The 57,671-nt window shown below is 71.0% G+C and carries 42 protein-coding genes and 1 pseudogene (2 of these 43 running past the window's edge); 16 read left to right on the top strand and 27 right to left on the bottom strand.

The features are described from left to right. From ACSP50_RS18055 to ACSP50_RS18010, 9 genes are all read right to left on the bottom strand, one after another. Window positions 1–922: the 5' portion of a hypothetical protein gene (locus ACSP50_RS18055; protein WP_014690681.1), read on the bottom strand. 29 nt of this gene lie to the left of the window's left edge; the window shows 922 of its 951 coding nt (coding positions 1–922); its start codon is at window positions 920–922; its stop codon lies beyond the left edge, outside the window. Between the two features lie 3 nt (window positions 923–925). Beyond that, on the bottom strand, window positions 926–1,132 hold the full coding sequence (locus tag ACSP50_RS18050) for a heavy-metal-associated domain-containing protein (RefSeq protein ID WP_014690680.1): 207 nt from the start codon (window positions 1,130–1,132) through the stop codon (window positions 926–928). 596 nt (window positions 1,133–1,728) lie between these two features. Further along, complete coding sequence (locus ACSP50_RS18040; RefSeq protein WP_014690678.1) at window positions 1,729–2,730, bottom strand: NAD(P)H-dependent glycerol-3-phosphate dehydrogenase; 1,002 nt, start codon at window positions 2,728–2,730, stop codon at window positions 1,729–1,731. A 38-nt stretch (window positions 2,731–2,768) separates the two neighbouring features. Continuing rightward, window positions 2,769–3,812, bottom strand: coding sequence for a BMP family protein (locus tag ACSP50_RS18035; protein ID WP_014690677.1), 1,044 nt, complete (start codon window positions 3,810–3,812; stop codon window positions 2,769–2,771). An 11-nt stretch (window positions 3,813–3,823) separates the two neighbouring features. Next, on the bottom strand, window positions 3,824–5,431 hold the full coding sequence (locus tag ACSP50_RS18030; protein WP_014690676.1) for a methyl-accepting chemotaxis protein: 1,608 nt from the start codon (window positions 5,429–5,431) through the stop codon (window positions 3,824–3,826). 142 nt (window positions 5,432–5,573) lie between these two features. Next, the gene (locus ACSP50_RS18025) at window positions 5,574–6,368 is read right to left on the bottom strand and encodes an RNA polymerase sigma factor SigF (RefSeq protein WP_014690675.1); all 795 of its coding nucleotides are present in this window, start codon (window positions 6,366–6,368) and stop codon (window positions 5,574–5,576) included. 83 nt (window positions 6,369–6,451) lie between these two features. Next, on the bottom strand, window positions 6,452–10,936 hold the full coding sequence (locus ACSP50_RS18020; protein WP_052311922.1) for a HAMP domain-containing protein: 4,485 nt from the start codon (window positions 10,934–10,936) through the stop codon (window positions 6,452–6,454). Between the two features lie 114 nt (window positions 10,937–11,050). After that, on the bottom strand, window positions 11,051–14,896 hold the full coding sequence (locus tag ACSP50_RS18015) for a hypothetical protein (protein ID WP_014690673.1): 3,846 nt from the start codon (window positions 14,894–14,896) through the stop codon (window positions 11,051–11,053). A gap of 11 nt (window positions 14,897–14,907) precedes the next feature. After that, a complete protein-coding gene (locus ACSP50_RS18010; RefSeq protein ID WP_014690672.1) occupies window positions 14,908–16,728 on the bottom strand; it encodes a hypothetical protein in 1,821 nt (606 codons plus the stop codon). Window positions 16,729–16,973: 245 nt separating this feature from the next. Between ACSP50_RS18010 and ACSP50_RS18005 the strand changes: the two genes are divergently transcribed. Both ACSP50_RS18005 and ACSP50_RS18000 read left to right on the top strand, forming a co-directional pair. After that, complete coding sequence (locus tag ACSP50_RS18005) at window positions 16,974–17,669, top strand: hypothetical protein (RefSeq protein ID WP_014690671.1); 696 nt, start codon at window positions 16,974–16,976, stop codon at window positions 17,667–17,669. Window positions 17,670–18,036: 367 nt separating this feature from the next. Further along, window positions 18,037–18,798 carry a hypothetical protein gene (locus tag ACSP50_RS18000; protein ID WP_155123536.1) on the top strand — a complete coding sequence of 254 codons (762 nt, stop codon included), beginning with the start codon at window positions 18,037–18,039 and terminating at the stop codon, window positions 18,796–18,798. On the opposite strand, the gene ACSP50_RS17995 is transcribed toward ACSP50_RS18000, so the two are convergent. Next, window positions 18,746–19,738 (bottom strand): zinc-binding dehydrogenase, encoded by a 993-nt coding sequence (locus ACSP50_RS17995; protein ID WP_014690669.1) that lies wholly within the window; start codon window positions 19,736–19,738, stop codon window positions 18,746–18,748. The genes ACSP50_RS18000 and ACSP50_RS17995 overlap by 53 nt on opposite strands. Before the next feature lie 55 nt (window positions 19,739–19,793). On the opposite strand from ACSP50_RS17995, the gene ACSP50_RS17990 reads away from it, so the two are divergent. The 3 genes from ACSP50_RS17990 to ACSP50_RS17985 are packed head-to-tail and all read left to right on the top strand — an operon-like array spanning window position 19,794 to window position 22,877. Next, complete coding sequence (locus tag ACSP50_RS17990; RefSeq protein ID WP_014690668.1) at window positions 19,794–20,549, top strand: helix-turn-helix transcriptional regulator; 756 nt, start codon at window positions 19,794–19,796, stop codon at window positions 20,547–20,549. A 45-nt stretch (window positions 20,550–20,594) separates the two neighbouring features. Continuing rightward, window positions 20,595–20,756 carry a hypothetical protein gene (locus ACSP50_RS41980; RefSeq protein ID WP_014690667.1) on the top strand — a complete coding sequence of 54 codons (162 nt, stop codon included), beginning with the start codon at window positions 20,595–20,597 and terminating at the stop codon, window positions 20,754–20,756. A 48-nt stretch (window positions 20,757–20,804) separates the two neighbouring features. Next, window positions 20,805–22,877 (top strand): ATP-binding protein, encoded by a 2,073-nt coding sequence (locus tag ACSP50_RS17985; RefSeq protein ID WP_014690666.1) that lies wholly within the window; start codon window positions 20,805–20,807, stop codon window positions 22,875–22,877. 190 nt (window positions 22,878–23,067) lie between these two features. Here ACSP50_RS17985 and ACSP50_RS17980 read toward each other — a convergent pair whose 3' ends face one another. Together ACSP50_RS17980 and ACSP50_RS17975 are read right to left on the bottom strand one after the other, a co-directional pair. Further along, window positions 23,068–23,649, bottom strand: a complete 582-nt coding sequence (locus tag ACSP50_RS17980) for a class IV adenylate cyclase (RefSeq protein ID WP_014690665.1) — start codon at window positions 23,647–23,649, stop codon at window positions 23,068–23,070. Next, on the bottom strand, window positions 23,646–25,058 hold the full coding sequence (locus ACSP50_RS17975) for a hypothetical protein (RefSeq protein WP_014690664.1): 1,413 nt from the start codon (window positions 25,056–25,058) through the stop codon (window positions 23,646–23,648). The genes ACSP50_RS17980 and ACSP50_RS17975 overlap by 4 nt, the downstream gene beginning before the upstream one ends. A 135-nt stretch (window positions 25,059–25,193) precedes the next feature. Between ACSP50_RS17975 and ACSP50_RS45065 the strand changes: the two are divergent. The 3 genes and pseudogenes from ACSP50_RS45065 to ACSP50_RS17965 all read left to right on the top strand — a co-directional run. Continuing rightward, window positions 25,194–25,487: pseudogene (locus ACSP50_RS45065) on the top strand (multiprotein-bridging factor 1 family protein); the annotation flags it as partial. Between the two features lie 177 nt (window positions 25,488–25,664). Then, window positions 25,665–26,684, top strand: a complete 1,020-nt coding sequence (locus ACSP50_RS17970; protein ID WP_043514559.1) for a hypothetical protein — start codon at window positions 25,665–25,667, stop codon at window positions 26,682–26,684. 230 nt (window positions 26,685–26,914) lie between these two features. Beyond that, window positions 26,915–27,820 carry a hypothetical protein gene (locus tag ACSP50_RS17965; protein ID WP_014690662.1) on the top strand — a complete coding sequence of 302 codons (906 nt, stop codon included), beginning with the start codon at window positions 26,915–26,917 and terminating at the stop codon, window positions 27,818–27,820. A 294-nt stretch (window positions 27,821–28,114) separates the two neighbouring features. Here ACSP50_RS17965 and ACSP50_RS17960 read toward each other — a convergent pair whose 3' ends face one another. Further along, on the bottom strand, window positions 28,115–28,699 hold the full coding sequence (locus tag ACSP50_RS17960; protein ID WP_052311619.1) for an SGNH/GDSL hydrolase family protein: 585 nt from the start codon (window positions 28,697–28,699) through the stop codon (window positions 28,115–28,117). Window positions 28,700–28,737: 38 nt separating this feature from the next. Between ACSP50_RS17960 and ACSP50_RS17955 the strand changes: the two genes are divergently transcribed. Next, entirely contained in the window at window positions 28,738–29,334 is a 597-nt protein-coding gene (locus ACSP50_RS17955; protein WP_231956963.1) for a cadmium resistance transporter, read from the top strand. Window positions 29,335–30,096: 762 nt separating this feature from the next. Continuing rightward, window positions 30,097–30,900: a carbon-nitrogen hydrolase family protein gene (locus ACSP50_RS17950; protein WP_014690659.1), complete on the top strand. Its 804-nt coding sequence runs from the start codon at window positions 30,097–30,099 to the stop codon at window positions 30,898–30,900. A 76-nt stretch (window positions 30,901–30,976) separates the two neighbouring features. Here ACSP50_RS17950 and ACSP50_RS17945 read toward each other — a convergent pair whose 3' ends face one another. Beyond that, a complete protein-coding gene (locus ACSP50_RS17945; RefSeq protein WP_052311618.1) occupies window positions 30,977–31,375 on the bottom strand; it encodes a helix-turn-helix domain-containing protein in 399 nt (132 codons plus the stop codon). Window positions 31,376–31,502: 127 nt separating this feature from the next. Between ACSP50_RS17945 and ACSP50_RS17940 the strand changes: the two genes are divergently transcribed. Next, window positions 31,503–32,627, top strand: coding sequence for an SDR family oxidoreductase (locus ACSP50_RS17940; protein ID WP_014690657.1), 1,125 nt, complete (start codon window positions 31,503–31,505; stop codon window positions 32,625–32,627). Here the strand turns inward: ACSP50_RS17940 and ACSP50_RS17935 are convergent. Beyond that, window positions 32,542–33,606, bottom strand: a complete 1,065-nt coding sequence (locus tag ACSP50_RS17935) for an RICIN domain-containing protein (RefSeq protein ID WP_014690656.1) — start codon at window positions 33,604–33,606, stop codon at window positions 32,542–32,544. The two genes, ACSP50_RS17940 and ACSP50_RS17935, sit on opposite strands and share 86 nt — an antisense overlap. Next, window positions 33,603–35,960, bottom strand: coding sequence for a ricin-type beta-trefoil lectin domain protein (locus tag ACSP50_RS17930; protein WP_014690655.1), 2,358 nt, complete (start codon window positions 35,958–35,960; stop codon window positions 33,603–33,605). The genes ACSP50_RS17935 and ACSP50_RS17930 overlap by 4 nt, the downstream gene beginning before the upstream one ends. A 241-nt stretch (window positions 35,961–36,201) precedes the next feature. On the opposite strand from ACSP50_RS17930, the gene ACSP50_RS17925 reads away from it, so the two are divergent. The 3 genes from ACSP50_RS17925 to ACSP50_RS17915 are packed head-to-tail and all read left to right on the top strand — an operon-like array spanning window position 36,202 to window position 39,325. Continuing rightward, window positions 36,202–37,503, top strand: coding sequence for an ABC transporter substrate-binding protein (locus ACSP50_RS17925; RefSeq protein ID WP_014690654.1), 1,302 nt, complete (start codon window positions 36,202–36,204; stop codon window positions 37,501–37,503). Beyond that, entirely contained in the window at window positions 37,503–38,483 is a 981-nt protein-coding gene (locus tag ACSP50_RS17920; RefSeq protein ID WP_014690653.1) for a carbohydrate ABC transporter permease, read from the top strand. Before ACSP50_RS17925 ends, ACSP50_RS17920 begins: the two co-directional genes overlap by 1 nt. After that, window positions 38,480–39,325: a carbohydrate ABC transporter permease gene (locus tag ACSP50_RS17915; protein WP_014690652.1), complete on the top strand. Its 846-nt coding sequence runs from the start codon at window positions 38,480–38,482 to the stop codon at window positions 39,323–39,325. Before ACSP50_RS17920 ends, ACSP50_RS17915 begins: the two co-directional genes overlap by 4 nt. Window positions 39,326–39,559: 234 nt before the next feature. Here ACSP50_RS17915 and ACSP50_RS17910 read toward each other — a convergent pair whose 3' ends face one another. After that, a complete protein-coding gene (locus ACSP50_RS17910; RefSeq protein ID WP_014690651.1) occupies window positions 39,560–41,734 on the bottom strand; it encodes an alpha-amylase family glycosyl hydrolase in 2,175 nt (724 codons plus the stop codon). Window positions 41,735–42,059: 325 nt separating this feature from the next. Here ACSP50_RS17910 and ACSP50_RS17905 point away from each other — a divergent pair, with 325 nt between their 5' ends. Next, complete coding sequence (locus tag ACSP50_RS17905) at window positions 42,060–45,161, top strand: alpha-amylase family glycosyl hydrolase (protein WP_014690650.1); 3,102 nt, start codon at window positions 42,060–42,062, stop codon at window positions 45,159–45,161. A 92-nt stretch (window positions 45,162–45,253) separates the two neighbouring features. Here the strand turns inward: ACSP50_RS17905 and rfbA are convergent, their stop codons facing one another. Further along, window positions 45,254–46,165, bottom strand: a complete 912-nt coding sequence (gene rfbA / locus ACSP50_RS17900; protein ID WP_043514542.1) for a glucose-1-phosphate thymidylyltransferase RfbA — start codon at window positions 46,163–46,165, stop codon at window positions 45,254–45,256. Window positions 46,166–46,247: 82 nt separating this feature from the next. Here rfbA and rfbB point away from each other — a divergent pair, with 82 nt between their 5' ends. Beyond that, window positions 46,248–47,210, top strand: coding sequence for a dTDP-glucose 4,6-dehydratase (gene rfbB, locus ACSP50_RS17895; RefSeq protein ID WP_014690648.1), 963 nt, complete (start codon window positions 46,248–46,250; stop codon window positions 47,208–47,210). A gap of 60 nt (window positions 47,211–47,270) precedes the next feature. Here the strand turns inward: rfbB and ACSP50_RS17890 are convergent, their stop codons facing one another. The 9 genes in view from ACSP50_RS17890 to ACSP50_RS17850 are tightly spaced (at most 31 nt apart) and all read right to left on the bottom strand, a layout consistent with a single transcriptional unit that may run on beyond the window. Further along, entirely contained in the window at window positions 47,271–48,467 is a 1,197-nt protein-coding gene (locus tag ACSP50_RS17890; protein WP_014690647.1) for a sedoheptulose 7-phosphate cyclase, read from the bottom strand. Continuing rightward, window positions 48,464–49,276: a sugar phosphate isomerase/epimerase gene (locus ACSP50_RS17885; RefSeq protein WP_014690646.1), complete on the bottom strand. Its 813-nt coding sequence runs from the start codon at window positions 49,274–49,276 to the stop codon at window positions 48,464–48,466. Before ACSP50_RS17885 ends, ACSP50_RS17890 begins: the two co-directional genes overlap by 4 nt. Beyond that, complete coding sequence (locus ACSP50_RS17880) at window positions 49,273–50,028, bottom strand: SDR family oxidoreductase (RefSeq protein ID WP_014690645.1); 756 nt, start codon at window positions 50,026–50,028, stop codon at window positions 49,273–49,275. Before ACSP50_RS17880 ends, ACSP50_RS17885 begins: the two co-directional genes overlap by 4 nt. Further along, window positions 50,025–51,125, bottom strand: coding sequence for an alcohol dehydrogenase catalytic domain-containing protein (locus ACSP50_RS17875; RefSeq protein ID WP_014690644.1), 1,101 nt, complete (start codon window positions 51,123–51,125; stop codon window positions 50,025–50,027). Before ACSP50_RS17875 ends, ACSP50_RS17880 begins: the two co-directional genes overlap by 4 nt. Beyond that, window positions 51,122–52,201 (bottom strand): 2-epi-5-epi-valiolone 7-kinase, encoded by a 1,080-nt coding sequence (gene acbM, locus ACSP50_RS17870; RefSeq protein WP_014690643.1) that lies wholly within the window; start codon window positions 52,199–52,201, stop codon window positions 51,122–51,124. Before acbM ends, ACSP50_RS17875 begins: the two co-directional genes overlap by 4 nt. Beyond that, a complete protein-coding gene (locus tag ACSP50_RS17865) occupies window positions 52,198–53,097 on the bottom strand; it encodes an adenosine kinase (RefSeq protein ID WP_014690642.1) in 900 nt (299 codons plus the stop codon). The genes acbM and ACSP50_RS17865 overlap by 4 nt, the downstream gene beginning before the upstream one ends. Before the next feature lie 31 nt (window positions 53,098–53,128). After that, entirely contained in the window at window positions 53,129–55,225 is a 2,097-nt protein-coding gene (gene malQ, locus ACSP50_RS17860) for a 4-alpha-glucanotransferase (protein ID WP_014690641.1), read from the bottom strand. Beyond that, window positions 55,222–56,073, bottom strand: a complete 852-nt coding sequence (locus tag ACSP50_RS17855) for an HAD family hydrolase (RefSeq protein ID WP_014690640.1) — start codon at window positions 56,071–56,073, stop codon at window positions 55,222–55,224. Before ACSP50_RS17855 ends, malQ begins: the two co-directional genes overlap by 4 nt. A gap of 1 nt (window position 56,074) precedes the next feature. Next, on the bottom strand, window positions 56,075–57,671 hold the 3' portion of the coding sequence (locus ACSP50_RS17850) for a glycogen/starch synthase (RefSeq protein ID WP_014690639.1). The gene runs 608 nt beyond the window's last position; 1,597 of the gene's 2,205 nt are visible here — the last part of the coding sequence; the start codon falls outside the window, past its right edge; its stop codon occupies window positions 56,075–56,077.

The following is a 57,671-nucleotide window of genomic DNA, read 5'->3' as shown; positions in this document are numbered from 1 at the left end:
GCCCGGCCGGACTCGACGGTGCGCTGACGGGCGGACCGGCCACGGCGGTGAACTCCGCGGTGTGCACCGTCCCGCTGTGCTGGAAGTCCAGGTACAGCCGGTACGTGCCGGCGGACGGGACCTCGGCGTGGAAGACGACCTCCGGACCGGCCGCGGTGCGTCCGTCGCCCGGCTCGCCGTCCGGGTGCACGTGCAGGTAGGCCAGGTCGCCGGCGCGCAGCGCGACCAGGTGCCCGTAGGCGCCCAGGTACGGCTGCAGGTCGGTGACCGGGCGGCCGTCCCGGCTGACCGACAGGGCCAGCCGGGACGAGGCGCCCGGGGCGAGGTCGCCGGCGAGCGTGACGGTGTAGCCGTCCACCGTCGCGGTACGGGCGGCCGCCGGCAGCGGCACCGGCCGGTAGTCCCCCGCGGCGGGCACGTCGGCCCCCAGCGTGATCCCGTCGTGCCCGATGGGCTGGAAGTCGGCGAACACCCGGTACTGCCCGGCGGTGGGCACGGCAACGGGAATCGACCAGGTGCCGTCGTCGGCCAGTCGCGGGTGCACGTGCTGGAAACCGGACAGGTCACGGCGGACCACGATCAGGTGCAGGTCCCTGTCGTGGCTGGTGGTGTAGCCGATGACCGGCCTACCGTCCGGCCCGATGATCTGGAAGCGGAACTGCCGGGGTACGCCGGTCGACAGCACGGTGGTGAGCGGAGTGAGCCGGTATCCGTCCTGGGTGACCTGCAGCCCGCCGGGCAGCGCGGCGACCGGCTCGGCCGCCGTCCCGTCGTGCCCGTGGGCGGCTGTCGCCGCGGCGTGGCCATGGGCGGCCGGCGCCGAAGCCGGGGTGTGGCCGGCGATGCGGCCGAGGCCGAGGGCGGCCGTGAACACGGCCGCCAGCCCGATCCCGAAGCCGGCCAGCTTCACAGCGGTGTTCATGACCTACCTCGCCAACCGGTAGCCGGCCTCGTCGACGGCCGCGGCCACCGCGGCCTCGTCGAGAGATCCGTCGCTGGTGACGGTGACCGCGCCGGAGGCCAGATCGACCTGGACGGCGGTCACGCCGGGCAGCCGCCCGATCTCGGCGCTCACCGAGTTGACGCAGTGCGAGCAGGTCATTCCGGTCACGGTATAGGTCTCGGTGGCCATCACGATCTCCCTTGCGGTGTGTACGGGCGCGGCACGACGCCGCCGGCCTCATCGTCACGATACCCATACCCCCTTGGGGTATCAACGACGGGCCGGGTGATCGGCAACACCCGGTGCACGTTCGTGGCCCGCGGCGATGACCATGCGGGCGGGCCGAGCAGGAGCATGGCGGTGCGCCGAGAAGATTCCCGACGTGACCAACCGTCTAAGCAGCGGTGCGTCCGGCGCGATGCGACGTTTCGCCGGGTGGATGGCGCGCGGCTCGGTGGGCCATCCCCTAATCCGACGAGCGGTCAACCGGTGATCGTCCGGGCCTACGGCACCAGCCAGCGTTCCAGGGCTACCACCAGGTCAAACAGCGCGGTGCTGAGCAGGGCCGGCAGGGTGCTCGCGGCGAAGGCGAGCGGGGTGTCCAGGGACATGCCGGACAGGACGATGAGCGAGCCGAGGCCGCCGCTCCGGTTGCTGATCTCGGCGACGACGGCGCCGATCGCGGCCGCGATCGCCCTCTATGTGCGGAGCATCGCCCGGCAGCGGGCGGAAGAAGGCGTCGGCGGCCGGGTCGCCGGCAACCATGACACCGTCAGGCAGCGGCATCAGCCCGGCTCCGACTCGTGCCCGGCCGGATGTGAGCGCAGCAGACCCGCGTACGCCCGCTCCGCGGTGATCTCGCCGGTCACGACCCGGTGGATGGTCCGGGTGATCGGCATCGGCAGGCCGTGCCGGTCGGCGAGCCGCACCGCGGCGTGCACCGTCTTGACGCCCTCGGCCACCTGGCCCATCTCGGCCAGGATGTCGTCCAGGCCGCGGCCGCGGCCCAGCTGCTCGCCGACGTGCCGGTTGCGGCTGTGCGGGCTGATGCAGGTCGCGACCAGGTCACCCATCCCGGCCAGCCCGGCCAGGGTGGTCGCCTCGCCGCCCATCGCGACGGCCAGGGTGGTCAGCTCGGCCAGCCCGCGGGAGATCACGCCGGCCCGGGTGTTGTCACCCACCCCGAGGCCCTGGGCGATCCCGGTGGCGATCGCCACCACGTTCTTCAGGGCGCCGCCGACCTCGCAGCCGATCACGTCGTGGTTGGTGTAGACGCGCAGCAGTCCCCGGCGGAACACCCGCTGGATCTCGGCGGCCACGGTCAGGTCCTCGGTGGCGATCACGGTGGCCGCCGCCATCCCCGACATGATCTCCTTGGCCAGGTTCGGCCCGGTCAGCGCGGCCGCCGGATGCCCGGGCAGCACCTGCTTGACCACCTCGGTCATCCGCAGCAGCGAGTCACGTTCGAGACCCTTGCTGAGGCTGACCACCGGGATCCACGGATGCAGGCTGGGCCGGACACTCTCCAGCGTGGCCCGGAACGCCCCGGTCGGCACGCCGACCACCAGCAGCTCGGCGTGGGCCGCCGCCTCGGCGAGATCCGCGGTGGCCCGCAGCCGGGCGGGCAGCCGGAAACCCTGGAGATACCGATCGTTGGTGTGCTTGACGTTGATCTCGTCGGCGGTGTCCGGGTTGCGCGCCCAGATCAGCGACTCATGATCCCGGCGGGTGAGCACGGACGCCACCGTGGTCCCCCACGATCCGGCGCCCAGCACGGTGATCCGCATGCGTCGGCCCCCTTCCGGCGCCTAGAGCATACGGCCGATCAGGACACCGGTACCCGTACCGCGCCGCTCAGGATCCGGTATCGCGCCTTCTCCATGCCCGGCACGTACGGGCCCAGGGCCTTGTTGGAGGTGGCGTAGCCGACGCCGTCGACCTTGAGGTCGTAGCGTTTCCGGCCGCCGGCCCGGTCGCCCTTGACGAAGGCCTGGATCTCCTGGAACACGCCGTTGTCGACACGCTTGAGCATCGAGGTCAGGATGTGCGGGCGCACCGCCTCGGCGGCGGTGGCGTACTGGTCGGAGTCGACGCCGATCGTCCAGACGTGCCCGGGCGCGGCCGTCGCCGCCTCGAACACCCCGGTGCCCGAGCCGCCGGCCGCCGCGTAGATCACGTCCGCCCCGCCGGCGATCATCTGCTGGGCGGCGGCCTTGCCCTTGGCCGGCGCGCTGAACCCGCCGAAGTCGGGCGGCTTGGTCAGGTAGCGCACGTCCACCTGGACATCGGGGCTGACGCTGTGCACCCCGGCGACGTAGCCGGCCGCGAACTTGTGGATCAGCGGCACGTCCACGCCGCCGACGAAACCCACCCGGTGACGTTTGGTGGCCAGCCCGGCCGCGACGCCCACCAGGTACGAGCCCTGCTCCTCGGAGAACAGCAGCGCGACCACGTTGTCGGCGGTCACCGAGTCGTCGTCGATGATCGCGAACAGGGTGCCCGGGAACTCCTTGGCGACCTTGCCGACCGCCGCGGCGTACAGGAATCCGACCGCGATGACCGGGTTGCTGCCGCCGGCGGCCAGCCCGCGCAGCGCCGCCGCCCGGGCGTCGTCGCTCTCGGCCTGCGTCTTGGCCTCCGAGGCTTCGACCAGCAGCTCCTGCTTGGCCCGGTCGACGCCGGCCGCCGCGGCGTCGTTGAAACTCTTGTCGCCGCGCCCGGCGCTGTCGTACGCGATCCCGACGTGCACGCTCTGCCGGCCGAGGCCGGAAGAGTCGGCCGGGGCGACCGGGACCATGGCCGCCGAGCAGGCCGACAGCAGCAGGGTGAGGGCCGCGCCGAGCAGGCCGGTGGCGGTGCGCTTGCTCATGTGTCCCGTCCTCAGTACCGGAATTGGGCGACCGCGTCGCGCAACTGGGCGGACATGCGGCTCAGTTCGGCGGCCGCTTCCCGGGAGCGGGCCACCTCGGCCGAGGTGGCCGCGGAGGCGGCGGCGACCGCCCGGATGTTCTCGGCGATGGTGGCGGTGCCACCGGCCGCGGCCACCGCACCCCGGTTCATCTCCCCGGTGGTGGCGGTCTGCTCCTCGACCGCGCCGGCGATCCCGGTCTGGTAGTCGCTGATCCGGCCCACCACCTCGCCGATCATCTCGATCGCGGTGACCGCCGCACCGGTGTCCGACTGGATGGCCTGCACCAGCGCATCGATCTCGTCGGCGGCGCGGGCGCTCTCCTGCGCCAGATCCTTGACCTCGCCGGCGACCACGGCGAAGCCCTTGCCCATGTCGCCGGCCCGGGCCGCTTCGATGGTGGCGTTGAGTGCCAGCAGGTTGGTCTGCGCGGCGATGCTGGTGATCAGCTTCACCGCGTCACCGATCGCGGACGAGGAGGTGCCCAGGTTGGCCACGGTCCGGTTGGCGGAGTGTGCCGCGGCCACCGCCTCGGCGGCCACCGAGGCCGCCTCCGCGGCATTGCGGGAGATCTCCTCGATCGACGCGCCCATCTGCTGCGATCCGGCGGCCATCGTGTCGACGTTGCGGTTGACGTCCTCGGCCGCCCCGGCGACCAGGCCGGCCTGCTCGGAGGTGTCGCCGACCGACTTGGCGAAGGCGCCGGAGACGGCGTCCAGCTCCGCCGACGTGTGAGTGAGGATCTCCGCCTGCCGGGCCACGTCGGAGACGATGGTGCGGACCGCGACGACCGCCTCCCCCAGCGCGGCCGACATCTGGGCGACCTCGTCGCGGCCGCTGTCCGCCGGCGGCTCGACGGTCAGGTCCCGGTCGGCCATCCGGCGCAGCGCGTCCCGGGCCGAGCCGACCGGCCGCACGATGCTGCGGGTCACCACGACCGCGGACAGCGCGCCGAGCGCCAGGGCCAGCCCGGTCGCGATCAGGATGACCAGCTCGGCGCGGCGGGCGTCGTCCGCCGACGAGCGGACCGCCGCCACGCTGCGGTCGTCGACCGACGCGGCCAGCCGCTGCGCGGACACCATGATCCGGTAGTAGCTGTTCCAGCTGTCGTACAGGGCGATCTGGTCGGCGTTCCAGAGCGCTTTCGGGGTGCCCGGGCGGTATGCGGCGACGACCTTGTCGTTGATGTCTACGTACGTGGCCAGCTCGGTGGTGAGCCTGTTGAAGACGTCGCGTTCGGCCTCGGTCATGCTCGCGGTGTCGACCTGTGCCAGGAATCCGCGGAACGCGTCCCGCTCCTGCTGCCAGGCCTTGTACGCCACCGAGTCGCCGCCCAGCGCGCGGCCGGCCCCGAGCCGGTAGATGTCGTTGATGAACCCGGCCTGCCAGCCGTTGAGCGTGGTCGCATGGGTCTTGATCTCGCCGGCCTGGCGGGTGAGCAGTTCCAGCCGGCGGACCTGGGTGGCAGCGTCACGCTGCGCAACGATGGTCGCATAGGCGACCACGGCAACGGCGAACAGCAGTGCCAGCACCACGGCGAAGGCGCCGAACAGCCGGGCACCGATGCTGAAGCGGCGCACAGCGGCGTCCTTCCGTCGGAATGGGCCTCACCGGCTTGATCGGCATCAGACGGACCGTGCTTAGCGGTTGGGGCGATCACTTCCGGGCCGGGATACAGCGACGGGCCCCGGCAGGGTTGCCGGGGCCCGTCGGACGGAAACGTCAGATGATCGCGCCGTCGAGGCGGGAGCGGAGCTTGGCGAGGGCCTTGGTCAGCAGCCGGGAGACGTGCATCTGGGAGATGCCGATCTGCTCGGCGATCTGCGACTGCGTCAGGTTGCCGTAGAAGCGCAGGCTCACGATCTTCTGCTCGCGCTCGTCGAGGGCGGCCATCGCCGGGCCCAGGGCGATGCGCAGTTCGGCCTCCTCGAAGCCGGCATCCATGCCGCCGAGGGTGTCGCCGAGCTCCGAGCCGTTCTCGCTGACCGGGGTGGACAGGCTGGTCGAGTTGTAGGCGCGGGCGCCCTCCAGGCCCTCGATCACCTCGTCCTCGGTGATGCCGAGATGCTCGGCGATGTCGGCGACCGTGGCGGAGCGGCCCAGCGTGTGGCTGAGCGTGTTGTTCGCCGTGGTGATCGCCAGGCGCAGCTCCTGCAGCCGCCGCGGCACCCGCACCGACCAGGTCTTGTCCCGGAAGTAGCGCTTGAGCTCGCCGGCGATGGTGGGGATCGCGAAGCCGGCGAAGTCGACGCCGCGGTCCGCCTCGAACCGGTCCACCGCCTTGATCAGGCCGACGACGGCGACCTGGTGGAGGTCGTCGCGCGGCTCGCCCCGGTTGGCGTACCGGTTGGCCAGGTGGCGGGCCAGCGGCAGCCACGCCTCGATGGCCCGGTCGCGCAGGCCGGGCCGGGACGGATGTCCGGCCGGGAGCGCCGCCATCGCGGTGATCAGCTCACTGGCCGGGTCGGTGCTCGCCGCGGCGTCGACGTGGGTTGCGGTCTCAGCGATGACAGTCATGGATGTTGCGCTCCTCGGCTCCGGTCACTGCGGGAGCACCATTGCCCCGCCACGTAGCTGCCTTAAACCACCCTTTCGGCTGACTATTCCTGGCCCATCGGCGGTTGCGCGAGCCAGCGTTCGATACACGCGAGCAGATCTTCGGCATCGACCGGTTTGGTGACGTAGTCACTGGCGCCCGAGGACAGGCTCTTCTCCCGGTCGCCGTGCATCGCCTTGGCGGTCACCGCGATGATCGGCAGCCGGGAGTACTTTGGCATGGCCCGGATCGCCGCGGTCGCGGCGTACCCGTCCATCTCCGGCATCATCACGTCCATCAGGATCAGGTCGACGTCGTCGTTCTGGGCCAGCACCTCGATCCCCTTGCGGCCGTTCTCGGCGTAGACCACCTCCATGCCGTGCAGCTCCAGGATGTTGGTCAGCGCGAACACGTTGCGCGCGTCGTCGTCGACGACCAGCACCTTGCGCCCGGACAGGTTGCCGGCGGCCCGGGTCAGCTCGGCCATCGACTCGATCGGCCGGGTCGCCGGCATCACCGGCTGCCCGGTTTCCGCCGACATGTGCAGCGTGATCCGTTCCCGCAGGTCGTCCAGGCTGGACAGGGTCTCCAGCGGCCGGGTCTGGGCGAACGCCTGCAGCAGGGTGTCGTTGCCCAGCGGCGCGTGCTGGGTCTGGTAGACCAGCACCGGCAGCGTGCGCAGCCCGGTCTCGTCGTGCAGCGCCTTGAGGAAGCCCTGCAGGGCCGGGTCCAGCACCACCAGGTGGAAGGTCTGCGACCGCAGCTCGGCGATCGCGGCCTCCGGGTCGACCACGGTGACCACCTCGAACATGCCGTGGGTCTCGGCAAGCGTGGTGGCGGCGCCCCGGGCGATCAACGTGAGCAGGCCCTCCGGATGCGGCTCGACGACCAGCAGGCGGCGCGGCCCACCCGGTCCGGCCGGCGGCATGGTGACCAGCGGGCCCGGGTTGAAGGCCGGCTCGGCGATCGACGCGCCGGCCACGGTCGCCGACTGGACCGGCATGTAGAGGGTGAAGGTGCTGCCCTTGCCCAGCCTGCTGCGGGCGCTGATCTCGCCGCCGAGCAGCCAGGCGATCTCCCGGCTGATCGACAGGCCCAGGCCGGTGCCGCCGTAGCGGCGGCTGGTCGTGCCGTCGGCCTGCTGGAAGGCGTCGAAGATCGCGGTCAGCTGCTGCTCGGCGATGCCGATGCCGGTGTCGACCACCCGGAACGCGACCACCGTCTGCTGCTCGGCCAGGGCCGGCGACAGCTCCTCCGGTCGGGCCAGGCCGATCTCCAGCCGCACCCGGCCCTGCTCGGTGAATTTGACCGCGTTGGACAGCAGGTTGCGCAGCACCTGGCGCAGCCGCTGCTCGTCGGTGACCAGGAGGGTGGGCACGTCGGCGGCGGTGGAGACCTCGAAGTCCAGCCCCCGGGAGGTGGTCAGCGGGCGGAACGTCGCCTCCACGTAGTCGAGCAGGTTGCGCAGCTCGAAGGCTTCCGGAGCGATGTCCATCTTGCCGGCCTCGACCTTGGACAGGTCCAGGATGTCGTTGATCAGCTGGAGCAGGTCGGTGCCGGCCGAGTGGATGACCGTGGCGTACTCCACCTGCTTGGCACTGAGGTTGCGGGTCGGGTTCTGCGCGAGCAGCTGCGCCAGGACGAGCAGCGAGTTCAGCGGCGTACGCAGTTCGTGGCTCATGTTGGCGAGGAACTCCGACTTGTACTTGGAGGCGAGCGCCAGCTGCTGGGCGCGGGCCTCCAGTTCCTGGCGGGCCTGCTCGATCTCGGAATTCTTCGTCTCGATGTCCCGGTTCTGCCGGGCCAGCAGCGTCGCCTTGTCCTCCAGCTCGGCGTTGGAGCGCTGCAGCTCCTCCGAGCGGGCCTGCAGCTCCTCGGAGCGGGCCTGCAGCTCGGCGGCGAGCCGCTGGGACTCGGTGAGCAGCACGTCGGTGCGCGCGTTGGCGACCATCGTGTTGACGTTGACGCCGATCGTCTCCATCAGCTGGTTCAGGAAGTCGTGGTGCACCTCGGTGAGCGGCTTGACACCGGCCAGCTCGATCACCCCGAGGACCTGCTCCTCCACCATGATCGGCAATACCACCACCTGCATCGGCGCCGCGGATCCGAGGCTGGAGGAGACGAGGAAGTAGTCGGCCGGCACGTCGTCGACCACGATCCGTCGTTTCGCCAGCGCGGCCTGTCCCACCAGGGACTCGCCGAAGGCGAACCGCAGTCCGGCGCCGACGTGCCCGTAACTGCCCACCACGCGCAGCTCCGCGCCCGCCGTGCCGTCGTCGACCAGCAGGAACGTGCCCAGCTGCGCGTCCACCAGCGGGACCAGCTCGTTCATCACCAGCGAGGCGACCACCTCGAGGTCGCGGTGGCCCTGCATGAGCGAGGAGATCCGGGCCAGGTTGGTCTTGAGCCAGTCCTGCTCCTGGTTGGCCCGGGTGGTCTCGCGCAGCGACTCCACCATGAAGTTGATGTTGTCCTTGAGCTCGGCCACCTCGCCGGAGGCGTCCACGGTGATCGACCGGGTCAGGTCGCCGGTGGCGACCGCGCTGGTCACCTCGGCGATCGCGCGCACCTGCCGGGTCAGGTTGCCGGCCAGCTCGTTGACGTTCTCGGTGAGCCGCTTCCAGGTGCCGGAGACGCCCTCCACCTCGGCCTGCCCGCCCAGCCGGCCCTCGCTGCCCACCTCGCGGGCCACCCGGGTCACCTCGGCGGCGAAGCTGGACAACTGGTCGACCATCGTGTTGATGGTGGTCTTGAGCTCCAGGATCTCGCCGCGGGCGTCCACGTCGATCTTCTTGGTCAGGTCACCCTGGGCCACCGCGGTGGTCACCTGGGCGATGTTGCGCACCTGACCGGTCAGGTTGTTCGCCATCGAGTTGACGTTGTCGGTCAGGTCCTTCCAGGTGCCGGCCACGTTCGGCACCCGGGCCTGGCCACCGAGCTGTCCTTCGGTGCCGACCTCGCGGGCCACCCGGGTCACCTCGTCGGCGAACGCGCCGAGCGTGTCGACCATCGTGTTGATGGTCTGTGCCAGGACGGCGACCTCGCCCTTGGCCTCCACGGTGATCTTCTTGCTCAGGTCGCCCTGCGCCACCGCGGTCGCCACCAGCGCGATCGAGCGCACCTGGTTGGTCAGGTTGGACGCCATCACGTTGACGTTGTCGGTCAGGTCCTTCCAGGTGCCGCCCACGTTCAGCACCCGGGCCTGCCCGCCGAGCCGGCCCTCCGTGCCGACCTCCCGGGCCACCCGGGTCACCTCGTCGGCGAACGCGGAGAGCTGGTCGACCATCGTGTTGATGGTCTCCTTGAGCTCCAGGATCTCGCCGCGCGCGTCGACCCGGATCTTCTGGGTCAGGTCGCCGCGGGCCACCGCGGTGGTCACCTCGGCGATGCTGCGCACCTGCGCGGTCAGGTTGTCACCCATGACGTTCACCGACTCGGTGAGGTCCTTCCAGGTGCCGGAGACCCCCTTCACGTCGGCCTGCCCGCCGAGCCGGCCCTCGGTGCCGACCTCCCGGGCCACCCGGGTCACCTCGTCGGCGAACGACGACAGCTGGTCCACCATCGTGTTGATGGTGTTCTTCAGCTCCAGGATCTCGCCGCGGGCCGCCACGGTGATCTTCTGGGACAGGTCGCCGCGGGCCACCGCGGTGGCCACCTGGGCGATGCTGCGCACCTGGCCGGTCAGGTTGCCGGCCATCGAGTTCACCGAGTCGGTCAGGTCGCGCCAGGTGCCGGCCACCCCGCTGACCTGGGCCTGCCCGCCGAGGCGCCCGTCCGTGCCGACCTCCCGGGCCACCCGGGTCACCTCGTCGGCGAACGACGACAGCTGGTCCACCATCGTGTTGATGGTGCTCTTGAGCTCCAGGATCTCGCCGCGCGCGTCGACGGTGATCTTCTGCGACAGGTCACCGCGGGCCACCGCCGTGGTCACCTGGGCGATGTTGCGGACCTGGTTGGTCAGGTTGCCGGCCATGAAGTTCACCGAGTCGGTCAGGTCCCGCCAGGTGCCGGCCACCCCGGGCACCTCGGCCTGTCCGCCCAGCCGGCCCTCGCTGCCCACCTCCCGGGCCACCCGGGTCACCTCGTCGGCGAACGACGACAGCTGGTCCACCATCGTGTTGATGGTGTTCTTCAACTCCAGGATCTCGCCGCGGACATCCACGGTGATCTTCTGCGACAGGTCGCCGCGGGCCACCGCGGTCGCCACCTGCGCGATGTCGCGCACCTGGTCGGTCAGGTTGCCGGCCATCGCGTTCACCGAGTCGGTCAGGTCCTTCCAGGTGCCGGAGACGCTCGGCACCTCGGCCTGCCCGCCCAGCTGACCCTCGGTGCCCACCTCGCGGGCCACCCGGGTCACCTCGGAGGTGAACAGCGACAGCTGGTCCACCATGCCGTTGAACACGGTGGCGATCTCGCCGAGCAGCCCGTCGCCGTCCTCGGGCAGCCGGGTACCGAAGTCACCGTCGCGCACCGCGGTCAAACCGGCCAGCAGCTGCCGCAGATCCCGGTCGGCCACCGCCGCACCCGCCGTCTGCCGGTGCACTGTCATCTCGTCGCCCACAGCACTCTCCACGCTCACACCCGGCAAAGTCGGACGTAAGTATGCATGCCCTCGCACAGGAGTTCGGCCTGGGTCACCTGGTCATTCGCGACGGGCCGTACCTCAGCGTGGGGTGAGGATGTCGGTGTAGACCACGCGGCGCACCGTGCCGTTGTCGGTGGGGTGCAGCTCGTACTCCTGGACGACGATCCGGTGCGCCTCGCCGGGCCGCGGCACCCGGCCCGTCCAGGCCTGCCCGGCGCCGGCGGCGATCGGGGACAGCTCGACCGGCGAGCCGAGCGCCCGCCAGGTCAGTTCCGGGTCGGCGATCGCGGTGCGGCCCTCGGCGAACGCGCACAGGTGGGTGAGGTCGCGGTCGTCGGCCTTCCCGGCGTGACCGGTGACGGTGACGACGTAGTCGGAGCCCTGCCGGGTCACCGTCGCGGTGCGCCCGTTGACGAGCTGGCTGAAGTCGGCGGCGACGACCGGCGACAGCAGGCAGTCCGGCAGCGCGTTCGGCTGGTACCGGGCCAGCGCCAGCCGCACGAACGGCAGGTTCGCGCTGAGTTCCTCGTCGTCGTGGTCGGTGATCCGGATATCGGCGTACCAGAGGTCGCGGGCCGGGTCGAAGGCCACCTTGTGCCCGGCCACGTGCGCACTCCCGCCCTCCACCGGCAGCATCTCGGCGGTCTTGACGGCCAGCGGGAAGGACGACAGCATCGGTCCCGCGACGGTCCGCGGCGCGGTGGTCACCGGGTCGGCGGCCCAGTCGGTCCGGGTTCCGCCGAAGCCGCCCTGCGGTTCGACCTCCGGGTAGGCGTGCAGGACCACGCCGAGCAGTTCCCCGTCGCCCCAGGACCACCAGGGGCGTTCCAGGTACACACGCAGGCCGCCGCCGAGCCGCCGGCTGGTGCCGGGCACCGAGTCGTCCCAGGCGAAGGTCGGCACCACGGAGTGGATCCGCGGCGGGGCCCGCGGGACCGAGCTGAGCACGTCCACCTCGATGGGCGCGCTCTCCCGGGTCAACGGGCCGCGGACCAGGCTGACCACGACCTTGGCGCCCTCCGCGATCCGGCCGCCGGCGGTGCGGTGCAGCAGCCGGCGGTCCGGGTCGACCAGGAAGTCCCCGGCCGCCCTGGCCGGGTCGGTGACGCCGCTGGGCGCGGGGGCGAAGACGGCACCGGTCAGCGCGTCACGCACCCGGACGGTGAACGGCTCGGTGTCGCCGGACAGCCGGGCCGGGGCGGCGGTGGACAGCCGTACCGTCGTCTCCTCCCGGAAATGTTCGACGAACGGCGAGGTGGCGACGGCGGTGTAGGAGACCCGGCGGTATCGGTGGTCGGTGAAGTGGTGGGTGCCGCCGACCGGGAGCTGGACGGTGTCCGGCGCCGCACCCTCCGGGTGGGTGACCTTCACCGAGTAGGCGGTGCTCCGGAAATCCCGCGCGATGCCGGGATCGGTGTCGAAGCCCGGGCCGTCGTCGACCGGCATCCGCCAGGCGCCGCGCACGTCCAGGGTCGCCGTGCTCTTCTGGCTGATCTCCATGGTCGCGGTGATCGTGGCCGGGGCCTCGCCGAACAGCCGGTCGGCCTTGAGTGTGAGCCAGCGCGGGGCGGGCAGCGGCGTGCGGACCGCGTGGACCAGCATCAGGTCGCGGGCCGGGGTGAGCGGCCACAGCCGGCCCTCGCAGGCGTCCCGGCGCAGCGTGTCGACGTCGGCATCGGTGCCGACGGCCGAGGTCCGCATCAGGTCCCAGACGCCCATCACGGCGAGGTCGTCCGGGTCGAACCGGGACGAGATCCGCAGCCGGTAGATGTCGCCCGGCTCCAGGCCCACCTCGAGGATCCGGCCGCGGCCGCGCCAGCCGGCCCCGCCGGGCGGCACCGGGCGCAGGTCCACCCGGAACGAGCCGTCGAGGTCGACGACCGTCTCGGTGGTGCGTCCCGGCAGGCCGCGCACCAGGGCGGCCTGCGCCAGAGCATCCACCAGGTACGGCGGGTCGAGCAGCTCCTGCGGATAGCAGTCGGCGTCCTCGGCCCGCAGGTCGGCCAGGTCGGCGTCGTCCCGGGCGCGCAGCGTCTGCCAGGCCCGCGGGTCCGGCGTGCCGGCCCGGCCGCGGTCGAGTTCGCCGTGCCACTCCAGCATGGTCTGCGCGGTGCGCGGCGGCACCACGTGCCGGGAGGAGACCGGGCGCGACTCGTGCACGACCGCGTACCGCGGCCCCTCGGCCGGGCCGGGCGGCTGGCGCGGCACCACGGTGGGCGCCTCCACCGGGTCGTAGCGCAGGAAGGTGGCCGCCGGGGTCACCATGTCCGGCTCGCCGAGATCGTCCTCGGTGGCCGCCACGCCGGCATTGCCGAGATCGACGGTACGGGCCCGGAACCGGTAGCTGTGCCCGAACCGCAGCCGGGGCAGGCTGCCGGGTGGCACCCGGAAGCGGGTGCCGAACTGGTACGCCGGGTCGATGTCGCCGGCCGCGTCGCGCACCCGGTTGTCGGTGCCGACCGGCCGGGTGAGCGGTTCGACGGCGAGGCTCCAGCCGCTCCACGACATCATCGACTCGGTGATCAGGTGGTCGCCGGGCACGTCGTGGTGGTCCGCGTCCTTGCCCCTGGTGGTCGCGGTGACGACGGCGGCCTCGTCGTACACCGTGACGGTGCCCTTCCCGGGCAGCCGGTGGAACTCGTAGAAGCCCTCGCGGCACATCAGGCTGCGCCACGGACCGTCGCCGTCCCGCACGTCCCAGCGCAGACCGCGGACCAGGTCCTCGGCGAACAGGACCGGGTCCGCCTCGGTGCGCCGGTCCCGGAGGCGGTCGACGAGCTCGCCGGCCCGGTCGTCCTTGGCCACCGTCATCGGGCCGGTCCGCAGCGCGGGCAGCGCCTCGCGCCGGTCCCGGGCCGCCAGGTCCCGGTCGCTGGCGCCGGTCAGGGTGGCGGCGAACTGGTTCACCGCCTGCGCTCCGGCGTCCGCATCCAGGCAGGTCACGCTGTACGTGTCGGCGGCGAACCGGATCAGCCCGGCACCGACCCCGGCGCCGCGGGGCGCCGGCTCGAACCGTCCGGCGCCGGCCAGGCAGACGACGGTGGGCACCCGCAGGGTCGTGGTGGTGCGCAGCGCGTCCGTGCCGAGTGCCAGGGTGAACCGCAGATCGGTGCGCGACGCGCCGGTCAGCAGTGCGGTCAGCACCGGGGACGGCTCGGTCTCGAACTCCAGCACCAGGCCGAGCAGCCGCTGCAGCGGGCCGTGGCTGGCGGCGAGCGCGACCGCGTCGTGGAAGTCGTGGCCGGCCGGCGCGGGGGCGGCCCGCCGGGCCAGCCGCGGCGGCGGGTTCCGGCGCGCCGTCAGCGTGCCGCTGTGGAACTCGCCGGCCTGCAGGAAGGCCATCCCGACCACCTGATCGTCGTCCAGGCCGCCCCGGTCGGCGCGGACCGCGCCGCCACCGCGTTGGTACCGGGTCCGCAGGTCCTCCCGGAGCTGGTTCAGCCGGCGTTGCCCGAGGCCGCCGTCCTGGAAGCCGAGCGCCCGCAGCGGCGACCGATCGAAGTCCGCGAGGCAGGGCAGTTCCCGGCCGGCCGAGACGCCGACCTCCCCCCACTGCCGGCTCAGGAACTGCACCACCTGCCGGATCGGGTACGACGCGACCCGCACGTCGTCCAGCGCTTCGGTGACCCTTGGCGTGCGCACCGGGGTCCGCGGGGTGAACATCGCCGTCCACACCCGGCTGTCCGGGGCCGACAGCCGCCGCCCGGGTACGACTGTCGTGGTGCCGCCGTCGTCCAGGCGCAGGGACACGCCCAGCCGGGTCGCCGCGGCCGGCCAGTCGGTGAAGTCGGGGAACTGCCCGCCGAGCGTGACGTCGGCGCCGTCGCCGGTCAGTTGCGGCGCGACGTGCACGTCGAAGCGGAGTCCGCCGTGCCGGCCGGCGCCCCGGGGCAGCAGGGTGCAGGTCAGGTTCTGGGTTGCCATGGGAGTCCTCGTCAGGCGAAGGCGGCGCAGTGCTGCGCCCACAGGTCGGGGGTGAAGACGTCGCCGAAGCGGATCGGCGCCGACGCGATGGCGGGCGCGGTGCGGCCGAACGACGAGCTGGAGCGGGTCAGTTCCCGCCGGCAGGTGATCGACACGGAGGTGCTGAACAGGAACAGGTCGATGGAGACGGTCATCGTCGCCTCGCCGGTCAGCCGGTCGCCGTCGGAGTCGTAGGTGAGGCCGAGATAGAACTCGACGGTCACGGTGATCAGGCCGAGCACCGACACCGAACCCCGGATCCGCAGGTAGGCGGTCAGCTCGATGTTCTGCCTGTCGCCGGTCGCGGTGAGCTTGAAGTAGATACCGGCCATCACCTCGACACAGCCGCTGGCCACCCCCAGGTCGATGCTGACCCCCGCGCCGAACTCGAAGGCGAACTCCAGGGACTGCAGGCCGCTCGCGCTGATCTTGACGCCGGCGTAACCGCCGCCGCGCAGGATCCCGACGCCGAGGACGAACTTGTGCTCACGGGTGGCGAAGCCGGCGTCGAACACCACCGGGTCGCCGTTGAACGGCAGCAGCAGCCCGACGTGCACCGCGATGTTGGAGATCGCGAGCAGGCCGATCGCCAGGCTGGGCACGGCGACGTCCAGGGCCACGGTCACCCGGTCGCCGGCCGGCACGACGGACACGCCGTTGCCCCTACCGAAGCCGATCAGCGTGGCCAGTTCCCGGACGAACCTCAGCGGGCCGCCGAAGGTCACCTCACCGATGTCGCAGTGCACATCGGGTTTCGCCCCGCTGCTGTCGGTGAACCGCAGGGTCTTGACCTGCACGGCGATGAACGGATCGTCGTCGGTGAAGAAGTTCAGCGTGACGTCGCTGAGCGTGCCGCGCATGTCGTGGGTGGGCGGATGGCCGAGCCGGGCGGCGATCCGGATGTCGAGCACCAGCGAGCTGGCCGGATTCACCTTGAGAATGGCGAAGTCCGTGAGCTTCGGCGCCCAGTGCAGGGTGGTCTCGGCGCCGTCCGGCAGGTCCCGGGTGGTGATCTTCATGGCCTGCTCGGGGTTGGCCCGGCCCGCCGGCTTGGCCAGCACGTCGATCAGCCGCAGATCGCCCAGCAGCCGGGCGCCGTCCTTCAGGATCGCCGCCGGGTCCAGCTTCTGGTTCGCGACGTCGCTCAGCGGACCGGCGACCGGGCCGAGCGACCGGGACAGGCCGCTGATCGCCATCTGCGGGGTGGCCACCCCGGTCATCGCGCCGGGCACCGCCAGCTCGGGGACGACCTTGTCGGCCATCCGCAGGAAGACCTCGCCGCCGTTGTCCTTGAAGCCCTGCTGCAGGTAGCCGCTGAAATAGTTGAACCTGGCGCCGACCGACTGCGGTGCGCCGGTGATCGCCGCCAGCTGTGGCATCTCCACCGTGAAGTCCTGGACCCTGGGGAACGCCACCCCGGGGAGGTGCTTGCCGCCCAGCGACATGGTGTGCACGGTCAACCGGGTGGCCGCCGGGTCGTCGGCCGGCGCGACCGAGATCGGCAGGCCGCCCACCGCGGCCGTGCAGGCTTCGGCGTTGCCCTCGTACCACCTGGTCAGCGGGTCGAGCGGATCGTCGGCCGGGGCGCGCCGGGCGTTCGGGCCGAGCGGCACGAACACCGCGGGCGCCTGGAAGTCGGTGTCCTGCCCGGCGTGGTCGGTCCCCCGCCACGGGAACTGCAGCATCTTCCTGTCGGCGGTCAGCAGCATCCGCGCGCCGCCGCCGTCCGGCACGTCCTGCAGGACCAGGTCCGGGGTGACCTCCAGCTTCGCGGCCACCCGGGTGAACGGCATGCCGCGGCCCCCCGTCCGGCATGCCGGGCGCCGCGGCGTAGTCGTGCACCCGCTGCTGGATCACCACGAAGAAGCGTTTACGCAGGAATCCGGCCTGGGCCTGCGACCCGTCCGGCCGGCCGAGCACCTTGCGCTCGCTGAGCGTGATCAGCGTGGCCCGGTGCCCGAACGGGTAGAGGTAGCCGTCCTTGGCGATCCGCACGTAGTGGTCGCGGCCCAGCGTCGCCCGATGCTGCCACCCGGAGGTGGCCGGGTCGCCCGGCACCCGGGTCGGCGCCCAGTCCACGTTGCTGATCAGGGTGCCGCCGAGGCCGCTGAGCATCAGCGCGTCCACCTCGATCGGCGCCCGGGCCAGCGACAGGCGCACGATGTCGAACCGGTCGGCCGCCGACATGGCCAGGCCCGGCGGGTCGGCGGGCGAGTCCGGGGCCACCTGCGGCGGCTGCCGTGCCCAGTCGGCCATCTGCGGATACCGGGCCCAGACCGCGCGGACGGTCCGGTCGCCGGCGCCCCGCTCGGTCACGCCGCCCGGCGCCGCCGGGTCCTTGACCCCCAGCCGGGTGTGCCAGAGTTCGGTCCAGCCGCCTCGGGCGGTGGCCGGGGTCGTCCGGTGCACCCACGCCGCGTTGCCGTGCGGGGACAATTGCAGCCGGTACGGGATCTCCAGCGACGTCTCGTTGTACAGCGGCGCCCGCGGGCCTTCGTCGATCGGCGACAGGGGCGAGTCACGCGGCCGGGCCAGCGGCACCACCTTCGCGGTGAACCGGTTCCAGTCCAGCAGCGCGGCCAGCGTCGCCGGCAGCGGCAACCGGTTCGTCACCTCGAACGCCAGCCGGCTCTCCAGCGCCGCCCGGGTCGGCACCGCCGTGACCGGGACCGGCTCCGTCTCGAGGGAGGTCTGCTCGGCGATCGACTGGGTCGGGAACCGGACCACCAGGTAGGACGGGGCTCCGGGGTCCCGGCGGAGCAGCCTCGTCCCGGACCTGTCCAGCTCGACGTTGTAGAGGTCGAACGTCAGCTGGGCGAAGTCGATCCGGCGCCGCCAGGTCAGCGTCAGGTCGGCGAGCGGGTCCGCGGGTGGCGCCAGCCCGGGCGCGGCCAGCGCCGCCATGTCCGGCGCGCCGACCACCGAGCCGGCCACCAGCCCGCCCGCCATCCCGAGCACTTCCCGCCGACTGAGCACCATGGAGCGCCACCGTTCGTCGCCATCTACGCCTGATCGACCGCCAGGATGATCAACTCCACTGGCCGCCGCAGCCGATTCCGGCCCCCTACCCCGAACGTGTCCAGGTTATTCTCATTCCGAGAATGACTGAGCTGAAGGGAACGCCGATGCGAGTGACGCTGACCAGGTCGGAGATCGCCAACGGGGACGAGTCGCGCCCGACCACGACTTGGATGCCGGATGACCTGGCCGTGGCCCGGGCGGTGGCGCTGCGCCCGGATCTGCACCACGGCTACACCTGGGTCGCCTACGCGGACGGCGGCCGGCCGCTCGCCGTCACCCGCGACGGCCGGTGGTGGCTCGTCGGACACCCGGAGAGCACCCTCGGCGAGCTGGGCGTCACCGAGATCCGGTACGACCCGTACGACCAGGACCCGGACGAGGCGGTGCGGGTGCTGCGGGCCGGTGGCAGGGCCGGCCGGCGGGGCGGGCGCCTCCTCGTCCAGCCGCGCGACACGATGCAGTCGCGGGTGTGGGAGCTGCTGCCCCGGCAGGTGGCCACACCGCTCATGGTGCGACTCGGGGACGACGGCATGCGGTTGCGCAAGGCGCTGCGGCTCACGGCGTACCTCCATGATCCGATTTTGGAAACCGACATCCGGAACTGGTTCGCCTGCCGTCGGGAGCCGCTCTGGCAGCTGGCCGATTTCTGCAGCCGCCTCCTGGAGGCCCACGGCTACCTCGACCGGCAGCGCGCCCTGGAGTTCCGGGTGGCGGGCCGCCTGCCCGCGCCGCGCGGCGGCTGGCAGGCCGACCCGCCGGTCCTCGGCCCGGACTTCACCGCGGTCCCGATCACCGACCCGACCGCGCGGCACGCGCTCGACCATCTCGCCCGGTATCTCTGACCATCGTCACCACCACTTTGCCGGTCGCCGCGTCGTCCTCCATGTAGCGGTGGGCGGCCGCGATGTCGTCCAGGCCGAAGACCCGGTCCAGGTTCGGCGCGACGGTCCCGGCCCGCACCCCGTCGACGAGGCGTTGCAGCACCGCGGCCCCGCGCGGGCCCGTCATCGTGCCGCTGTGGAAGGCGGTGAGCCGGGTCCCGGCCGGAATCATCGCGATCGGTTCGAAGGAGGGCACCGCCCACCCGCTGAGCGATCCGCTCACGCAGACCGTCCCCCCGGGCCGGACCAGGCGCAGCGAGTCGGTCAGGGTCCGCGCCCCGACCAGGTCGAGCACCTGGTCGGGGCCGCCCGGCCAGAGGTCGCGGATCCGTCCGTCGTCCAGGATCAGACGGCCGCCGGTGCGGGCGGGCCGGCGGGTGGTCGCCAGCACCTCGAAGCCCCGGGCGACCGCCAGGCCGGTGGCCGCCATCCCCACCGACGAGGTGCCGCCGCGGATCAGCAGCCGGCCGGGCGGCGGGCCGAGCACGTCCAGCGAGCCCTGCGCGGTCAGATAGGTTTCGGGCAGCGCACCCAGCACCTCCCATGGCAGGTCGGTGCGGACCGGCATCAGCAACGCGTTGGGCAGCAGCGCGTATTCGGCGTATCCGCCGTCGAACTCGCGCCCCATCTCCCCCATCACCGCGGCCACCGTCGTCCCGGCCGGCACCGAGGGATCGGTGGATTCGGCGACCACGCCGACGCATTCGATGCCGAGCACCCGCGGGAACCTCACGCCCGGCGAATGCCCCTGCCGGGTCCGCAGCTCGGAGCGGTTCAGCCCGGCCGCCATCACCCGCACCAGGCTCCAGCCGTCCCGTACCGCCGGCACCGGAACCTCTCGCACCACCAGCGCCTCGGGCCCGCCGGCCCGCTCGCACACCGCCGCACGCATCGTCGTCATGCCGGCAACCCTGCGTCCCGGCCACCGTGGCGGGCCACCGCTAAGCTGCCACGTCATGCCCATCGCCCGCCAACCGGTCTCGCGCCTGTGGCCGTCCGGCGGCGCGCACCTCTGGCCCTCCGGCGGGATCAGCGCCCTGCACTCACACCCGCGCGGCCACCTGGTCTATGCCGCGCGTGGCGTTCTCTCCGTGCAGTCGGAGAGCGGCACGTCGATCGTGCCGGCGAACCGGGTCGGCTGGACCCCGGCCGGATCCGGGCACCGGCACCGGGCGCACGGCAGCACCGACATGCGGATCGTGTTCCTGCCCGCCGCCCTGTCCCGGCTGCTCGGCGACCGCCCCGCGGTGTTCCGGGTGTCCGGCCTGGCCCGGGAGGCGCTGCTGGCGCTGACCGGCACCCCCGAGCGGGAGCGGGCCGTGGCGGCCCGGCTCCGCCGGGTGCTGGTCGACGAGCTGCGGGTGGCCGACGAGCAGCCACTGCGGCTGCCGGAACCGCGGGACGACCGGTTGCGGGCGGTCGCCCGGCTGCTCTACGACGATCCCGCGGACACCTCGACGCTGGCCGCGCTGGGGCGGGCGGCCGGCGCGAGTTCGCGGACAATGAGCCGGCTGTGCCACGACGAGCTCGGCATGACCTTCTACGAGTGGCGCACCCAGCTGCGGATCTTCCACGCCCTGGTGCTGCTCGCCGAGGGCCATGACACGGTGCGGGTGGCTGCCGCGTGCGGCTGGGCCAACCCGAGCGGTTTCATCACCGCGTTCACCCGCCTGGTCGGCACCACCCCGGGCCGCTACCGGGCGCGGGGATGACGGAGAAGTGTTCAGGATCACGGTGGCGGGGCCGATAGCCAGCGCATGTCCCGATTCCGGAGCTTGCAGTTTCCGCAGTCCGCGCCCGACGCCCGGATCGTGGCGACGGTCCCGGCCCGCACCACGGTCAGCTATCCCGCGGCCGCCGCCGCGGACACCGGCACCCCGCCGCCGCGCGAAGCCGGAGACGACAGCAGCTCAGTCTGACAGCGCCGCGACCGAACAGAGGGATCGGCAACGCAGGAGGAGGCGCCCGTGACGATCCGCCAGTCGGTGGTGCGCACCGTCGTCTTCACCGCCCTGTACGTGGTGGCGACCTACGCGGGCCGGCTGACGATCATGGACGGCACGAACCTGAGCCTGGTCTGGCCGGCGGCCGGCATCAGTGCCCTCTGGTTCATCTGCCAGCGCTCGTCGCGGTGGCGGTCGCTGGACGTGGCCGCCCTGGCCGCGGCCACCGTCGCGGTCAACATGGCCACCGGCGCGGGACCGGCCCTGTCCGGCTTCTTCGTGGTCGCGAACCTGCTGCAGGCCGCCACCTTCACCGTCCTTTACCAGCGCTGGCTGCCCGGGTTGTGGGGCAGCGGCGGCACCGCCCCGGTGGCCCGGCCGCACCAGCTGTGGCGCCTGGTCGCGATCGCGATCATCAGCACGTTCTGCGGGGCGCTGGTCGGCCCGACCGGGGTGTGGCTGGTCAGCGGCCACTATTCGGCGCCGGCGGCCGCGGTGTGGATGGCCCGCAACTCCGCCAGCATGCTGCTGATCGGGATCGCCGGGCTGCGGCTGGGCGCCCTCGCCGGGAGGTTCACCGGCACTCCGCGGCAGCGCTGGCCGCAGCTGTGCGCGGCGACCCGCACGGTGCCGGGGCGGACCTGGGTCGAGGGCGGCGCGTTGCTGATCGTCTCCGCCGGCGCCTACCTCGCCGTCTTCGGGTTCACCCACGGCCTGCCGTTGGCGTTCGTGCTGGTCACCATCACGGTGTGGGCGGCCACCCGGATGAGCACCACCTTCGTCATCCTGCACGACCTGTTCTTCGGCAGCCTGGCGGTCGTCTTCACGCTGCACGGCAACGGCCAGTTCGCCGGGATCGCCTCGCACACCTCGCGCGCCCTGGTGTCGCAGATGTTCGTCGCCGTGGTGGCGATCGTCGGGCTCGCCGTCGCACTCGGCCGCGACGAACGCGTCGCCCTGCAGCGGGCCGCCGCCGAGCAGGCCCGCGTCTTCGCCACGATCTTCGACGCCATGGGCGAGGGCCTGGCCGTGCTGGACGCGGACGGCCACTTCCTGCTGCGCAACCCGGCCAGCTCGCAGCTGCTCGGCGGTCTGCGCAGTCCGACCGGCAGGATGGCCGGCAACGACTTCTACGGTCTGCGGCACCTCGACGGCACCCCGGTCGCGCCGGGCGACCTGCCCCATCAGCGAGCCCTGGCGACCGGCGACCCGCACGCCATGGACATCCTGGTGAGCCACCCGGCCGTCCCGGGCGGCCGGATCCTGTCGGTGCGGGCCACCCCGCTGCCGGTCGACGTCGGCGGCCGCCGGTACGCGGTCAGCGTGTTCTCCGACGTCACCGCCGACCGGCGGCACCGCGACGAACTGGCCGCGTTCGCCGGCATCGTCGCGCACGACCTGTCCAATCCGCTGACCACCGTCGAGGGGTGGGCCGAGGACGTCGCCGACCTGCTCGGGCCGGACGCCGGCCGGGCCGGTGACGGCATCGCCCGCATCCAGCGCGCCGCGACCCGGATGCGCAACCTGATCACCGACCTGCTCGCCTACACCACCGCCCGCGACGCCGCGCTGGGCCTGACCGGCGTGGACCTGACCGCGATCGGCACCGACATCGCCGTGGCCCGCATCGACCAGGCCGAGACCACCGGCGCCCCGGTGCCGCACGTGCGGATCGGCGAGCTGCCGCCGGTGCACGCCGATCCGGCGCTGATCCGGCAGCTGTTCGACAACCTGATCGGCAACGCCGTCAAGTACACCGCCCCCGGGGTCGTTCCGGTGATCACCGTGACCGGCGACCGGGACGGCGACCGGGTCCGCATCGCGATCAGCGACAACGGCATCGGCATCCCGGCCGGTCAGCACGGCGCCGTGTTCGACAACTTCCACCGCGCCCACCGCGACGCCGGGTACACCGGGACCGGGCTCGGCCTGGCGATCTGCAAGCGGATCGTGGTACGGCACGGCGGCACGATCACCGCCGCCGACGGCCCGGCCGGCTCGGGCAGCACCTTCACCTTCACCCTGCCGGCCGCCAACCTGCCGCCCGGTGTCCCCGACCCGGCCGCGCCGGTCCCGGAGCGCAGCCGACTCGCCTGATGCCCGCGTCAGCCGGCCAGCCTGATCGACGGTTCCTGGTTCCGGCTCGCCGACTCCTTCAACCACACTCTGAAAACGCCTATTTTGTACGTCGAGGTCACCACCCTGACCGGCGCCACCGCCCCGCTGCTGATCATCACTCCGGAGCGCCCAGGGACGAGTTGCCGGCGTTTCAGGACTGGGTGAGGCCTCATTCTGCAGTCGCGGCACGTTCCTGCTGAAGCACCAGATCGCGGTAGGGCAGGTTCACCACCGCGTGGTCGACGAGTCCCAGTCGTCGTTCCACCTGACCGAGCAGCCTCGCGGCGGCGTCCTCGTCGACGGCCATGACCTCGGTCTCGACGAAGCTTCCCACGCCGGCCAGGCGATCGACGGTGACCGTCACGCTGTCATGTTCAGGATTTCGGAACGCCGTGCGGGTCTTCTCCACCCGGCACAGCCGGACCATGCCCAGTGCAGTCATCAACTCGTCGGCCGCGATGGCCTGCTCCGGCCCGGAAAGGAGCACGTTGGTCTCCCGTTTGGCGATCACGCCCGATGCTGAGCGCGTGCGACCGGTCGACGCGGGCTTGTAGGTGATCTCAGCGAATCCGTCACGTTGCCGGACTCTGAGGCATTCAACGGTGACCAGGAAGTCGACGTCAGGCCGGCTGTAGTAGGTGTCGACTTCGACGCTGGTGGCCGCCTCGTGGTAGCCCTGCACCCTCAGCCGTCCCGTCAGGGCGGCGACGTCGGTCAGTGCCCGTTTGCGTTCGACCTCGATCAGGCTCATGAGGCGGTGCCGCCGTCCGTGGTGATGACCGTGTAGATGCGAGCCAGGCTCGGTTTACTGCACCGCTCGGCCAGCACACCGAGACCGTTGCGCAGGGTGTCTGTGTCGTTGCGCGGCACGTTACAGAACAGCACCAGCTGTTTGGCGTCTCGTAGCGGGTTGGCGAGTTGCCTCGCGAGGAACCGATTGTAGTAGTGCCGGTCGACGCGGCCGACGTCGCCGGCCACGATGGGCATCAGCACGGTGTCGCGGTCAGCCTCGGTCGAATGCACGACGAACGCCGTGAGTAACTGGTCGGCAGTCAGGTACGCATACGTCTCGCGGCCTTCGCGGAGCAGCCACGCCTCCCAAGCTGTCCGGCAGGCGGCATCACCGGTGACGGCGTTCAGGAAAGCCAGGAGCGCCACTTCGGTGACGGAGTCGAAGATGTCACTGTCGATGGTGTGGTGGTCGAGGTAGGGCTCGCTCATCGCGGCCAGCATCATCGACTGCGGCTGGGGAAGCCAGTTCACCTCGCCGCCCATACGGAAGTGCACCCGTTTGTGGCCGGCGTGCAGGTCGACCCAGTCGTCTGCCTGGTCGCCGTCGAGCACGGGGGTGAAACCGAGCAGGCCGGAACGCCACACGTGGTCGCGGAAGGTGAGGTAGTGGCGTTGGATCTCCCGGAACAGTCCGACGGGTGCGCTGATCACCGCGCAGGTCCGTGGGTCGAGGTCGCCCAGCGGCACCATCCGCGAGTTCTGGCGAGCCACCACCTCGTCGTCGGCGCGGTGGTACGGGTGGGTGCTCTCAGCCAGGTACCGGGGTGTGAACAGCCGCAGGAAGGTCAGCCAGGTCGGAGAGTGGTAGGTCTGGGTCGCGCGTTCATACAGGCTGGGCGCGTCGACGGCGTACACGTCGCGGTAGGCGAAGAACCCGCCGGGGGTCAGAACTTGCGGCAGGGTACGGATCATGGCGTGCAGCCCGGCGTAGCCGGTGCCGTAGGAGTACACCTCGTGCAGCAGCGCGGAGGCTGAGATGACGTCGACCGGTTCCGGTAGCAGCGTGTTGAGGTCTTGCGCGAGCCCATGCCGTAATTCGCAGTGCCCGATCCGTTTGAAGTCGTCGATCGCGTCCGTCAAGGATTGCGAACGTACGCCAGGCGCCTCGATCAAGGTCAGGGACACCTGCCGATCGGGCTTCGCGGTCTGGGCGAGCTTGCTGGCCAGATAGGCGACTGCGGCGCCGCCGCCCGGACCGAGCTCGACGGCTCGGGGCGCTCGGCGCTGTACGCGCTGCAGAGCGCGGTGCATCAGCTTGCCTTTCTCCGCGCCGTGAGTGTTGGCGGCGACGTCCAGATACGCGGTGCTCGTCTTGGCATCGCGGGCGAAGTTGGGCCTGTCGGCCAGTCCGGCGGTTGTTACCGGCATCGAATCTTCTCCTTGTCGGCGGAAAGGTTCGGCTCTCCCCGTGATGTGGGAGGTTCGATCGCCTCGTCTCGTCCGTCCGGAGGCTTGATCACGGACAGCGACAAGACACGGTGATGTCCTGATTGACGCCCAGCCATGTCGGCGGGGGAAGGGTTTTGTCTATCGGCGGCAATTGGTTTGCAGTCGTCGACAACCTGGTGCCGGCGCAGCACACTGTCGGTAACTGCGGCTGGGGCGGGTGGAACCGGCATGGAAATGAGCAGCGCGTTCTGGAGCTCGGCGCGGATACAGGCCGCGGTGGCCGCGGATGACGTCGGTACGGTGATCCGACTGGCACGTCGCCGGGCGGATCTGAACCAGACCCAACTCGGAGCACTGTGTGGCTACTCGGTGTCCACGATCTCCCGAATCGAGCGAGGGCAGCCGCCGAGCCAGGACGTTAACGTCCGGCGCCGAGTCGCTGGAGTCCTGCGTATTCCACTGGAGCTACTCGGTCTTGCCCGGCCGGCTGGCGGGACAGCCATGGCGTTCACCCGCGTGGAGAGCAGTGCAATCGGCCCAGGCGGGGTTAGTGTCGGTGCGACCATAGCTGGAAGGGGCGATCCGGTGCGACGACGTGATGTCTTGTCGGGCTTGACCGCGAGCGCTGCCGCGGCCGCGCTGCCTCACCCTGACCGGCGGGCCACGCCTGTAGCCAACCTCGCGGACCTGCTCAGCGCGGAAACGATGAGCACGGCGCCGATGAAGCGGGAGATCCTCACCCAGCGGTTGGCATCGGCACGTCGATTGTTCAGCACCAGCCGATACGACGAACTGACCGGCGATCTGGTCGCCCTGATCGCGGGCGCCGCTGCAACGCGCCGCGACGGCGCGTCCGCTGTTCGAGAGGCCGCCACGGTCATCCTGGCCGCGGGATACCGGCTCGCTTCCGAGCTGGCGGTGAAGCGCAACGACGACGCTCTGGGTTGGGTCCTGGCGGACCGGGCGCTGACCGCCGCACGTGCCAGCGGGCTGCCGGCGCCGGTGGCGCACGCAAGCCGATCCGTCGCTGTCGCGATGCGGCGCGCCGGACACCACGATGACGCGATCGCTCTGCTGATGACCAGCGCCCAGCAGCTCCGACTCGGTCCGCAGCCCCGGGACTTGGAGCTGGCCACGTACGGCTCGCTGCTGTGTACGGCCGCCTACGCCAGCGCCCAGGCAGGTCGGCGCGGTGAAGCCGAAACCCTGCTCAGCGAGGCGAGTGCCGCAGCGGCACGCCTGGGCGCCGCGGTCTACGCCGGTGAACTCGTTTTCAGCGTCACCAACGTGGCCGTCTACCAGATCGGCGTCTTCACCGCCCTGGGTGACAGCGCTACGGCTCTGCACCATGCGAGCACCGTTGAGGTCGCGACGTTGGAAACAGCGGAGCGGTACGCACGCTATTGCATGGATACGGCCCGCGCGTGGGAACAGCAGGGACGTCACGACCGCGCCACGCAAGCGCTGTGCGCCGCCGAGACCCGTGCCCCGCAGGAACTGCGGCGTCCCTCATCGCACGAATTGATCACGCGGTTGTTGTATGCACCGGTGGTAATGCCGAGTGGCCTGCGCAGCCTCGCCGCGAGGGTAGGAGCGATCCGCTGACCCTGGGGCAGCTTCGACCGTGCAAGACCCGACGGCCGGGCTGATGATCGGCAAGGCGGAGTTCGATCGGCAGGCCGGTCTGGTCAGGCAGGCCTGGCGTCGCCGGCGGGTCGGTGTTTCCTGAGGCGGGTTTTCCGGGCGGCGCCGTCCCGTTAGATCCGTGGTTCTGCCCATTCGCGGGGACGCGTTTCTCCCTACCGTCGAGGATGTTCCCGACACCTGGAGAAGCGATGAAACCCTATCTGTCCGCGACGAAGCGCGGGCTCGCCGCCGCGACGGCCACCGTGATCGCCGGCACGCTGGCGCTGGCGTCGACCGCCGCGCCGGCGCTCGCCTCACCCGGCCCGACCGGGGTGCAGTACGCATATCTGAACATGTACCCGGCCGTCCCGCCCACCAGCACCAATCCGCTGGTCAGCGTCAGGCAGACGGTCACCTGCCCGGCCGGCACCAAGCTGGTCGGCAGCGGTGGCGGTGGCGGCCCCTACCTCGGTGCGATATCGCCGTCCGACGACGCGGCCACCGTCGACGGCCAGGTGGTGTTCGATAACGGTGACCATGTCGTCGGCGAGCTCGTGTGCAGCCCCGCCGCCCAGTTCGCCAACGTGACCACGCTGATGGTCACCGACAACCGGGTCCGGCCGAACACCATCAGACAGACGTTCGCGAAATGCCCGGTCGACCGGTACGCGATCGGCGGTGGCGGCGGCTTCAACGGCGCGACCTATCTGGGTGGCACCTCGATCTTCAGCAACGGGCCGACGCCGGACGGCAGGAGCTGGGAACTGGTCGGCATGCCGCCGGCCGGCGCCAGCAAGCTGCGGATGTTCGTCAAGTGCGCCCCGAAGACCGGGCAGGATCTGCTGATCACCGCGACCAGCCTGGTCGCGCAGACCTCCAGCTTGCAGCCGCTGTCCGGGCGCGCGTACTGCCCGGCGGGCTATCTGGCCGTGGCCGGCGGCTACCACGTGGCCAACCCGGACGGTTCCTCGTTCCTCGGCGGCGTCCAGCCGCCGATCATGACCTGGTCGGTGCCGGTTCCACCGACGACGGTCGGCAACGACTCGAACTGGTACGCGTCGGGCGACCTGCCGACCAAGACGAGACTGATCATCAGCGCCCAATGCGTCAAATAGCCGGGGCGCTTCCCGCATGACGCTGGAACCCGCCGGCGCCGGGACCCAGGTACCCGGTGCCGGCGGACCGCACGACCGAGAAGATCCGCACCGGGGGGCGCCCGATGCGTACGCGAATAATCATGTTGGTCTTGTTGGTGGTCGCCGGAGCGGGACTGTTCCGGGCCGGGCGGGTGACCGCGCCGACGTTGACCCTGGAACGCCCAGCCGGAAACGCCGATCGGCCGCCGGCACCGGGTTCTTCCGTGCCCGGACGGCCGCACCGTCGCGACGGGGGCCGTCCGGGACTGCTGATCAGCGCAGCGTCAGGGCGCGGCAGGCCGGCAGGATCGCGTCGGCGAGGGCTCGGTGGCCGTCGTCGTTGGGGTGGGTGTGGTCGTCGCAGAGCAGTTTCTCGTCGCCGTCGACGGTGCGCCGGAAGGCGTCGACGTAGGTCAGCCCGAGGCGCTCCGCGGTGCCGGCGACCCAGTTGTTGATCAGGGTGGCGCGCTCGGAGAGTTCGGCGACCGGATAGTAGGTGACGACGAGGATCGGCCGGCCGGGAAGTTCGTCGCGCAGGCGGGTCAGGTCGCGGTCGATGGCGGCGCGGACCTCGTCGGCGTGCTCGGGGAGCATGCGGATGTCGTTGGCGGCCAGGCACACGATGACGGCGTCCGGGTCGAGACGGATGGCGGCGTCGAGCAGTGTCGTGTCGGTGGCCGACGGCAGGTAGCGGTCGTCGCCGCCGCGCGGGCCGCGGCGGCGGAAGTAGCCCATGCCGTTGATCGACAGGTTCACCTCGCGCCAGCCGAGCTCGTCGCTGACCAGGCTGGACCAGCGGGCGCGCGGGTGTGTCGTGCCGCGCCAGCCGGTGACGATCGAGTCGCCGTAGAAGACCACAGTGGGATGGTTCGAAGCATGCTGCGAGGTGACCACGCGTGAGGTTATCCGGTGGTGCGGGCGGCGGTCAGGGCGGGCAGCCGGCCGAAAGCGCGGACCTGGACGACGACGCCTGCCGCCGCTCACGATCGCGGCATGGGATGCTGTGGCATCGGCATCCCGGCGGGACGATCATGAACCTGAGCATCATCGGACAGGCCGCGGGCCTGTTCGCGGTCACCAACATCGACGACATCCTGATCCTGGCCCTGTTCTCCGCCCAGGGCGCCGGCCACCGGCACACCACCCGCAACATCCTCGCCGGCCAGTACCTCGGCTTCGCCGGCATCCTCGCCGTCGCCGTGGCGGCCGCGGTCGGCGCCACACTCCTGCCCGAGCGGGCCGTGCCCTATCTCGGTCTGGTCCCGCTGGCGCTGGGCATCAGAGCCGCCGTCCAAGCCTGGCGGCACCGCAACGACAACGGCGACGACCGGACCGAAGCGACCGGCGACGCTCCCGGCATCGCCGCCCTCGCCGCCGTCACGTTCGCCAACGGCGGTGACAACATCGGCGTCTACGTGCCGGTCTTCGCCACCGCGGGAGTCGGCGCGATGACCGTCTACGTGGTCGTCTTCCTGCTCCTGGTCGCCGTGTAGGTCGCCGCCGGGCGGTTCTTCGCCGCCCGCCCGATCGTCGCCGAGGCGCTCAGCAACTGGGGACACGTCCTGCTGCCCATCGTCCTGGTCGGCATCGGCCTGCTCATCCTCATCGAGGGCGGCGCATTCGGTCGGTGACCCCGGACTGCGCGGCGGGGGTCTGCGAGGAGTGATCACCCCGTTCTCCGGGGGCGCCGGTGTCGAAGTTCGAGGTTGTCTGCACGAATGACCGAGTTTCTCTGCACCTCGGCAGCCAGCTTCTGTTCGAGCGGGTACCGCTTGATGCCGAAGTGTCACACCCAGCGGCGATGATCTTCACATGGATACCTACGCCGACCTACTACAACGACTTGCGGAACGCGCTCACAACGAACACCGTGACCTTCGCGCACCGGGTTCGGCCCGGACTGTCAACTTCTGCCGTTGGTCGGTACACCCGGGGAGGCATCCGCCGTGTCCCGTTACCTAACCGCTAGAACGGAAGGTGAAGGAACTGACTGGGCATGGCCGCAGGGAGTTCTTCCGATCCTCGACTGGGGTTGCGCGATGTACGCCTGCGTCGACTGCCGCAGCGTCGACGGCACGGTTCTCCTGTTCGAACCGAACCCAGGCGATCTAGACGAGGCCTGGTACGTAGACTCATCGTCCTTGGCGGTGATCGCGTCCTGAAGCGCGGCCATGTCAGCCGGACACCTCAATGGATATCGCGTTCGATCCGTCCTGGCGTACGGATCCAAGATCGATGACGATGGTCCGGTGCAAATGTCCGTCATGATCGCCCAAGTCCCCGCCGTCTGGAACGTCGACACCAACCTGAGCACCGTGCGAGATGTTCTCGACGAGGCGCATCGCGGCGATGTCGTCGTTCTGCCAGAGGGGATGTTGTCGGGCTACGACGAAGACCTGACTCCGCTGGACGCACTGGATCCCACAGCGGTCCATCACGCCGTCGCGCAGGTGGCGCGGCTGGCAGTGGACAAGCAGGTGCACGTCTTCTGCGGATCGCTGCTGCCGCAACCTGACGGATGGTGCAACGCCGGTCTGTTCTTCCCAGCGGACGGCGGTCGTCATCAGATCTACCGGAAGATCAACCTGGCAATGAACGAACGCGGCCGGCTTCACCCGGGCGATCAGCTGCCGAACGTCGACATTCCGCTGCCTGGCGGGCCCGTCACCGTGGGAATGCAGCTGTGCCGCGAGATCCGTTTCCCGGAGCAGTGGCAGTACCTTGCGACCACTGGCGCCCGGTTGTTCGTCTACCTCACCAACGCCGCCAACACCCGCGAGCCTGAAGGCGTCTGGCGGAGCCACCTGATCAGCCGCGCTGCCGAGAACCAGCGCTTCCTGGTATCCGCCAACATCGCCCACCCCGACCGGCACTGCCCCAGCATGATCGTGTCTCCGCGCGGCGAGGTCATCGGTGAACTGCCCGCCGGGCAGCACGGAGTTCTCCGGCAGGTGATCGGCCTGGACGAAGCGGGGAGCTGGTATCTCGGACAGCGACGACAGGATGTCCTGTCACTCGACTACCACGGAAGCCCGCTCCGGCCGGAACAGCGCTCATAGCCCGGGAGCAGAGCCGACCCCGGTGCGCAGAGGAGTGCGGTCAGCTGTGCAGACGGCCGCGGAACCGCACAGCCCGCTATCCTCCGGTGCGTTCGTCGTACCTCTTGCGGGCGTCGACAACCTCCTCGATGTGCTGCGTCGACCACTCGGTGAGTGCCTTCAGGGGACCGCGCAGGGTCTGGCCGAGCGGCGTCAGCTCGTACTCCACCCGGATCGGCGCTTCCGGATACACCGTCCGCAGGATCAGCCCGTCGCGTTCGAGCGTGCGCAGCGTCTGGGTGAGCATCTTCTCGCTGATCCCCCCGAGCTGCTGCCGCAGCTGCGTGAACCGGCGCGCCCCCTGCCTGCCGAGCTCGCCCATCACCAGGACGGCCCATTTGCTGCCGATCTGGTCGAGCAGGTCACGCGACGGGCAGCCCCGCGTATACGGGTCCCACGATGATGTGGACTCGCCCACTTCCCGGATCGTCGCCACCAATCTCACCTGGATCCTTTCACCCGGGTAGGCACCTTACCCGAAAGTTCGCCCTTACCAAAGGAGAGCGACCAGGTCATCGTGGTTTCACGTCGCGGAGGGCCCGCGGCAGGAAGGTGCCACCGCCATGTCGATCGTTGTCACTGCAGCCTCCGGACGTCTGGGCCGGCTCACCGTCGAAGCGCTGCTGACCCGTGGGGTGCCGGCCTCCGAGATCGTCGCGACCAGCCGTGACATCAGCAGGATCAAGGACTTCGCCGACCGCGGTGTCGAGGTCCGCCGGGCCGACTTCGCGGAGTCCGGCAGCCTCCCCGCCGCCTTCGCGGGGGTGGACAAGCTTCTGCTGATCTCCACCACGACCCCGAGCGAGCGCGTCGCCCACCACCGCCGCGCCATCGACGCCGCGGTGGTGGCGGGCGCGTCGCTGGTCGCGTTCACGAGCATGCTGCACGCGGACACGTCCACCGCCAGTCTTTCGACCACCCACCGGGCCACCGAGGAGTACCTGCGCGAGCGCCTCCCCAGCGTGATGCTGCGCAACGGCTGGTACCTGGAGAACTACACCGACCAGCTCCCTCAGGTACTGCAGGGCGGAGCGCTCGTCGGGGCCGTCGGCCGGGGCAGGATCAGCGCGGCGACCCGAGCCGACTACGCCGACGCCGCCGCGGTCGTGCTGACCACCGACGGCCACGACGGCAGGGCGTACGAGTTGGGCGGCGATGAGGCCGTCACCCTCACGCAGCTGGCCGCGGCGATCTCGGCCGCGACGGGCAGGCGGATCGGCTACACCGATCTGCCGGTCGACGCGTTCGCCCGGGTGCTGGTCGGCGCGGGCGTGCCCACCGAGCTGGCGCAGGTCCTTGCGGACGCCGACCGCGCCATGAGCCACGACGAGATGTTCACCGACTCCGGCGACCTGCGGCGCCTGATCGGACGGCCGACGACGACTCCGGCGGAGGCGATCGCCGCCGCACTCCGCGGACCGGGCGGCGCTGCGCTGCCTCCTCCCGTGATTGATCCCGGCCGGATGACGGGCGATCTGCCGCACGCCCGCACCGGTCGCAGCATGCTGCGACCGGTCTTGTCCCGGCCCGGCCGGCGAGCGCCGGGCCGATCACTTCCCGCGCCCGGAACCCCGGAGATCACGACCGGGGTCACGGGGCCGGTCAGCGGGCGGACCACACCTGGTTGGCGCCCCGGTTGCAGTCCCACAGTTGGACGATCGTGCCGTTCGCGGTGCCGTTGGCGTTGAGGTCGACGCAGCGGCCGGAGGGCACGCCGACGATGGTGCCGTCGGGGTGGAAGGTGAAGTGCTGGTTGGCGCCGCCGTGGCAGGGCCAGATGATCAGCCTGGTGCCGTTCGCGGTGCCGGCGCCGGTCGCGTCCAGGCAGTCGGCGCCGTTGCGGAGTTCGCCGGCGGCGGTGCGGACCCACTGCTGGTTGGCCGCGCCGTGGCAGTCCCAGAGGGAGACCGTGGTGCCGACGTCCAGGCAGCGTCTCGACTGCGGGTTGGACAGCAGCACGGTCGCCCCGACCGGCGGGGTGGTGAGGGTGGTCAGGCTGCCGGGCACCGATTGCAGGGCGGCGTACCAGCGGGCGGCCATCCTGTCGTAGCCGGCGGCGTTCGGGTGCACGCCGTCGGCCAGGTCGGCGGTGGTGAGTGCGGAGTGCTGGTCGACCAGGTGGGTGAGCGGGCCCTTCTGGGCGACGATGCCGGGCAGGGCCGCGTTGAAGGTCTGGGTCTTCTGCTCGTTCGCCGCGTTGGCGGTCGGGATGATCTGCGCGACGAACAGCTGCACCTGCGGCGCGTTGACGCGGATCTTGTCGATCAGGGCGGAGAGCCGGGCCGGGGCGTTGGCGACGTCGTAGTTCTGGCCGATGTCGTTCGTGCCGATGTGCAGCAGGATGGTACGCGGGTCGGCCTGCTGGATCCAGCCGACGATGGCGGCGTCGAGCTGGTCGATGCGCCAGCCGGGGTGGCCCTCGTGGTCGTGGTCGCCGAGGCCGGCCGGGCCGTTGGAGCCGGAGCCGACGAGGTCGGTGAGGTGGCCGTCGGCGGCCAGGCGCTGCCACAGTCCGATGCGGTAGCCGCCGGGCACGTTGTAGCCGTCGGTGATGGAGTCGCCCAGTGGCATCACCCGGACGCCGCCGTTGGATTCCGCCGCCTGCGCCGGGGCGGCGAGCGCCAGGCCGAGAATGCCGATCGACAGCAGGGCCGCGAGACGTTTCATGACCGGCTCCACTTCTGGTTGTCGCCGCCGTTGCAGGTCCAGATTTCGAGCAGGGTGCCGTTGGCCGTGCCGTGGCCGGTGGCGTCCAGGCATTTGCCGGAGCCGATTCCGACGATCGTGCCGTCGGCGTTGAGCGTCCACTGCTGGTTGGTTCCGCCGTGGCAATCCCAGATCTGCACCTTGGCGCCGTCCGCGGTTCCTCCGGCGTTGACGTCCAGGCACTTCGACCCGTACACCAGCAATTGTTTCTGATCTGTCAGGGTGAAGTTCTGATTGCTGCCGCCGTTGCAGTCCCAGAGGGCGAGCTGGGTGCCGTTGGTCTGGCTGGCGCCGGGCACGTCGGCACAGCGGCCGGATTCGACGCCACGCAGCGTGTTGAGGGCCGGGCCGCTGTTGGGGGTGACGCTGAGGTTGTCGAACTGGTCGGTCTGGTAGCCGACGACGCCGACGCCGGCCTGCCCCGCGCCGTACGCATAGTCGGTGACGGTGCCCACCGTGGTGTTGTCGATGGCGGCGGTGATCTGGCCGCCGGAGAATCCGAGTCGTAGATTGTGCCAGCTGTTCAGGCCCAGCGCGGCGCGGGTGCCGGAGACGAGCGTCGTGTCCGTGTCGGCATTGGTGTGTTTGACGATCGACCAGCCGCCGTTGTCGGTGACGCGCAGCTGATAGGCGGCCTGCCGGTTCTGCGGACGGTTCTGGATGTTGGCCCGGCCCAGCAGCGTGACGGTGCCGGCCTGCTGCATGTTCACGTCGAGGCTGACCGTGTAATTGGTCCAGCCGGTGTCGCCGAAAAGGGTGAAGGCGTCGCTGTCGTCCTGCCAATTGATCGGCCGCAGCGGCGCGACCTGCTGCAGGCACGTCCCGCCGCGCCCGGCCGAGCAGGCCCGGGTTTCGAACGACCCCTGCATGTCCTCGCTGTAGTGGGGCAGCTTACGGACCGCATATCCGTCGAAATTGTCGCTGTACGGCAGGGCCAGACCATGCGGAGCCGGACCCGCCGCGGTGCCTTTCCCCTGCCCGGTGGTCGTGGTGACGGTATAGATCCGATTCGGCTGCAGATTGAGGGTGTACGTCGCGCCGACCGGCGTGATGTCGGCCTGCCGGACGAACCAGTCGGCGGAATTCGACGAGCCCATGTCGGTCGACCACACGTGAACGGTGCCGGTGCTGAGCCCACCGGAGACGGTGACGTTCACGGTTTGCGCCGCGGTGCTGCCACTGGTCTCGTAGATGGTGCTGTAGTCGGTGTTGTTCGTCGATTTGAGCGTCACATAGCTGCCGTTGGCCCGGTTCCCGCCCAGGTATCCGCTGGCCGAACTGTTGAGATAGTGCCAGCCGGGCTGGGTGAACTGGGCGTAATGCGCGTTCGCCCACAGATTCCGGCCCACCCGATAGGCCCCCGACCACGGTGAGCCGGCATCCATCAGGCCCACCGTGGCGAACGGCAGATTGGGGGTGATGGCCGCGATCAGCGGCCAGTTCATGTATCCGCTGATCTCCGCGTCGAGGTAACCCCGGTTGACGGTACGGATGTACGGCACCACGCCCGCGTTGTCGTCCTGGGAGCCGAATTCGCTGGCCCACAGTGGTTTCCCGCTGGAGCGCGCGTTGCCCGTGGTGCTGCACGAGTCGGCCTGGGACAGATAGCCGCAGACGTAGTGGTTGCCGAGCACGCCGACCGCGTTTTTCAACGTGGGGTCGGCGGCGAACTCGTCGGCCATCCCCCAGCCGCTGTCGTCGCCGACGATCTGCACCGCGGAGTATCCGGCGTTGTCGAGCCCGGTCCGCAGGTTCTTGTACCAGGTGCTGTCGTGGCCGCGTTCGTTCCAGCCGCCCAGGTAGCTGATCGTCAGGCCGTACTGTCTGGCGCAGTTGAGCCAGGAGACGTCGTAATTGATCATGTCCGTGGACCAGAAGGAACCGCCGCCGATCCAGCCGGGCGCGGCCCACGGCAGGGCGACCAGCCGGATCCCGGGGTTGCGGGCGACCGCCTGCTCGCCGAGCCAGAATTCGTAGCCGGCGTTGCAGTTGATGTCGCCGCGTACGTGCTGGTGGCTGGGCTCGGAGCCGTCGGTGGAGTTGGCGTCGCCGCCGATCTCCAGTTTGAGCAGCTGGACCGCGGCGCCGTAGCCCGGCTTGAACAGGTAGTCGAGGATCTGCCCGCGCTGCGGTTCCGGGTAGTCGATGAGCAGCCGGGAGTTGCCGCCGCCACCGCTGATCGCGCCGACGCCGTCGAAGGCGCGGCCGACGATGCCGCCGTTGAGGGCGACGGTGGTGGCCGCGGCGGCCGGGGCGGGTGCGGCGAGGGTGCCGATGGCGGCCGCGGTGACCGCGACCATGAGCAAGTGACGCATGTGCCACTCCCCTGCGTGTGATTACGCGCGACAATGTCGGATCTTGGGTCAACGCATCCGTCAGCGTCGATGTCCCTGTAAGGCATGAACTATCCCTGGCCATCCCCGCAACCAGCGAGCCACGATCTTTCCGCAATCAGGCAGTAACAATCGGATGTCTTGACATCGACCGTCCGACAGAGTTCGATGACGGCCAGTCACGTTGGACTGTGTGCGTTTCCGCTAGCTCGGAGGGCGACCCATGACACGTTTCGACTCCGCCGGCCTGACCCGGCGGTCCCTGATAGGACTCACCGGCGCCGCCGCGACCGCCACCCTGCTCGCCGCCTGCGGCAGTGACGACAAGAGCGGGACGACCAGCGTCAGCGACGGCAACGGGCCGATCACGTTCGGCTCCAACTACTCCGACGAGGCGCCCAAGGCGGCCTTCGCGTCGCTGATGCAGCAGGCGACCACCAGCACCACCGTCCCGGTCACGGTCAACACCACGGACCACAACACGTTCCAGAACAACATCAGCAATTACCTGCAGGGCACCCCGGACTCGCTGGCCACCTGGTTCGCCGGGTACCGCCTGCAGTTCTTCGCCGCGCAGGGGCTGCTCACCCCGATCGACGACGTCTGGGACAAGATCGGCGGCACCTTCAACGACGCCGCGAAAAGCCTCTCCAAAGGACTCGACGGCCACTACTACCTGGTGCCGCTCTACAACTACCCGTGGGTCGTCTTCTACAACAAGAGCGTTTTCCAGTCCAAGGGGTACGAGGTCCCGGCCAGCTGGGAGGCGTTCATCGCGCTGGCCCGGAAGATGCAGTCGGACGGACTGGTCCCGCTGGCCTTCGCCGACAAGGACGGCTGGCCGGCGCTGGGCACCTTCGACATCCTCAACCTGCGGATCAACGGCTACGACTACCACATCAAGCTGATGAAGCACGAGGTGCCGTGGACCGACCCCGGGGTCACCAAGGTCTTCGACCAGTGGCGGGAACTGGCCGCGTACCAGCAGAAGGGCGCCAACGGCCGGACCTGGCAGGACGCCGCCAAAGCTCTGGAGAACAAGCAGGCCGGGATGATGTTCCAGGGCTCCAACCAGGTGGCCGCCAACTACAGCGCGAAGAACCTTCCCGACCTGGACTTCTTCGTCTTCCCGGCGATCAACCCGCAGTACGGCACCGACTACATGGACGCACCCACCGACGGCTTCATCCTGCCGAAGAAGGGGAAGAACGCCGCCGCGGCCAAGAAGGTCCTGCAATACATCGGCACCGCCGAGGCCGAGGCCGCGTTCCTCAAGACCGACCACTGGGACGTCGGCCTGGCCAACGGGCTGATCGCACCCACCTACAACGACATCCAGAAGAAGTCGGTCGCCGAGATCGGCAAATGCAAGAGCGTCTCGCAGTTCATGGACCGCGACACCGTGCCCGACATGGCCAACGCGATGATCAAGCTGATCCAGCAGTTCATCGACCAGCCGACCCCGGAGACGATCGCGACCGTTCAGAAGAGCGCTGAGGACCAGGCGAAGACGATTTTCCGCTGATGACCCCGACCATTCGACCGGCGCCGGCCGCCCGCCGGCGCCGCCGCACGCTCACCCGCCGCGACGTCGCGGTCGCCGCCGCCATGCTCGGCGTGCCGCTACTGCTCGACCTCGCCTTCATCTGGTTCCCGGCGCTCGCCTCCGTGCTGCTGTCCTTCACCAAATGGACCGGGATCGGCTCGATCCGGATGCGGTCCTGCGCGGATTTCCCGTCCGCGCCCGGCATCCCGCAACCGGGTTGCCTGAACGGCGTCGACAATTATCGCCAGGCGTTCACCAATTATCCGGACTTCTGGCCGGCGGTCCGGCACAACGCCATCTGGCTCGTGGTCTTCATCCTCCTCGCGACGCCGCTGGGCATGCTGTTCGCGGTGGTGATCGACCGCGGGGTGCGGGGCAGCCGGTTCTACCAGAGCGTGCTGTTCCTGCCGGTGATGCTGTCGCTCGCGCTGATCGGCATCATCTGGGAGCTCATCTACTCCCCCAACTTCGGGCTGATCAACACGGTGCTCGGGCACAACCACAACGACAACCTGATCGACTGGCTCGGCAATCCCCGGCTCAACCTCTGGGCGCTGCTCGTCGAGGCGAGCTGGCGGCAGGCCCCGTACGTGATGGTGCTGTATCTGGCGGGTTTGAAAGCGGTCGATCCGGCGCTGCGCGAGGCGGCGATCGTGGACGGCGCGAACGCGTGGCAGACATTCTGGCGGGTCGTCTTCCCGGCGATGCGACCGATCAACATCGTGGTGCTGGTCGTGACGGTCATCGAGTCGTTGCGGGCCTTCGACCTGGTCTACATCACCAGCAACGGCAATCCGCTGCGCGGCCTCGAACTGCTGTCCGTGGCGGTCACCCAGAACATCGTCGGGGAAACCCAGCGGATCGGCTTCGGCTCCACGCTGGGCGTGGTGCTGCTGGTCATCTCGCTGGTGCCGATCTCCCTTTTCCTGTGGCAGGCATTCCGGCGGGAGGAACGGTGAAACGTACCGGATCGCAGCTCTTCCTGCTGGTCATGGCGGTGTTGTGGCTGATGCCGATCGTTTTCGCGCTGTACGTCGCGTTACGACCGATCGAAGAGACCAATCAGTCAGGGTACGTGTCACTGCCGCACCAGATGACCCTGTCCAACTTCGCGCATGCGTGGACCCGATCCGGCATGTGGCGATTCTTTCTCAATTCCGTCTATGTCACCGTGCCGGCCGTGCTGATCACCCTGTTGCTGGCCTCCATGGCGGCGTACGTGTTGTCCCGCCTCGGTTTCCGGTTCAACATTCCGCTGCTGATCCTGTTCACCGCCGGCAACCTGCTCCCCCAGCAGGTCATCATCACCCCGCTGTACCGCATCTACCTGGCCGTCCACCTGCCGTCCTGGCTGAGTGGAAGCGGCCTGCTGTACAACTCGTACGCCGGCCTGATTTTGATCAACGTCTCGTTCCAGCTGGGCTTCTGCGTCTTCGTCCTGTCGAATTACATGAAGACCCTGCCCCCCGCCATCGACGAGGCGGCCCTGATCGACGGCGCCACGCTGTGGTCGCGTTACTGGCGCCTGACGATGCCCCTGTGCCGCCCGGCCCTGGCCGCCCTGGCCACCCTGCTCACCACGTGGATCTACAACGACTTCTTCTGGGCCATCACCCTGATCTCCACGGGTGACCGCCGCCCGATCACCTCCGCCCTGGCCAACCTGCAGGGCCAGTTCGTCTCGAACCAGAACCTGATCGCCGCCGCGGCCCTGATCGCCGCCATCCCCACCCTGGTGGTCTACCTGCTCCTGCAGAAGCAGTTCATCGCCGGCCTCTCCCTCGGCTCCACCAAGGGGTGATCTGGTAACCGTCGGCGCTGGTGGAGAAGCCGGGCGAGGCGTCCGGGGACGCCCTGAAGGTGAGATACTCGCCGACGGCGGACCGTCGGCGCTGGGCCAGACCAGCCGTTCAGCCCCCGGTGTGCGCAGCCCTCGATCTGCGCACGCCGGGGCCGGCGCCCACCGTCCCGGCCGTTCCACCGCCCGGCCCGGTGCGGCGGGCCCGGTCACGGCCGGGCCCTCCGCACGGTGGCGTCAGCGCTGCCAGGTGAGCGTGGTCGTGCCGGTGCCGCCGGCCGGGACGGTGTACCGGTGGTTGGCACCACCCTCCCAGGTCACCGTGCCGTCGGCCGCGACCTTGACGAACTTGAACTCGACCGGCGCCCCGGCCGGCAGGTCGGCGACGAGGACGCCCCGGGACTCGTTCGGCACCCGCAGCAGCTGTCCCGCGGTCTGGTCCGGGCTGGTCGACCAGTGCCCCAACTCGGCGACGTCACCGGTCAGGTAGAGCGACTCCCCGGGCGCGGTGGCCGGCGGGTTCTGAACGGTGAACTGCACCGGGACCGGTTTTCCGGTACGGGTGGTGATCGGGTACCCGTTGCTGGTGCCGGAGCCGTTGCCGACGGTCACCTGGACGGCCCCGGTGGGAACGCCGACCGGGACGGTGGCGGTGATACGGTCCGCCGTCCACTGCTGGACGGTCGCGGGGACTCCGCCGATCGCGACGGTTCCGCCGGAGCCGAAGCCGGTGCCCTCGACGGTGACGGTGGCGCCGGCCCGGGTCACGACCGGCCCGACCCCGCCGATCCGGGGCTCGGTGTCCACCGGCGCCCGGTACGACCAGACGGCGACCTGCCCGGCACCCAGCACCGGCGCGACGGTCGACCGGTCGGTGCCGTCGCCGTCCTCGACGGTCAGGTCGGAGCCGCCGAAGGTGCCGCCGAGCACGTCGCGATAGGTGCCGGCCGGCAGCGCGGTGCGCAGCCCGTCGAGCCGGTACTCGTGCGAGCCCTTGTTGATGGCGGTCAGCAGCACGTTGTCGCCGAACCGGCGCTCGTAGACGTACACGTCGTCGTTGATCCACCGCTGCTGGTGGTCCCCGTAGGCCACCGCGGGGTTCGACCGGCGCAGGTCGGAGAGGGCGCGGATCTCCCGGTAGGCGACCGTGTCGGTGTCGAAACTGGCCATCGGGGGCCGGTTGTACGGGTCCTTGCCCTTGTTGCTGCCCTCACCGGTGTCGTTGTGCAGGTACTGCTCGGTGCCGTAGAACAGGCACGGCGTACCCCGGGTGGTGAGCAGGAAGGCGAGCGCCCGGTGCAGGGCCGCCGGATCGCTGTTGAGCGTCCCGAAGCGCCGGGTGTCCTGGTTGTCCAGGAACGTGATCAGATCCTGCTCGTAGAGGTAGTCCCGGTTGGTCTTGGTGATCGCCGCGTCCAGGGACTTCATCGAGCCGGCGCCGGCGAAGGTGTCGCGGATCGAGCGGTTGGTGTAGAAGTCCATGGCCGCGATGCCGCTGGTGTTGGCGAACTTGACCTGGTCGGCGTAGAGCGGATCGGACTGGTCGCCCATGTACCACTCGCCGAAGATGGCCGCGCTCTTGTGCGAGGTGACCGCGTCGGCGAAGGACCGCTGCCAGCTCAGCGGCATGTGCTTGACGGCGTCGACCCGGATGCCGTCGACCCCGCGGTCCATCCAGTAGTTGGCGTCGTCCTTGAGCAGCTGGTCGACCCGCGGGTTCTGCTGGTCGAGGTCGGCGATGTCGGCCAGGCTGTAGTACTGGTCCTGGTAGCGATCGTTGAAGTCGCCGATCGCCGGGCCGTGGTGGAAGTGCCCGGCACTGTCCGCCCCGTACCTGCCGACCAGCTGCCCATCGTCGTAGAGGGCGCCGTCCTCGGCCTGGTTCGGCGGGTTGGTGCCGTTCGGCGTCCAGTCCATGATCACTTTGATGTTGCTGGCGTGCGCCGCCGACACCAGCGCGTCGAACTCCTCGTCGGTGCCGAAGTGCTCTTCGAGCCGCTTGAAGTCGCGCGGCCAGTAGCCGTGGTAACCGGTGGCGCCGTTCGCCGGAACGTTGATGTTGTCGACGTGCGGCGAGATCCAGATCGCGCCGACGCCCAGGTTCTTGAGGTACTCCATCCGCTGGGTGATGCCGGCGAAGTCACCTCCCATGTATTTGAGCCACTCCTGCCGGTCGTTCAGCTTGGTCTTGTCGGCGAACATGCCGGGCACGTTGCCCGGATTGTTGTTCGCCGGGTTCCCGTCGCTGAACCGGTCGGTGGCGATCTGGTAGCAGAGGTCCTGCTTGAGACTGGCCGGGTTACCGGCGTACGGCACCACGGCCGAAGCCCCGGCGGCATGAGCCGGCAGTGACGGCGGCAGCAGCGAAACGGCTACCGCCGCGGCGATGGCATGCCTGGCGTGACGTTGCACGAGCTTCTCCTTGTGAAGGGATGACGAGGAAGGGCAGGGCCCGGAGACCGCTGCAAGAACTTGCAGAAGACGTCATTCAGATGCGCATACAGTGATGGATGCATCACCGCCACTTCAACCCTAAGCTTGCGCAGAGCTTTAAGTACATCGACCTCAGACCATGCGCAATTGCCGTTGAGCTGCAGTTTTAACTACCTGATCGCGATCTATGATCTGGGCTACAGCGTGCCGTCCCGGTTCTGAAACTTCTTGCTAAAACAGCAAGTTCTTGCGGGCACGTCTCCCGCCGGGCTAGCGTCCCAGCGATCGCGAGAGAGGGTCCACGATGGATGAAAGACTGAAATCTCATATCGTCCGGGCGCTGCTGCCCGTGCTGGTGGGGGCCGCCGGTGGCCTGCCGGCTCCGCGGGCCGCGCAGGCCGAATCGCCGCCGGACCGGCCGTCCCACGCCGAGCAGCTCTACCTGGTGATGCCCGACCGGTTCGCCAACGGCGACACCGGCAACGATCAGGGCGGGCTGACCGGAGACCGGCTCACCACCGGGTACGACCCCACCGACGCCGGCTTCTACCACGGCGGCGACATCCAGGGCGTGATCGACAAACTGGACTACATCCAGGGGCTCGGTACCACGGCGATCTGGCTGACGCCGATCTTCAAGAACAAGCCGGTGCAGGGTACGGGTCCGAACGCGTCCGCCGGCTACCACGGCTACTGGATCACCGACTTCACCCAGGTCGACCCGCACTTCGGGACCAACGAGGACCTCAAGCGGCTGGTCGGCCTCGCCCACCGGCGCGGCATGAAGATCTACCTCGACATCGTGGTGAACCACACCGCCGACGTGATCAAGAACGCCGAGGGCACCGCCTACGCCGACAAGGGAACCGCGCCCTACCGCGACACCGCGGGTCGTCCCTTCGAGGACCGCAACTACGCCGACGGGACACACGGCTTCCCCAAGGTCGACGAGAAGTCGTTCCCCCACCGGCCGTTCTTCGAGAAGCCGTCCGACGCCACCGCCAAGGCACCCGCCTGGCTCAACGACCCGACCATGTACCACAACCGGGGCGAGACCACCTTCGGCGGGGAGAACGCCGAATACGGCGACTTCACCGGCGGCCTCGACGATCTGTGGACCGAGCGGCCCGAGGTGCTGCACGGGCTGACCGACATCTACGCCGGCTGGATCCGGCGGTTCGGCGTCGACGGCTACCGGCTGGACACCCTCAAAGCCACCGACCTGGCGTTCTGGCGGCCTTTCGCCGAGGGCGTGGGCAAGGCCGCGGACAAGGCGGGCAAGCGTGACTTCTTCCTCTTCGGTGAGGCCTGGAGCAAGGACCAGGAAGTCACCTCGACGTTCGTCCGCCGGGGCGGCCTGCCCGCGACCCTCGACTTCCCGTTCCAGGGCGCGGCCCAGAGCTACGTCACCGGCAAGGCACCGGCCAGCAGCCTGGCCGGCCTGTACGCGAAGGACGACCTCTACACCGCCGCCGGGACCGACGCCGGCCGGCTGCCCACCTTCCTCGGCAACCACGACATGGGCCGGATCGCCACTCTGATCAAGGCCGGCTCCGATCCGAACGGGCTGCGCCGGCTCGAACTGGCGAACGAGCTGATGTTCCTCACCCGCGGCCAGCCGGTGGTCTACTCCGGCGACGAGCAGGGCTTCACCGGCGCCCTCGGCGACAAGGGCTCGCGCCAGGACATGTTCGCCAGCCGGACACCGGACTACCTGGACGACCGCCTGATCGGCACCGACAAGACCCACGCGAGCGACAACCACGACACCGGGCACCCGCTCTACCGCACCATCGCCGAGCTGGGCGCGCTGCGCAAGGCCCACCCGGCACTGCGTGACGGTGAGCAGATCACCCGGTACGCCGCCGACCGCGCCGGGGTCTTCGCCGCCTCCCGCATCGACCGCGACCAGCGTGCCGAGTATGTGATCGCGGTGAACAACGCGACCACCGCGCAGACCGTCACCTTCGACACCTACACCCCGGGCTCCGGCTTCCAGCCTCTCTACGGCACCGGCGAGACGGCGGCCACCGGTGCCGACGGCCGGCTCACCATCACCGTGCCGGCGCTGTCGGCGGTGGCCTATCGGGCCGAGAAACCGATCCCCGCGGCGGACGGCGCCCCCGCCGTGACGATCACCGCACCCGCGGCCGGGACCCTCGTGCCGGGCCGCACCGAACTGACCGCCGCCGTCACCGGCGACCCGCTGTCCACCGTCACCTTCTCCGCCCGCGCCGGTAACGGGCCGTGGCAGCCGATCGGCACGGCCGGACGGGCCCCGTACCGGGTGTTCCACGACCTGACCGGACTGGCCGGCGGCGCCGAGGTGCAGTACCGGGCGGTCGCCCGGGACGGCCGAGGCCGTACCGCCACCACCACCAGCCGGATCCGGGTCGGCACCGTGCGGGCCGAGGCGGGCTACGCCGTCGTGCACTATCAGCGTCCCGCCGGCGACTACGACGGCTGGCGCCTGCACGCCACCGGCGACGTCGACGCGGCCGCGCTCGACCCGCAGGGAGAGCCGTTCACCGGGACGGACGCCTACGGGCGCTTCGCCTGGGTCAAACTGCGGCCCGGCGCCACGAAGGTCACCTTCACCGTGAGTGACGCCAACGGTGTCAAGGACGTCGACGCCGACCGCTCGCTCAATCCCCAGCAGACACCCGGGATCTGGCTGCACCAGGGCGACCCGGCCATCTCCTACCAGGGTCCGGCGCCCGCACCCGCGCCGAACACCGCGATCCTGCACTACCGGCGTCCAGCCGGCGATTACACCGGCTGGGGCCTGCACCTGTGGGACGGTGCGGCCACCCCCACCGCCGACTGGGGCGCGCCGCTGCTGCCGGAGTCGTTCGACAGCTTCGGTGCGGTCTTCCGGATCCCGCTGGCGGCCGGGGCCACCGGTCTCAGCTACATCATGCACGCCGGCGAGGCCAAGGATCTGCCGACCGACCAGCGGCTGGAGTTCGCCGACGCGGGCCGGGAGGTCTGGGTGCAGGCGGGCGTCCAGGAACGGCTGCTGCCGTCGGTGGTGAAACCGGCGAAACTCGATCTGACCAGGGCCGACGCGGTGCGGGTGGACCGGGACACGATCGCCTGGCAGACCGGTACGCCCGACACGCTGGAACCGGCCGGGGCAGCCACCGACGGGCGCGTCTACGACCTCGTGCACGCCCCGAACGGTGGGCTGCGCCTGGTCGACGGTGACCTCGCCGGCGACTATCGCAGCATCCGGCTGACCGCGCAGCGCGACGGCCTCACCGAGAAGCAGCGGCGGCAGGCACCGGAACTGTGGCAGTACCCGGCGTTCCAGGCGGCGGCCGCCCTGCCCTCCGGTGACGGACAGTTCTATGTGACTGAGCGGGATGCGCAAGGCCGGCTCATGTCGGTGACCGGAGTCCGCTGACCGGCGCTGCGGCGACCACGGACCGGGCCGGTTCCTCGCCTCGCGGGGGGCCGGCCCTTCGCCGCCCGGGCCGGTCACCCTCCGCGGGCCGCTCACCCGGCGGCGGCGGTCAAGGCCGGCCACTGCGGGGTACGGCTGAGCCCGTCGCCGGTCAGAGCCAGCAGGTACTGTCCGTAGCCGCTGCTCATCAACGGCTCGGCGAGGGCACGCAGCTGCGCGGTGTCGAGGAAACCGGCCCGCCAGGCCGCCTCCTCCACACAGCCGATCTTGATGCCCTGGCCCTCGTCGATGGCGCGCACGTAGTCGACCGCGCGCATGCAGTCGGCCAGGGTGCCGGTGTCGAGCCAGACCGCGCCCCGACCCAGCAGCGTCACCGAGAGTGCGCCGCGCCGCAGGTAGGCCTGGTTGACCTCGGTGATCTCCAGCTCCCCGCGGGCGCTGGGCCGCAGCGACCGGGCCGTCTCGACCACATCGGCGTCGTAGAGGTAGAAGCCGGGAACCGCGTACGGCGAGCGGGGACGGACCGGTTTCTCCTCGATGGACAGCACCCGCCCGGCGGCGTCGAACTCGACCACCCCGTAGGCCGACGGGTCGGCCACCGCCACTCCGAAGACGTGCCCACCGGCCGTCTCGCGTGCCCGCTGCACGCAGGGGCGGAAGTCCACCCCGTGCAGCAGGTTGTCGCCGAGCATGAGCGCCACCGGCCCACCGGCCAGGAACTCCTCGCCGATGAGGAAGGCCTCGGCGATGCCCCCGGGGCGCTGCTGCACGGCGAACTCCAGACGCAGGCCCCACTGCGAGCCGTCACCCAGCAACCGCTGGAACTGGGCGGCCTCGGTCTCGGTCGTGATGACCAGGATCTCCCGGATCCCGCAGCTGACGAGCGTGGCCAGCGGATAGTAGATCATCGGTTTGTCATAGACCGGCATCAGTTGTTTGGAAACCGCCCAGGTCACCGGTCGAAGCCGTGAGCCGGTTCCCCCGGCCAGCAATATTCCGCGCACGTGACCGACCATATCAGCAAGCCCCGTAAATGGCTCGGCCGAACATCGGGCACCCATTGGCGGCATTGCTACAATCCCGGCGATGAAAATCTTGGTCACCGGCGGAGCCGGCTTTATCGGGTCCCATTTTGTAACTTCCCTGATCAGTGGCGACATTGCCACACCACAACCCGTGACGCAGGTTACGGTCGTCGACAAACTGGGTTACGGAGGCAATCTCAGAAATCTCGCCGAAGCGTCGGCGGACCCTCGTTTCAGCTTCGTTCGGGGCGACATCTGTGACGAAGGTCTAATCGAGGGGCTGATGGCGCGGCACGACACCGTGGCGCACTTCGCCGCCGAGACCCACGTCGACCGCTCGGTGGTCGCCTCCGGCCCCTTCGTGGCCAGCAACCTGGTCGGCACTCAGGTGCTACTGGACGCCGCGCTACGCCACCATATCGGCCGCTTCCTGCATGTTTCCACCGACGAGGTGTACGGGTCGATCGACACCGGCTCGTGGGCCGAGGGCCATCCGCTGGCGCCCAACTCGCCGTACGCCGCGAGCAAAGCCGGGTCCGACCTCCTCGCTCTGGCCTACCACCAGACGCACGGGATGGACGTCGTGGTGACCCGCTGCTCGAACAACTACGGGCCCCGGCAATTCCCGGAGAAAATGATTCCGCTGTTCGTCACCAGGCTGCTCGACGGGCTCGACGTACCGGTCTACGGCGACGGCCGCAACATCCGCGACTGGCTCCACGTCAGCGACCATTGCCGCGGTCTCGCCCTGGCCCTGGGTGCCGGCCGGGCAGGCGAGGTCTATCACATCGGCGGTGGGTGGGAGGCGACGAATCTCGAATTGACCGAGATCCTCCTCGAGGCGTGCGGCGCCCCGGCTTCGCGCATATCTTTCGTGACCGATCGCAAAGGTCACGACCGGCGCTATTCTCTCGACTATTCGAAAATCGCCGGGGAACTCGGTTACCGGCCGCGGGTCGATTTCACCGACGGCATCGCGGAAACGGTCGCGTGGTATCGCGCCAACCGTTCCTGGTGGACCTGACGGCAACCGGTGGGCGGACGGACGCCGGTCGCTTCCGGCGATCGGCGTCCGCGGCCCGAGCTAGGCGCGCAGCAGCAGGGCGTCCTCGGCGAGCCGGTGCTGCATCAGCGCGGCGGCCTGCAGCTCGGCGGCCGTCACGTCGTTGACGAACGTGACACCCCCGATCCCCACCGGCAGTGGCAGCCGCTGCCACCCGTCCCGGTGCCGGACGGTGTCCTGCAACGCCGCCTCCAGCACCTCCGGCGTGAGCAGCGGATGCCAGGTCGGCAGGCCCAGGGCGGTCATCACCGCGAAGATCCGGTCCCGCTGCGCGACGTCGAGCAGACCCCGCCGGTACGCCAGCACCGTGGTCAGCGCCATGTCCACACACACGGCCTCGCCGTGCAGCAGAGCCGGCAGCGCGCGCATCTCGATGGTCGGGCTGAACGTGTGCCCGTAGTCGACACTGCGTTCCAGCCGGCTCTCCCACAGATTGGGGCCGAGTTCCTCCAGCATGCCATGGGTGGCCGCGCGCAGGGCCCGGACGGCGGCCCGGTCACCGGTTCCGGTACGGCCCTGGAACCGTTCCTCGATCAGGACCCGCCCGTGCCGCTCCAGCAGCTGGAACAGCTCGGCATCCTTGATCAGCGCGATCTTGAGCATCTCGGCGAGCCCGTTGCTGAGGTGGCGCCGGTCCAGGGTGGCCAGGAAGCGGCGGTCCAGCAGGGTCAGATCAGCCGGGGCGTACGTACCCAGCCGGTTCTTGTGGCCGTTGAAGTTGACCCCGGTCTTCGCGCCGACACCCGCGTCGATCAGTCCGACCAGTGTCGTCGGCACCCGCAGGAACGGCGTGCCGCGCCGGTAGAGGCTGGCCACCAGACCGGCCACGTCCATCAGCACCCCACCACCGACGACGATCATCGGCTCCCGGCGGCGGGCCAGTCCGAAGGCGTCCATCGCGGCGACGATGCGGCCCGCCGTGTCGAAGTCCTTGACCGTCTCGCCCACCCGCATCACCAGGATCGAATGATCGATGCCGTGATGGGTGAAGTACTCCCGGATCCGGGACCCGTACAAGGCGTCGACGGCGCTGTCCACCACCACGAACCGCCGCCGTGAACCGGCCCCGTCCGCCCCGGCCTCCAGCAGGTCGGTGGAGTCCAGCCCGAACACGTCGTCCCGGAAGCGCACCTCGTAGGTGATCTGCTTCTGGGCCCGCACCTGCCACGAGTCGCGGTGCGCATCCGCGTGCACCCCTACCGTCTCGACACCACTCACGTCAGCTTCCCTTTCTCGGATTCTCTCGCGTTCACCGCGGCCCGGCGGGCCCACTCCAGGTCCGCTCGCAGCCGCGCACCGTGGCCGTCGCGGTAGTCGTTCTCCAGCACCAGGGCCCGTACCGGTGCGGGGCTCCCCCTGAGCGCGGTCAGGGTGCGCCGCACCCCGCCCTGTCCCGCACCGAGCAGCGGCGACGGCCCGGTGTCCGGCGGGCCGTCCTTGAGGTGGATCTGGTCGGCCCACCACGGCCGGAGCTCGGTGGCCAGCCAGGCCGGGTCGAGTCCGTACCGGACCGGGTTGAAGGTGTCCAGCAGCAGCCGGAAAGCCGGTGAGCCGACCTCCTCGACCAGCTGCCGGGCCCGCGCCGGGGGCAGGACGTTCTCGCTGGCCAGCACGATTCCCCGGGCCTCGGCCAGCGACACGGCCCAGCGCAGGGCGGCTGCTGTGCGGGTGAAGGACATCGCGTCGGTGATCGCGCTGCGCCGGAAGCTGGGCACGATGAGCAGCGGCACCCCGAGCTCGGTCGCCGTGTCGGCCAGCCGGGCCAGCACCGGCTGGACCACCGCCGGCTGCGACGTGAGCCCGATGTCGTTGAGCAGGTTGCCGGCCAGCGCGAGCAGGTCCACTCCCGCCTCGTCGGCGACCGCCCGCAGCTGCCCGGCACGGCCCGGGCCGTCCACCAGCACGCCACGGCCCGGGCCGCCGAAGTCGAGCTGGATCCCGTCGGCACCGACCGCCGCGGCCAGCCGGATGGCCGCCGCACCCGAGGGCGCCAGCCGCCACTCGGTCAGCCCCACCCGGCAGGTCACGTCCGCACCGGCCGGCTCTGCGACACCGGCATCCGCTCGCGCACCGACCACCAGTCGCCGCCCCTGTCGACCACCAGGCTGTCCCCGTGGTGGCCGGCGCCGGCCGTGGCGGCGAGTTCCAGCGCGTTGCGCGCGAAATCGGCGGGCACCATGTAGTCGCTGTAGTCGAAGCCGGCCGGGCGACGGCGCCGGATGCTCGGAGTATCGACCATCCCGGCCGGCAGCACCTGCACGATCCGGACCCGGCTCTCGTCCTCCTCCTGGGCCACCGACTCCAGCAGCGCCTTCGCGGCCGCCTTGGAGGCGGTGTACCCGGAGCGGCCGGGCCCGGCGTTGTAGACCACCTCGGACGAGACGCCCACGAACAGGCCGGGCCGGGCGGCACGCAGCCCCGGCAGTGCCGCCCGCAGGGTGAGCCACAGGCCGTGCACGTTGATGTCCAGCTGGGTACGCCATTCGTCCACCGCCACGTCCTCGAAGACGGCGCGCCGGGCCCCGTAGGAGACCGCGGCGAAGCAGGCCAGATCGACCCGGTCACCGGCGATCCGTTCCAGGCGCGCACCGGCCTCCCCGGTCCGGGTCAGGTCGAGCGGCTCCCAGTGCAACCCGGCGGCGCCATCGCCGGCCGGCTCGCTGCGGCCACAGACGGTCACCTCGGCGCCGGCCGCGGCCCACGCGTCGGCGATGCCCCGGCCGATGCCCGTGGTTCCGCCCACCACCAGGGCGCGGCGGCCCACCAGAGTCCCGCTCATCGATGATCCTCTCTGACATTGACCTGGATCGCGAGCTTCACCAGTCGGCGGCCGTCGATGATCCGGTCCCGGCCGCTCCGGAGCGCGGTCATGATCCGGGCCGCGCCGGCCAGATCGCTGCGATGGGTGACGAGATCCCGGTACCGGTCCGGGTCGCGGGCCAGCTCGCCGGCCGCCGCCCGCAGGTGCGCGTTGCCCACCCCGCGATGCCCGAAGAGCCGGGTTCCGCCGGAGGTGGTGGTGACCAGAGCCGGTTCCGGGAAGCCGCCGCAGTTGGCCGCCCGCACGGCGGTGAGATCGACACCGGGCAGCATCGCCGATCGCGCGCCCGGGGGCAGGCCGCCCAGCACGTCGATCAGCACATCGGCGCCGGCCGCGGCCAGGACCGCCTCCAGGGCCTCGACAGTCGCGTCCCGTGGGGTCGCCAGCAGGGCGGCCACCGGTCCCGGCAGCGGTCTGCCCGCCAGCTCGCCGGTGGTGAGCAGAACGTCCGCCGGATGCGGCCCGGCCGCGCTGAAGTCCCGCCCCGCTGCCGTGTGGTGCACCAGCACCACCCGGGGCCGCTCCGCCAGCCAGGTCACCGCAGCCCGGGCGGCCAGGTGACCCACCGTTCCGTCGCCGACGATCACCAGGGTGGCCGGGCGGACGGCGCCGAGCTGGCTCAGCGCATAGCTGACCACGGCCAGCGGTTCCAGCAGCGGGCCCAGCGTGACGTCGGTGCCGTCCGGCAGCGGGAGCACCAAGCCACCGGAGACCGCGGTGGCCGGCAGCAGCGTCCGTTCCTGCAGCAGGCCGGGAACGTTGTGCCCGAGCAGGAACGACGGATCGTCCCGGTGGGTCGGGTTGACCGCCACCAGGGTCCCCGGCCGCAGCGTGCCGGGCACGCCGTCGCCGGCCGCGATCACCCGGGCGATCCCCTCGTGGCCGATGATCGGTTCGGGATCGTCGCGCAGGCCGCGCAGCATCTGGATGTCGGTGCCGCACAGTCCCGCCCACTCGGTGCCGACCAACAGCTCTCCCGGCCCCGGCACCGGGGTCGGGACGTCGGCGACCACCACGCCGGTGCCGGTGCGCACGATCGCGCGGTGCCGGCTCATCGCCCGACCAACGCTTCCCGGCCACCACCGGAGTACGCCGGGACCGGCCCCGCCGCCAGTGCGGCCAGACCGGCGCCGACCAACGGATCGGCCGTCGCCGGCGGGACGACCCGGATCCGCCCGGTCAACCAGTCCGGCTCCCGCTCGGAGGTCAGGTAGAGCCCCCGGCGCCGCAGGTGGTCGTGCACCGCCGCCGAGTAGTGCGGTTCCAGCCCGTGGGCGACTCCACCGGTCAGCGCGATCAGGTCGAGTTCCGGGTCCAGGCAGAGGGCGGTCCGCAGCAGGTCCGCGATCGGGGCGGTCACCGCCGTCAGCAGGTCCGCCGCGACCGGATCGCCGTCGTCCAGAGCGGCCCGGAACGCGTCCTCGAAGCCCGAGCCCGCCATCATCCGGGTGGTCGGCCCGGAGCCCGCCCAGGTGGCCGGGTCACGCCGGGCCAGGACGGCCGCGACCCGTCGAATGCCCGGCCCGGACGAGGACGCCGCCACGTGCCCCGGCTCACCGCAGTCGCAGCGGGTCACCACCGGCACCCCGTCGGCCAGCACGGTCGCCGGCAGGTGACCGATCTCGCCCTGGAGGCCGGCCGCGTCGACCGGGATACCGCCGGTGCGCAGGTCCATCGTCCGGCAGGCGATGCCGGTGCTGATCGTGACCAGGCACGCCTTGCGGACGCCGGCGTCGCGAACCATCTCGGCCAGGTGCAGCAGCCCCGCCGTGACGTCGTTGACCACGGTCCAGTGCACGTCCGGCCGGGCGGCGCGCAGGGCGGCCGGCACGTCGAACGGGCTGACCTGCGGACCCCACAACGGCGCGGAGGCGTACGCCGTACCACTGTGGTGGTCCATGGCCGCGCCGAGCGAGACACCGGCCCGCGCACCCGGCTCGACCCGCGACGCCAGCTCGCGGATCAGTTCCGCCTGCAGGTCGGCGGCACCGGCGCCGGGCCGCCGGGCGTGCCCCGGAGACGGCGTGGTGTGCACTTCGCCCAGTCCGCCGTCCGGTGACCACCGTGCCCAGCGCAGGTGGGTGCCGCCCACGTCGGCCACCGTGACCGGGTGGTGCGGTGGCCGCTTCACGCCGCCGGCCGCAGCAGCGCGGCCCGGTCGATGGCGCCGGCCCGGGTGGCGGGGATGGTGCACGCGTAGGCGCCGGCGATCGCGCCGTAGCGCAGGCAGGTCTCCAGCGGTTCGCCGGCCAGGTGCCCGAAGAGGAAGCCGGACACGAACGCGTCACCGGCGCCGTTGGAGTCCACCACCGGCGCCTCGGGGGCCACCGCCGCGTACCGCCGGACCTCCGTCTCGCCGCGCACCAGCACCGATCCGCCGTGGGCGCCGTCGGTGGCCACCACCAGCCGGGCCCGGCCCCGGTCGATGACGCGGCGCATCGTCGCGGCCACGTCGGTCAGCGCGGTCGCCGACAGGAACACCAGGTCGGCGTTGAAGGCGTAGACCTCGAAGCCCTCGTAGGCGCCGTCCCAATTGTGCAGGTCGGTGGAGACGGTGACCGGCAGGTCGTTGAGCTGGCCGAACACGTGCTGCCCGGGCGGGGTGATGCAGACGTGCACGTGCCGGGCGTGGGCGGTGTGCGCGGCGATCAGGGCGGCCGGGTAGCGGTCCTCCTCGGCTTCCCGGCTGCCGTCCCACAGCGACAGCCGGCGGCCGTCCGGGCCGACCAGGTTCACCGCCCGCTTGGTGCCGGCGGCCGTGGGCAGGGCGGCGAACGGCAGACCGTGCCGGGTGTGGAAGGCCCGGACCAGGTCACCTTCCGGGTCGTCGCCGAGCACGTCGACGTGCATCGTGCGCAGGCCCAGCGTGTGCAGGCCGAGAGCGACGTTGTCGCCGGTCTGCCCGGCTCGTGGTTCGATGGCCGCGACCACGTAGCTGTCCTGGAACGGCAGCGGCAGTTCGGGCACGTAGGCGATGGTGTCGACGCCGGCGCCGCCGAGGACGAGGACGTCGGTGTGCTCCGACATGGATCTCCTTGAAAGGTGCGGGTCAGCGAGGTCAGGGTGTGGTGGCCGGCTCGGCCGATGCGGCGTACAGGCCGGCGACCGCTTGGGCGCCGGCCGAGGACGCCAGGTCGTCCATCGCCACCGGCCGGCCGTCGGCGTCGGCGACCGGCAGCTGCCAGTTCGGGAACTCGGTGCTGGTGCCCGGCAGGTTCTGCGGCCTCCGGTCGCCGACCAGGTCGGGCAGCCACACTCCGACCAGGCGGGCCGGGGTCCGGGCCAGGAACCGGTGCAGGGCCAGCGACTCGGCGCTCATCCCCGGTACGGCGGTCTCGTGCTCCAGCAGACCGGTGCGCCGCAACTCGGCCAGCCAGCCGTCACGTTCGGCCGCCGCGTCGGCGGCCACCTCGGCTCGGGGCCGGTTCAGCAGGCCCAGCCGGTCCTGCAGGTCCACGTGCTCACCGCTGAGCCAGGCGGCCGTACTCGGCAGGTCGTGGGTGGTGAGGGTGGCCAGGCAGCCGGCACGCCACTGGTCGGCCGGCAGCGGCCCGCTGCGGTTCTCCGATCCGCCCTGGTACTCGAAGCGCAGCACGGACGTGCCGAGGATGCCCCGGTCGGCGAGTTCGGCACGGACCGCCGGATGGACGGTGCCCAGATCCTCGCCGATGATCATCGCCCCGGCCCGGAACGCCTCGACGGCCAGCACCCCGAGCATGGCCTCGTGGTCGTAGCGGACGTAGGCACCGTCGCGGGCGCCGCTCCCGGCCGGGATCCACCAGAGCCGGAACAGGCCGAGAATGTGGTCCAGCCGCAGCGCCCCGCTGTGCCGCAGGGTGCCGCGGATCACGTCGGCGAACGGCCGGTAACCGGCTTCGGCCAGGGTGTCCGGGCGCCACGGCGGCAACCCCCAGTCCTGCCCGAGCGGGTTGAAGTCGTCGGCCGGGCAGCCCACCGTGACACCGCCGGCCAGATGATCCTGCACCGCCCACGCGTCGGCACCCTCCGGGTCGACGCCGACGGCCAAGTCGTGGATCACGCCGATCGCCATGCCGGACCCGACGGCGGCCGCCTGGGCCGCGGCCATCTGCTCGTCGACGAGCCAGGCCAGCCAGCGGTGGAAATCGATCCGGTCGACCAGCTCGCGGCGGGCGGCGGCGACCGCCGGGCCGTGCGGGGATTGCAGAGCGGCCGGCCAGGAACGCCAGCGGGTGCCGTACACCTCGGCCAGCGCACACCAGGTGGCGTAGTCCTCGAGACCCCGGCCCTCGCGGGCGGTGAAGGCGGCCAGAGCCGCGGACCGCCCGGCCGTGCGGGGTGCCCGGTAGAGCCGCTCCAGGGCGTTCCGCTTGACCGGCCACACCCGAGCCCGGTCGATCAGCGCGTTCCGGTGCAGCACCTCGGCGGTCAGTTCGTGTCCCTGACGGGCGGCCCGGTCGAGTTCGGCCCGCACCGCCGGTTCCGCGGTCGCGTACTCGGCGACGTCGGCCAGCCGCAGATACATCGGGTCGGCGAACCGCCGGCTGCCCGGCCGGTAGGGCGTGGGGTCGGCCAGGCGGTCCGGCACGTAGGCGTGCATCGGATTGACCAGCACGAACGACGCCCCGAGCCGGGCCGACCAGCGGGTCAGGTCGGCCAGGTCGCCGAGGTCGCCCATCCCCCAGGACCGTTCGGACAGTACGGAGTAGATCTGCGCCAGCATCCCCCAGTGCCGCCGGTCCGGGGTGCCGAGGACGGCCGGAGCCACGATCACCGGCGCGGCGGCGGACCGGTCGCCCACCCGTACGCGCAGCGTGTGGTATCCGATCGGAAGGCGGCCGAGGTCGTTGCGCGGGTCGGCCGTCTCGTGCCGGCCACCGTCCTCGGTCGCCACCACATAGGCGGCCCCGGCCACCGGGTGGACTCCCCTGGCCGGTTCCCCCTGCCGCACCACCACGCAGGACGGCAGCAGCCGGTGCCGGGCGTCGTCGTCCGCGGCACGCAGCGCGGCGGCGATCGCGGGGCCGGAGCTCGCGTCCACACCGAGCACAGCCAGGATCCGCTGGATCGTGTCGGCCGGCACCGTCCGCGGCTCGCCGCGGTCGGTGGTCCAGTCGACCGACACCCCGTACCGTCCGGCCAGCTCGATCAGCGCGGCATCCGTCGTGGTGGTCATCGCAGGCTTGCCTTTCGGTTTCCGGCCCGGACGGCGGGCAGACGTTCGAGCACCACGGCCACGCCGTCCGCGTCGTTGCTGACAGTGATCTCGTCGGCGCGGTCGCGCAGCCGGGGGTGGCCGTTAGCCATCGCGACGCCGTACCCGGCCCAGTCGAACATCGGCAGGTCGTTGGGCATGTCCCCGAAGGCGATGGTGTCGGCCCCGGTGAAGCCCAGTTCGGCGGCGAGAAAGGCCAGGCCGGTGCGTTTGCTGGTGTCACCGGGCAGCAGTTCGACCAGGCCCGGACCGGCGTGCATCACCGACAGCGCCGCGCCGCAGACCTCGTCGGCGAGTGCCGCGAGCGTGTCGTCGTCGTGGTCCGGGTGCCGGATCAGCACCTTGGCGACCGGCGCACGCCACAGGTCCGGCTCGTCGACGAGCTGCCAGCGATGCTGCTGGTAGGGGGCACCGAAACCGGCGGTGACCAGGAACTCGGTGCCCAGGCCGGCGCTCACCGCGGCCAGCGCGAGCGGACCGGTCCGCTGCGCGATCCGGCGCACCAGCTCGCGCACCAGGTCGGTGTCGAGGCTGCGGCTCAGCAGCAGCCGGTCGGTGCCGAAGTCGTACACCTGGGCGCCCTGACCGCAGACCGCCGGGCCGGTGTAGCCCAGCCCGGCGAGCAGCCGGCGGGTGTCGATCACCGGGCGGCCGGTCACCGCGAGGTGGATCATGCCGGCCGCCCGGGCGTCGCGCAGCGCCGCGCGGGTCCGGGCGGACACGGTCAGGTCGGAGCGCAGCAGGGTGCCGTCGAGGTCGGTCGCGACGACCCGGTGGTCGCGCGGGGGTGTGGTGCCGATGCCGTCCATGTCAGCGGCCCCCGGCCCCGACCGGCTGCGCCGGGTGCGGCTGACCGGCGAGGTCGGCGAGGTGTGCGGTGGCCGGTGGGGCGTCCCACGCGTACCGTCCGGAGGCCAGCGTCAGCAGGAACACCGGTGACGGCATCGGCACCGTGGGCAGCACCGTGCTGAACCGGCCGGCCGAACCGTGCATCCGGTGGGCGGTACCGCCGACCACCAGGGCCACCTGCTCGGCGCCCGGCGCCCGGTACTGGATCTCCCAGCCCTGCTCGTGCGGCCGTACCCGGCAGCGCCGGCGCAGCGACACCGCCTCGCTGCCCCGGTCGCCCAGCAGTTCCGCGACCCGCACGCACCGGTCGAAGTCGGCACGCCGGTACGCGGCCTCGTACAGTGCGCCGAGCGCGCCCGGGTCGACCGGGCCGCAGCGGCGCAGCGTCTCCAGGTCACCGAGGCGGATCGCTTCGCGCCGGATCTGCGGCAGGTGGGCCGCCCACTGCGCGGCGTCCAACTGGTCGAACCAGCCGCACCCGATGACGTGCTCCGGGTCGGCCGCTGTCGGCGTGCCGTCGAGCAGCTTCGCGAAGTGGGCGAGCCGTCGCCGGGACACCTCGGCGTAGCGGAAGGTGCGGGCGAGTTCGGCGGCGTTGCCGGCCAGCCGCCGGTACTCGCCCGGTTCGTCGCGGTACATCCGCAGCGCCTCCCGCATGGTACGCACCAGAGCGCCGGTCAGACGTTCGTCGTCCGGGGTGAAGGAGCGCGGCAGGGCGAATCCGGTGGCCAGCGGATGGTCGGTGGCCAGCTGGTGCCGGTAGTGCCGGGTCGACTCCTGCGCGGTCCCGATCGGCACCGCGCCGCAGGCGCACAGCTGCCCCTGGGCGGTCAGGAAGGTGTCCAGTTCGTACTTGGACGGGAACAACCCGAAGTCCGCCGCCACCGCCTCGGTGAACAGTTCGTCCTCGTCGGCCATGGTCCAGAAGAGCCGCACCTGGCCGGGGTGCCGGTCGGCCACCGCCTGGAAGGCGGGGTCACCGATCCTGGCGCCGCCGCCGCCGGCCGAGGTGGCGCAGCGCAGCACGAAGTTGACCCGGGTGTCGGTGGCGAGGATCCGCTCGACCGCCCGGAAGAGCTCCACCTGACCCTTGTGGTGCGGCGAGTACCGGCCCACGTGGTAGAAGGTCGGCAGCGCCGGGTCCAGCCCGAGCCCGGAGAGGTACGCCGCCCGGTCCACCTCGGCCGGGTCCCGCCGCAGCCAGTTCTCCGGCAGCGCACAGCCGCCGACGAACTGTTTCGCCGCGTTCTCCCGGACCACCCGGGCCACCGCGGTCCGCCGGAACGCCGCCTCGTACGGGGTGTCCCGGAACGTCGAGTAGAACCGCCGCTGCCCCGGGGTCAGGAAGTCCACCGTGTCGCAGTGGTCGGTGATCAGCGCGAACAGGCCCACGTAGTCGGCCCGCCGCCGCCCGCTGGAGAGCCGGGTCGTCGGCAGGTATCCGGCCATCGCCGCGCCCAGCGCCGCCTCGCGGGTGGCCGCGGGATGGTCGGCGCCGGCCGCGACCGGGCTCTCCACATAGCGGTCCAGGTCGGTGCCGGCGCCGAAGTGCTCGAGC

The sequence above is a fragment of the Actinoplanes sp. SE50/110 genome (assembly GCF_900119315.1).
Lineage (GTDB): Bacteria > Actinomycetota > Actinomycetes > Mycobacteriales > Micromonosporaceae > Actinoplanes.
Note: the sequence above shows the minus strand (reverse complement) of the source record. Positions and strands in the feature narration are given on the sequence as shown.

What these genes read in the sequence shown, in the direction of transcription:
- ACSP50_RS17990 (WP_014690668.1), top strand. Translation starts at nt 19,794, where the DNA reads ATGCCCATCGCCCGCCAACCGGTCTCGCGCCTGTGGCCGTCCGGCGGC.
- ACSP50_RS17950 (WP_014690659.1), top strand. Translation starts at nt 30,097, where the DNA reads ATGTCCGTCATGATCGCCCAAGTCCCCGCCGTCTGGAACGTCGACACC.
- rfbB (WP_014690648.1), top strand. Translation starts at nt 46,248, where the DNA reads ATGAAAATCTTGGTCACCGGCGGAGCCGGCTTTATCGGGTCCCATTTT.
- ACSP50_RS17930 (WP_014690655.1), bottom strand. Translation starts at nt 35,960, where the DNA reads ATGCGTCACTTGCTCATGGTCGCGGTCACCGCGGCCGCCATCGGCACC.
- ACSP50_RS18020 (WP_052311922.1), bottom strand. Translation starts at nt 10,936, where the DNA reads ATGACAGTGCACCGGCAGACGGCGGGTGCGGCGGTGGCCGACCGGGAT.
- ACSP50_RS17875 (WP_014690644.1), bottom strand. Translation starts at nt 51,125, where the DNA reads ATGAGCCGGCACCGCGCGATCGTGCGCACCGGCACCGGCGTGGTGGTC.
- ACSP50_RS18035 (WP_014690677.1), bottom strand. Translation starts at nt 3,812, where the DNA reads ATGAGCAAGCGCACCGCCACCGGCCTGCTCGGCGCGGCCCTCACCCTG.
- ACSP50_RS18050 (WP_014690680.1), bottom strand. Translation starts at nt 1,132, where the DNA reads ATGGCCACCGAGACCTATACCGTGACCGGAATGACCTGCTCGCACTGC.
- ACSP50_RS17935 (WP_014690656.1), bottom strand. Translation starts at nt 33,606, where the DNA reads ATGAAACGTCTCGCGGCCCTGCTGTCGATCGGCATTCTCGGCCTGGCG.
- ACSP50_RS41980 (WP_014690667.1), top strand. Translation starts at nt 20,595, where the DNA reads ATGTCCCGATTCCGGAGCTTGCAGTTTCCGCAGTCCGCGCCCGACGCC.
- ACSP50_RS17905 (WP_014690650.1), top strand. Translation starts at nt 42,060, where the DNA reads ATGGATGAAAGACTGAAATCTCATATCGTCCGGGCGCTGCTGCCCGTG.
- ACSP50_RS17855 (WP_014690640.1), bottom strand. Translation starts at nt 56,073, where the DNA reads ATGGACGGCATCGGCACCACACCCCCGCGCGACCACCGGGTCGTCGCG.
- ACSP50_RS17965 (WP_014690662.1), top strand. Translation starts at nt 26,915, where the DNA reads ATGAAACCCTATCTGTCCGCGACGAAGCGCGGGCTCGCCGCCGCGACG.
- ACSP50_RS17975 (WP_014690664.1), bottom strand. Translation starts at nt 25,058, where the DNA reads ATGCCGGTAACAACCGCCGGACTGGCCGACAGGCCCAACTTCGCCCGC.
- malQ (WP_014690641.1), bottom strand. Translation starts at nt 55,225, where the DNA reads ATGACCACCACGACGGATGCCGCGCTGATCGAGCTGGCCGGACGGTAC.
- ACSP50_RS18025 (WP_014690675.1), bottom strand. Translation starts at nt 6,368, where the DNA reads ATGACTGTCATCGCTGAGACCGCAACCCACGTCGACGCCGCGGCGAGC.
- ACSP50_RS17940 (WP_014690657.1), top strand. Translation starts at nt 31,503, where the DNA reads ATGTCGATCGTTGTCACTGCAGCCTCCGGACGTCTGGGCCGGCTCACC.
- ACSP50_RS18040 (WP_014690678.1), bottom strand. Translation starts at nt 2,730, where the DNA reads ATGCGGATCACCGTGCTGGGCGCCGGATCGTGGGGGACCACGGTGGCG.
- ACSP50_RS17880 (WP_014690645.1), bottom strand. Translation starts at nt 50,028, where the DNA reads ATGAGCGGGACTCTGGTGGGCCGCCGCGCCCTGGTGGTGGGCGGAACC.
- ACSP50_RS17865 (WP_014690642.1), bottom strand. Translation starts at nt 53,097, where the DNA reads ATGTCGGAGCACACCGACGTCCTCGTCCTCGGCGGCGCCGGCGTCGAC.
- ACSP50_RS18015 (WP_014690673.1), bottom strand. Translation starts at nt 14,896, where the DNA reads ATGGCAACCCAGAACCTGACCTGCACCCTGCTGCCCCGGGGCGCCGGC.
- ACSP50_RS18010 (WP_014690672.1), bottom strand. Translation starts at nt 16,728, where the DNA reads ATGCCGTTCACCCGGGTGGCCGCGAAGCTGGAGGTCACCCCGGACCTG.
- ACSP50_RS17925 (WP_014690654.1), top strand. Translation starts at nt 36,202, where the DNA reads ATGACACGTTTCGACTCCGCCGGCCTGACCCGGCGGTCCCTGATAGGA.
- ACSP50_RS17980 (WP_014690665.1), bottom strand. Translation starts at nt 23,649, where the DNA reads ATGAGCCTGATCGAGGTCGAACGCAAACGGGCACTGACCGACGTCGCC.
- ACSP50_RS17920 (WP_014690653.1), top strand. Translation starts at nt 37,503, where the DNA reads ATGACCCCGACCATTCGACCGGCGCCGGCCGCCCGCCGGCGCCGCCGC.
- ACSP50_RS18000 (WP_155123536.1), top strand. Translation starts at nt 18,037, where the DNA reads ATGACTGAGCTGAAGGGAACGCCGATGCGAGTGACGCTGACCAGGTCG.
- ACSP50_RS17995 (WP_014690669.1), bottom strand. Translation starts at nt 19,738, where the DNA reads ATGACGACGATGCGTGCGGCGGTGTGCGAGCGGGCCGGCGGGCCCGAG.